General features: G+C 69.6%; 59 protein-coding genes and 1 pseudogene (1 of these 60 only partly in view). 45 read left to right on the top strand and 15 right to left on the bottom strand.

Annotated features, from left to right (window positions below; translation table 11 throughout):
• On the bottom strand, window positions 1–285 hold the 5' portion of the coding sequence (locus QMK34_RS08690) for a DNA-binding response regulator (RefSeq protein ID WP_326413179.1). 351 nt of this gene lie to the left of the window's left edge; only the first 285 of its 636 coding nucleotides appear in the window; it begins with the start codon at window positions 283–285; the stop codon falls past the left edge of the window.
• 82 nt (window positions 286–367) lie between these two features.
• Between QMK34_RS08690 and QMK34_RS08685 the strand changes: the two genes are divergently transcribed.
• From QMK34_RS08685 to QMK34_RS08620, 14 genes are all read left to right on the top strand, one after another.
• Window positions 368–1,216, top strand: coding sequence for an oxidoreductase (locus QMK34_RS08685; protein WP_326413178.1), 849 nt, complete (start codon window positions 368–370; stop codon window positions 1,214–1,216).
• A gap of 227 nt (window positions 1,217–1,443) precedes the next feature.
• Complete coding sequence (locus QMK34_RS08680; RefSeq protein WP_326413177.1) at window positions 1,444–2,700, top strand: sensor histidine kinase; 1,257 nt, start codon at window positions 1,444–1,446, stop codon at window positions 2,698–2,700.
• Window positions 2,697–3,386 (top strand): response regulator transcription factor, encoded by a 690-nt coding sequence (locus tag QMK34_RS08675; RefSeq protein ID WP_326413176.1) that lies wholly within the window; start codon window positions 2,697–2,699, stop codon window positions 3,384–3,386. Before QMK34_RS08680 ends, QMK34_RS08675 begins: the two co-directional genes overlap by 4 nt.
• A 142-nt stretch (window positions 3,387–3,528) precedes the next feature.
• Window positions 3,529–4,554, top strand: a complete 1,026-nt coding sequence (locus QMK34_RS08670; RefSeq protein ID WP_326413175.1) for a Ppx/GppA phosphatase family protein — start codon at window positions 3,529–3,531, stop codon at window positions 4,552–4,554.
• 19 nt (window positions 4,555–4,573) lie between these two features.
• Window positions 4,574–4,714 (top strand): hypothetical protein, encoded by a 141-nt coding sequence (locus QMK34_RS08665; protein WP_326413174.1) that lies wholly within the window; start codon window positions 4,574–4,576, stop codon window positions 4,712–4,714.
• On the top strand, window positions 4,711–6,345 hold the full coding sequence (locus QMK34_RS08660) for a hypothetical protein (RefSeq protein WP_326413173.1): 1,635 nt from the start codon (window positions 4,711–4,713) through the stop codon (window positions 6,343–6,345). Before QMK34_RS08665 ends, QMK34_RS08660 begins: the two co-directional genes overlap by 4 nt.
• A 114-nt stretch (window positions 6,346–6,459) precedes the next feature.
• Window positions 6,460–7,269 carry a sugar phosphate isomerase/epimerase family protein gene (locus tag QMK34_RS08655; RefSeq protein WP_326413172.1) on the top strand — a complete coding sequence of 270 codons (810 nt, stop codon included), beginning with the start codon at window positions 6,460–6,462 and terminating at the stop codon, window positions 7,267–7,269.
• Between the two features lie 73 nt (window positions 7,270–7,342).
• A complete protein-coding gene (locus tag QMK34_RS08650) occupies window positions 7,343–8,152 on the top strand; it encodes a proline dehydrogenase (protein ID WP_326413171.1) in 810 nt (269 codons plus the stop codon).
• Between the two features lie 53 nt (window positions 8,153–8,205).
• Complete coding sequence (locus QMK34_RS08645) at window positions 8,206–8,976, top strand: thioesterase family protein (protein ID WP_326413277.1); 771 nt, start codon at window positions 8,206–8,208, stop codon at window positions 8,974–8,976.
• A 355-nt stretch (window positions 8,977–9,331) separates the two neighbouring features.
• Window positions 9,332–10,144, top strand: a complete 813-nt coding sequence (gene proC, locus QMK34_RS08640; protein WP_326413170.1) for a pyrroline-5-carboxylate reductase — start codon at window positions 9,332–9,334, stop codon at window positions 10,142–10,144.
• Between the two features lie 199 nt (window positions 10,145–10,343).
• Window positions 10,344–10,559 carry a helix-turn-helix domain-containing protein gene (locus QMK34_RS08635; RefSeq protein ID WP_326413169.1) on the top strand — a complete coding sequence of 72 codons (216 nt, stop codon included), beginning with the start codon at window positions 10,344–10,346 and terminating at the stop codon, window positions 10,557–10,559.
• A 156-nt stretch (window positions 10,560–10,715) separates the two neighbouring features.
• The gene (locus QMK34_RS08630; protein ID WP_007030867.1) at window positions 10,716–10,817 is read left to right on the top strand and encodes a 30S ribosomal protein bS22; all 102 of its coding nucleotides are present in this window, start codon (window positions 10,716–10,718) and stop codon (window positions 10,815–10,817) included.
• A 330-nt stretch (window positions 10,818–11,147) separates the two neighbouring features.
• Complete coding sequence (locus QMK34_RS08625; protein WP_326413168.1) at window positions 11,148–12,197, top strand: NAD-dependent epimerase/dehydratase family protein; 1,050 nt, start codon at window positions 11,148–11,150, stop codon at window positions 12,195–12,197.
• 38 nt (window positions 12,198–12,235) lie between these two features.
• Window positions 12,236–13,225 (top strand): lysophospholipid acyltransferase family protein, encoded by a 990-nt coding sequence (locus tag QMK34_RS08620; protein WP_326413167.1) that lies wholly within the window; start codon window positions 12,236–12,238, stop codon window positions 13,223–13,225.
• 477 nt (window positions 13,226–13,702) lie between these two features.
• On the opposite strand, the gene QMK34_RS08615 is transcribed toward QMK34_RS08620, so the two are convergent.
• The 3 genes from QMK34_RS08615 to QMK34_RS08605 all read right to left on the bottom strand — a co-directional run bounded on the left by QMK34_RS08615 (window position 13,703) and on the right by QMK34_RS08605 (window position 16,572).
• Window positions 13,703–14,593, bottom strand: a complete 891-nt coding sequence (locus tag QMK34_RS08615) for an HAD family hydrolase (RefSeq protein WP_326413166.1) — start codon at window positions 14,591–14,593, stop codon at window positions 13,703–13,705.
• An 82-nt stretch (window positions 14,594–14,675) separates the two neighbouring features.
• Window positions 14,676–15,773: a DUF5667 domain-containing protein gene (locus QMK34_RS08610; protein ID WP_326413165.1), complete on the bottom strand. Its 1,098-nt coding sequence runs from the start codon at window positions 15,771–15,773 to the stop codon at window positions 14,676–14,678.
• Window positions 15,774–15,882: 109 nt separating this feature from the next.
• Window positions 15,883–16,572, bottom strand: coding sequence for a sigma-70 family RNA polymerase sigma factor (locus tag QMK34_RS08605; protein WP_326413164.1), 690 nt, complete (start codon window positions 16,570–16,572; stop codon window positions 15,883–15,885).
• Between the two features lie 328 nt (window positions 16,573–16,900).
• Here QMK34_RS08605 and QMK34_RS08600 point away from each other — a divergent pair, with 328 nt between their 5' ends.
• The 5 genes from QMK34_RS08600 (at window position 16,901) to QMK34_RS08580 (ending at window position 21,835) form a co-directional block, all read left to right on the top strand.
• Window positions 16,901–18,448: a long-chain-fatty-acid--CoA ligase gene (locus QMK34_RS08600; RefSeq protein WP_442785120.1), complete on the top strand. Its 1,548-nt coding sequence runs from the start codon at window positions 16,901–16,903 to the stop codon at window positions 18,446–18,448.
• A gap of 56 nt (window positions 18,449–18,504) precedes the next feature.
• Complete coding sequence (locus QMK34_RS08595) at window positions 18,505–18,747, top strand: glutaredoxin family protein (RefSeq protein WP_326413163.1); 243 nt, start codon at window positions 18,505–18,507, stop codon at window positions 18,745–18,747.
• Between the two features lie 57 nt (window positions 18,748–18,804).
• Window positions 18,805–20,382: a molybdopterin-dependent oxidoreductase gene (locus QMK34_RS08590; protein ID WP_442785116.1), complete on the top strand. Its 1,578-nt coding sequence runs from the start codon at window positions 18,805–18,807 to the stop codon at window positions 20,380–20,382.
• A 214-nt stretch (window positions 20,383–20,596) separates the two neighbouring features.
• Complete coding sequence (locus tag QMK34_RS08585; RefSeq protein WP_326413162.1) at window positions 20,597–21,286, top strand: fasciclin domain-containing protein; 690 nt, start codon at window positions 20,597–20,599, stop codon at window positions 21,284–21,286.
• 198 nt (window positions 21,287–21,484) lie between these two features.
• Complete coding sequence (locus QMK34_RS08580) at window positions 21,485–21,835, top strand: hypothetical protein (protein WP_326413161.1); 351 nt, start codon at window positions 21,485–21,487, stop codon at window positions 21,833–21,835.
• Between the two features lie 73 nt (window positions 21,836–21,908).
• On the opposite strand, the gene QMK34_RS08575 is transcribed toward QMK34_RS08580, so the two are convergent.
• Together QMK34_RS08575 and QMK34_RS47745 are read right to left on the bottom strand one after the other, a co-directional pair.
• A complete protein-coding gene (locus QMK34_RS08575; RefSeq protein ID WP_326413160.1) occupies window positions 21,909–24,053 on the bottom strand; it encodes an ATP-binding protein in 2,145 nt (714 codons plus the stop codon).
• A 33-nt stretch (window positions 24,054–24,086) separates the two neighbouring features.
• Window positions 24,087–24,242, bottom strand: a pseudogene (locus QMK34_RS47745) (helix-turn-helix domain-containing protein); the annotation flags it as partial.
• 603 nt (window positions 24,243–24,845) lie between these two features.
• Between QMK34_RS47745 and QMK34_RS08570 the strand changes: the two are divergent.
• The 12 genes from QMK34_RS08570 (at window position 24,846) to QMK34_RS08515 (ending at window position 35,995) form a co-directional block, all read left to right on the top strand.
• Window positions 24,846–25,700, top strand: coding sequence for a redox-sensing transcriptional repressor Rex (locus QMK34_RS08570; protein WP_326413159.1), 855 nt, complete (start codon window positions 24,846–24,848; stop codon window positions 25,698–25,700).
• Entirely contained in the window at window positions 25,700–27,025 is a 1,326-nt protein-coding gene (locus QMK34_RS08565; RefSeq protein WP_326413158.1) for a glutamyl-tRNA reductase, read from the top strand. The genes QMK34_RS08570 and QMK34_RS08565 overlap by 1 nt, the downstream gene beginning before the upstream one ends.
• Window positions 27,026–27,039: 14 nt before the next feature.
• Complete coding sequence (gene hemC / locus QMK34_RS08560; protein WP_326413157.1) at window positions 27,040–27,987, top strand: hydroxymethylbilane synthase; 948 nt, start codon at window positions 27,040–27,042, stop codon at window positions 27,985–27,987.
• Window positions 27,988–28,059: 72 nt separating this feature from the next.
• A complete protein-coding gene (locus tag QMK34_RS08555) occupies window positions 28,060–29,592 on the top strand; it encodes a bifunctional uroporphyrinogen-III C-methyltransferase/uroporphyrinogen-III synthase (RefSeq protein ID WP_326413156.1) in 1,533 nt (510 codons plus the stop codon).
• Between the two features lie 161 nt (window positions 29,593–29,753).
• On the top strand, window positions 29,754–30,725 hold the full coding sequence (hemB, locus tag QMK34_RS08550; RefSeq protein ID WP_326413155.1) for a porphobilinogen synthase: 972 nt from the start codon (window positions 29,754–29,756) through the stop codon (window positions 30,723–30,725).
• Window positions 30,726–30,794: 69 nt separating this feature from the next.
• On the top strand, window positions 30,795–31,322 hold the full coding sequence (locus QMK34_RS08545; RefSeq protein WP_326413154.1) for a hypothetical protein: 528 nt from the start codon (window positions 30,795–30,797) through the stop codon (window positions 31,320–31,322).
• Window positions 31,319–31,774: a hypothetical protein gene (locus tag QMK34_RS08540; protein WP_326413153.1), complete on the top strand. Its 456-nt coding sequence runs from the start codon at window positions 31,319–31,321 to the stop codon at window positions 31,772–31,774. The genes QMK34_RS08545 and QMK34_RS08540 overlap by 4 nt, the downstream gene beginning before the upstream one ends.
• Before the next feature lie 13 nt (window positions 31,775–31,787).
• The gene (locus QMK34_RS08535) at window positions 31,788–32,126 is read left to right on the top strand and encodes a hypothetical protein (RefSeq protein WP_326413152.1); all 339 of its coding nucleotides are present in this window, start codon (window positions 31,788–31,790) and stop codon (window positions 32,124–32,126) included.
• A gap of 62 nt (window positions 32,127–32,188) precedes the next feature.
• The gene (locus QMK34_RS08530; RefSeq protein WP_326413151.1) at window positions 32,189–33,511 is read left to right on the top strand and encodes an efflux RND transporter periplasmic adaptor subunit; all 1,323 of its coding nucleotides are present in this window, start codon (window positions 32,189–32,191) and stop codon (window positions 33,509–33,511) included.
• Complete coding sequence (locus QMK34_RS08525) at window positions 33,508–34,209, top strand: ABC transporter ATP-binding protein (RefSeq protein ID WP_326413150.1); 702 nt, start codon at window positions 33,508–33,510, stop codon at window positions 34,207–34,209. Before QMK34_RS08530 ends, QMK34_RS08525 begins: the two co-directional genes overlap by 4 nt.
• The gene (locus QMK34_RS08520; protein WP_326413149.1) at window positions 34,206–35,402 is read left to right on the top strand and encodes an ABC transporter permease; all 1,197 of its coding nucleotides are present in this window, start codon (window positions 34,206–34,208) and stop codon (window positions 35,400–35,402) included. Before QMK34_RS08525 ends, QMK34_RS08520 begins: the two co-directional genes overlap by 4 nt.
• Before the next feature lie 8 nt (window positions 35,403–35,410).
• Window positions 35,411–35,995 carry a hypothetical protein gene (locus QMK34_RS08515; protein WP_326413148.1) on the top strand — a complete coding sequence of 195 codons (585 nt, stop codon included), beginning with the start codon at window positions 35,411–35,413 and terminating at the stop codon, window positions 35,993–35,995.
• Window positions 35,996–36,160: 165 nt separating this feature from the next.
• Here QMK34_RS08515 and QMK34_RS08510 read toward each other — a convergent pair whose 3' ends face one another.
• On the bottom strand, window positions 36,161–36,637 hold the full coding sequence (locus tag QMK34_RS08510) for a TspO/MBR family protein (RefSeq protein ID WP_326413147.1): 477 nt from the start codon (window positions 36,635–36,637) through the stop codon (window positions 36,161–36,163).
• A 192-nt stretch (window positions 36,638–36,829) separates the two neighbouring features.
• On the opposite strand from QMK34_RS08510, the gene hemL reads away from it, so the two are divergent.
• The 8 genes from hemL (at window position 36,830) to QMK34_RS08470 (ending at window position 45,255) form a co-directional block, all read left to right on the top strand.
• Complete coding sequence (gene hemL / locus QMK34_RS08505) at window positions 36,830–38,134, top strand: glutamate-1-semialdehyde 2,1-aminomutase (protein ID WP_326413146.1); 1,305 nt, start codon at window positions 36,830–36,832, stop codon at window positions 38,132–38,134.
• A 20-nt stretch (window positions 38,135–38,154) separates the two neighbouring features.
• The gene (locus QMK34_RS08500; RefSeq protein WP_326413274.1) at window positions 38,155–38,763 is read left to right on the top strand and encodes a histidine phosphatase family protein; all 609 of its coding nucleotides are present in this window, start codon (window positions 38,155–38,157) and stop codon (window positions 38,761–38,763) included.
• Window positions 38,760–39,335, top strand: coding sequence for a TlpA disulfide reductase family protein (locus tag QMK34_RS08495; RefSeq protein WP_326413145.1), 576 nt, complete (start codon window positions 38,760–38,762; stop codon window positions 39,333–39,335). The genes QMK34_RS08500 and QMK34_RS08495 overlap by 4 nt, the downstream gene beginning before the upstream one ends.
• Before the next feature lie 150 nt (window positions 39,336–39,485).
• Window positions 39,486–40,148: a GOLPH3/VPS74 family protein gene (locus QMK34_RS08490; protein ID WP_326413144.1), complete on the top strand. Its 663-nt coding sequence runs from the start codon at window positions 39,486–39,488 to the stop codon at window positions 40,146–40,148.
• 243 nt (window positions 40,149–40,391) lie between these two features.
• Window positions 40,392–41,165, top strand: a complete 774-nt coding sequence (locus tag QMK34_RS08485; RefSeq protein WP_326413143.1) for a cytochrome c biogenesis CcdA family protein — start codon at window positions 40,392–40,394, stop codon at window positions 41,163–41,165.
• Window positions 41,162–42,775, top strand: a complete 1,614-nt coding sequence (resB, locus tag QMK34_RS08480) for a cytochrome c biogenesis protein ResB (RefSeq protein WP_326413142.1) — start codon at window positions 41,162–41,164, stop codon at window positions 42,773–42,775. The genes QMK34_RS08485 and resB overlap by 4 nt, the downstream gene beginning before the upstream one ends.
• Before the next feature lie 2 nt (window positions 42,776–42,777).
• A complete protein-coding gene (gene ccsB / locus QMK34_RS08475; RefSeq protein ID WP_326413141.1) occupies window positions 42,778–43,749 on the top strand; it encodes a c-type cytochrome biogenesis protein CcsB in 972 nt (323 codons plus the stop codon).
• Between the two features lie 105 nt (window positions 43,750–43,854).
• Window positions 43,855–45,255 (top strand): MinD/ParA family ATP-binding protein, encoded by a 1,401-nt coding sequence (locus tag QMK34_RS08470; protein WP_326413140.1) that lies wholly within the window; start codon window positions 43,855–43,857, stop codon window positions 45,253–45,255.
• Between the two features lie 10 nt (window positions 45,256–45,265).
• On the opposite strand, the gene QMK34_RS08465 is transcribed toward QMK34_RS08470, so the two are convergent.
• Together QMK34_RS08465 and QMK34_RS08460 are read right to left on the bottom strand one after the other, a co-directional pair.
• On the bottom strand, window positions 45,266–45,448 hold the full coding sequence (locus QMK34_RS08465; protein WP_326413139.1) for a hypothetical protein: 183 nt from the start codon (window positions 45,446–45,448) through the stop codon (window positions 45,266–45,268).
• A 157-nt stretch (window positions 45,449–45,605) separates the two neighbouring features.
• On the bottom strand, window positions 45,606–45,818 hold the full coding sequence (locus tag QMK34_RS08460; protein WP_315653966.1) for a BldC family transcriptional regulator: 213 nt from the start codon (window positions 45,816–45,818) through the stop codon (window positions 45,606–45,608).
• Window positions 45,819–46,092: 274 nt separating this feature from the next.
• On the opposite strand from QMK34_RS08460, the gene QMK34_RS08455 reads away from it, so the two are divergent.
• Genes QMK34_RS08455 through QMK34_RS08445 form a run of 3 tightly spaced genes read left to right on the top strand, consistent with a single transcriptional unit; the run spans window position 46,093 to window position 47,956 of the window.
• A complete protein-coding gene (locus QMK34_RS08455) occupies window positions 46,093–46,566 on the top strand; it encodes an Lrp/AsnC family transcriptional regulator (protein ID WP_326413138.1) in 474 nt (157 codons plus the stop codon).
• Between the two features lie 11 nt (window positions 46,567–46,577).
• Window positions 46,578–46,868, top strand: a complete 291-nt coding sequence (locus QMK34_RS08450) for a DUF4229 domain-containing protein (protein WP_326413137.1) — start codon at window positions 46,578–46,580, stop codon at window positions 46,866–46,868.
• Window positions 46,865–47,956 (top strand): PLP-dependent cysteine synthase family protein, encoded by a 1,092-nt coding sequence (locus tag QMK34_RS08445; protein WP_326413136.1) that lies wholly within the window; start codon window positions 46,865–46,867, stop codon window positions 47,954–47,956. Before QMK34_RS08450 ends, QMK34_RS08445 begins: the two co-directional genes overlap by 4 nt.
• 72 nt (window positions 47,957–48,028) lie before the next feature.
• Here QMK34_RS08445 and QMK34_RS08440 read toward each other — a convergent pair whose 3' ends face one another.
• The 6 genes from QMK34_RS08440 to QMK34_RS08415 form a co-directional block, all read right to left on the bottom strand.
• Window positions 48,029–48,220, bottom strand: coding sequence for a DUF397 domain-containing protein (locus tag QMK34_RS08440; RefSeq protein WP_326413135.1), 192 nt, complete (start codon window positions 48,218–48,220; stop codon window positions 48,029–48,031).
• The gene (locus tag QMK34_RS08435; RefSeq protein WP_326413134.1) at window positions 48,193–49,089 is read right to left on the bottom strand and encodes a DUF5753 domain-containing protein; all 897 of its coding nucleotides are present in this window, start codon (window positions 49,087–49,089) and stop codon (window positions 48,193–48,195) included. Before QMK34_RS08435 ends, QMK34_RS08440 begins: the two co-directional genes overlap by 28 nt.
• Before the next feature lie 92 nt (window positions 49,090–49,181).
• On the bottom strand, window positions 49,182–50,054 hold the full coding sequence (locus QMK34_RS08430; RefSeq protein ID WP_326413133.1) for a 1,4-dihydroxy-2-naphthoate polyprenyltransferase: 873 nt from the start codon (window positions 50,052–50,054) through the stop codon (window positions 49,182–49,184).
• Window positions 50,055–50,075: 21 nt separating this feature from the next.
• Entirely contained in the window at window positions 50,076–50,291 is a 216-nt protein-coding gene (locus QMK34_RS08425; RefSeq protein ID WP_326413132.1) for a hypothetical protein, read from the bottom strand.
• A gap of 50 nt (window positions 50,292–50,341) precedes the next feature.
• Window positions 50,342–51,502, bottom strand: a complete 1,161-nt coding sequence (gene menE, locus QMK34_RS08420) for an o-succinylbenzoate--CoA ligase (RefSeq protein ID WP_442785115.1) — start codon at window positions 51,500–51,502, stop codon at window positions 50,342–50,344.
• 79 nt (window positions 51,503–51,581) lie between these two features.
• Window positions 51,582–52,505, bottom strand: a complete 924-nt coding sequence (locus QMK34_RS08415) for a 1,4-dihydroxy-2-naphthoyl-CoA synthase (protein ID WP_326413130.1) — start codon at window positions 52,503–52,505, stop codon at window positions 51,582–51,584.
• A gap of 117 nt (window positions 52,506–52,622) precedes the next feature.
• On the opposite strand from QMK34_RS08415, the gene menD reads away from it, so the two are divergent.
• From menD to QMK34_RS08400, 3 genes are all read left to right on the top strand, one after another.
• Window positions 52,623–54,308 carry a 2-succinyl-5-enolpyruvyl-6-hydroxy-3-cyclohexene-1-carboxylic-acid synthase gene (gene menD, locus QMK34_RS08410; RefSeq protein WP_326413129.1) on the top strand — a complete coding sequence of 562 codons (1,686 nt, stop codon included), beginning with the start codon at window positions 52,623–52,625 and terminating at the stop codon, window positions 54,306–54,308.
• Window positions 54,309–54,504: 196 nt separating this feature from the next.
• Window positions 54,505–56,031, top strand: a complete 1,527-nt coding sequence (locus tag QMK34_RS08405) for a M1 family metallopeptidase (protein WP_326413128.1) — start codon at window positions 54,505–54,507, stop codon at window positions 56,029–56,031.
• Between the two features lie 29 nt (window positions 56,032–56,060).
• Window positions 56,061–56,501, top strand: coding sequence for a hypothetical protein (locus tag QMK34_RS08400; protein WP_326413127.1), 441 nt, complete (start codon window positions 56,061–56,063; stop codon window positions 56,499–56,501).
• Window positions 56,502–56,658 lie beyond the last annotated feature (157 nt).

Genomic DNA, 56,658 nt, shown 5'->3' with positions numbered 1-56,658 from the left:
GAGCAGGATCGTCTCGTTGATCTCCTGGGTCGTGATCCGGATCTCGGCGCGGATCGTGCGCAGTTCCAGGGCGCTCGTCCGGTTCAGCAGGACGCCCGGCCGGTAGATCTTCCGCACGCGCTTGTCCGTGACGGGTCCGGTGGGTGGTGGCGCCGGACGCGACACGGCCCAGGTGTGCAGGTTGTCGGCCGCGCAGGCGATGTCCGTGGCGGATTCGAACAGGTGGGCCGTGCGGGCGAAGAGCTCTTCGTCGCCGCGCACCACCGTCACATCGCTGAGTGTCACTACCCCAGTGTCCGCGCACAGCCGCGTTGGCAGCAACGTGCCAAAACGGGCGGCCTCGCGACGCTTTCGCGAGGCTGGGGGCATGACCTCACAGACTTTGGCCGCCGCGGCGGCAGGCACCGGGCAGCTCGGCGCGTTCACCGTCAACCGTCTCGGCTACGGCGCCATGCGCCTGACAGGTGACCGGGACCGGTCGATCGCGGTGCTGCGCCGGGCCGTCGAACTCGGGGTGAACCACCTCGACACCGCCGCGTTCTACTTCTCCGCGACCCACTCCGCCAACGAGCTGATCAACACCGCGCTCGCGCCCTATCCGGACGACCTGGTGATCACCACGAAGGTCGGGCCGGGCCGCGACGCGTCCGGTGACTGGTTGCCCGCGGCCACCCCCGCGCAGTTGCGCGGCCAGGTCGAGGAGAACCTGCGTCAGCTCGGCCGCGACCACCTGGACGTGGTCAACCTGCGGATCGGCGACGCACTGGAGCGGGGGACCGGCCCGATCGCCGACCGGTTCGGCGCACTGGCCGAACTGCGGGGGGCCGGGCTGATCCGTGAGCTGGGGATCTCCAACGTCTCGCCCGCGCATCTCGCCGAGGCGCGGGCCATCGCGCCGGTCGTCTGCGTGCAGAACCAGTACGGGCTGAGCGCGCGGCGCGAGGACGACGAACTCGTCCGGCTCTGCGCCGAACAGGGGATCGCGTTCGTGCCGTTCTTCGCGATCGCGAGCGGGCAGGCCGAGCAGCGGGTCGAGACCGTGGCCCGGCGGCTGGGCGTGACGCCGTCGCAGGTCCGGCTGGCGTGGACGCTCCACCAGGGCCCGAACGTGCTCGCGATTCCCGGCACCGGCGACCCCGCGCACCTCGAAGAAAACGTCGCCGCCGCGGCGCTCACCTTGAGCGACGAAGACCTCGTCACCCTTGACGCAGCGTAACCATGCTGCGCGACTCGTCGACGCGTTGTGGTTGTTGAGTACTCAACTACCACGATTCGTCGACGAGTTGCGGAAGTGGGTGAACTCGGTGGAGGTCTCGGTACGGCGTCGGGGGCGTGAACAGGGCCTGACACCAGGGCAAACATGCGCTCCGCAGGTGTCATGGCCGTCACGAGAACGCATCCAGGACTAGGCCAACAGGCTACCCCCGAGCTTACGATTCCCCTGTGACCACGCCTGCTTCACTCGCACTGGCCATCGGCACGTTCGTGCTCGGTGCGATCCTCGGTCTACTGGTCGCCCGGAAACGCCGTCGCCGCGAGGACCGGCGGCCGACCGGACCGACCGTCGCCGAGCTCCTGGAGCGGCTCGTCCGCTCGTCCAACAACGGTGTCGTCGTGCTCAACAAGTTCGGCGACATGCTCCTGCACAACCCCCGCGCCTACGAGCTCGGCCTGGTGCGGGTCAACCAAGCGGACCCACGGGCCCGCAAAGCCGCCGAACAGGTCGTCGAAACCGACGAACCGATGGAGATCGACCTCTCGCCACTCGAGGCCAGGGGCCGTCAGCCGGAGGCCGTGCTCGGCGAGGTCCGCCCCCTCGGGGACGGCTTCACCGTGGTCGAGGCGGTCGACCACTCCGAGGCCGCCCGGCTCGAGGCGGTCCGGCGCGACTTCGTCGCCAACGTCAGCCACGAGCTCAAGACCCCGGTCGGCGCGATCGCGCTGCTCACCGAGGCCGTGCTCGACGCCGCCGAGGACACCGACGAGGTCCGCCGCTTCGGCAGCAAGATCCTGCGCGAATCGACCCGGCTCGGCCAGCTCGTCACCGAGCTGATCGCGCTTTCGCGGCTTCAGGGCGCCGAGCGGCTGCCCGACCTCAACGTGGTGGAGGTCGACGCGGTGGTCCGTGAGTCGCTCGGCCGCACCAGCCTCTCGGCGGAGTCCGCCGAGATCAGCGTCACCACCGATGCCGCCAGCGGTCTTCTCGTGGAGGGCGACCGGACCTTGCTGGTCACGGCGTTGTCGAACCTGCTGGAGAACGCGATCGCGTACTCACAGGCCGGCAGCCCGGTGTCGGTCAGCAGGCGGCTGGTCGACTCCCAGGTCGAGATCGCGGTGACCGACCGCGGCATCGGCATCGCCGAGGACGAGCAGCAACGGGTTTTCGAGCGCTTCTACCGGGCGGACAAGGCGCGCTCGCGGGCCACCGGCGGCACCGGGCTCGGCCTGGCGATCGTCAAGCACGTCGCGGCCAACCACGGTGGTTCGGTCGGGCTCTGGAGCCGACAGGGCACCGGCTCGACGTTCACTCTCCGCATCCCCGCCCACGTCGGCCCCGAACCGGCTGCCGAGTCGTCGAGGACGGCCACCGGCAAACAGCTCCCGCCCGCATCCAGGCAGGAAAAGACCCCCGAGCGGACACCCCGGCTCGTGGCAACCGGGCAGGAAGTCACCGGCCCAGATCATGGAGGAAACCTGTGACGAGGGTTCTGATCGTCGAAGACGAAGAGTCGTTCGCCGACCCGCTCGCCTTCTTGCTCCGCAAGGAGGGCTTCACCGCCGCCGTGGCCGAAACCGGGCAGAAGGCGCTGGAGGAGTTCGACCGCAACGGCGCCGACATCGTCCTGCTCGACCTCATGCTGCCCGGGATGAGCGGCACCGACGTGTGCAAGCAGCTGCGTCAGCGGTCCGCGGTCCCGGTGATCATGGTGACCGCGCGGGACAGCGAGATCGACAAGGTCGTGGGCCTCGAGCTCGGCGCCGACGACTACGTGACCAAGCCGTACTCGGCCCGTGAGCTGATCGCGCGCGTCCGGGCGGTCCTGCGGCGCGGCGGTGAGCCGGGCTCCGAAGGCGAGCTGGCGCCGCTGGTGCTCTCCGCCGGGCCGGTCCGCATGGACGTCGAACGGCACGTGGTGACCGTCGACGGCGAGGAGGTCTCGCTCCCGCTCAAGGAGTTCGACCTGCTCGAATACCTGCTCCGCAACGTCGGCCGGGTGCTCACGCGTGGCCAGCTCATCGACCGGGTGTGGGGCGCGGACTACGTCGGCGACACCAAGACCCTCGACGTCCACGTGAAGCGCCTGCGCTCGAAGATCGAGCCCGACCCGGGTTCGCCCCGTCACCTGGTGACGGTCCGCGGCCTCGGCTACAAGTTCGAGACGTAAGCCGTTCAACGGTCCCTGAAGGCCACCTTCACGGCGTAAAACGCCGTGAAGGTGGCCTTCAGGGACAGTCGGGCACCGACCTGACCAGTGGTCTTGGTTACGATTTCGAGACCTGGCCGGAAGCCGGGTACCGTAGACACCCGTGCGCCTTGGGGTTCTCGACGTCGGTTCCAACACCGTGCATCTGCTCGTGGTCGACGCCCACCGTGGCGCCCACCCGACACCGATGCATTCGGAGAAGGCTGTCCTGCGTCTCGCCGAGCAGATCACGCGGACCGGCGACCTCAGCCGGACCGGTGCCGACGAGCTCGTCAGGGCGGTCGAATCGGCCAAGGCCGCGGCGATCCGGCTCGGCTGCGAGGACGTCATGGCGTTCGCGACCTCGGCGGTGCGTGAGGCCAAGAACTCCGCGAAGGTGCTGGCCAAGGTAGCCGAGGAGACCGGGGTCGAGCTCAAGGTGCTGACCGGCCCCGACGAGGCGCGGCTCACGTTCCTCGCGGTGCGCCGGTGGTTCGGCTGGTCGGCGGGGCAGCTGCTGGTGCTCGACATCGGCGGCGGCTCGCTGGAGGTCGCGATGGGCCGGGACGAGGAACCGTCACTGGCCGAGTCGCTGCCGCTGGGCGCCGGGCGGACGACCAGGACCCGGTTCCAGCACGACCCGCCCACGCGCTCGGAGCTCGTCGCGACGTCGGCTTGGCTCGAGGAGCAGCTCGCGGGGCTCACCAAGAAAGTCGCCAAATGGGGTGAACCCGATCGGGTGGTGGCGACCTCGAAAACCTTCCGTTCGCTCGCCAGGCTGACCGGCGCGGCGCCCTCGGCGAGCGGGCCGTGGGTGCGCCGGACGCTGACGGATACCGCGTTGCGCCAGCTCATCGCCTTCATTTCACGGATGCCGGCGCACGAGCTCGCGCATCTCGAAGGGGTCAGTTCGAGCCGGTCCCATCAGCTGGTCGCTGGAGCGCTGGTGGCGCAGGCCACCATGCGGGCCCTCTCTTTGACGGAGCTCGAGATTTGCCCCTGGGCGCTGCGAGAGGGTGTGATCCTGCGGCGGCTGGACCATTCGAATGGTGCGGACGACACTGGTGGCGGTCTCCGGGGCGCTTCGGCGCGCAAGGAGACCGGTGACAGCAGCGGGCTGGACTTCGCTGAAGGACAACGGGCACGGTGAAGGGGTGACGGAAATGCAGATGACGGTGAGTAGCGCGCGCGACGCCGCTGACACCCCGTCGGGTGCCTATCCCGAACAGGGTTTCGGCCCTGAGTACACGGAGCGCGCTTTGGACGACGTCGGGAACGGCGTTGTGGACGTTGAGGACCGCACGGAATGACGGACGAAACCGGAGGCGACCAGCCACAGAAGACCGTGGCTGAACTGCTCGCCCAGCACGGAGCCCAGGTCGACGGCGGTCGTCGTCGACGGCGCAGGGCCGTGGACGACGAGGACGAAGCCCCCGCCGCGCCGCCCGCGCCGGAGCCGGGGCACAGCCGGCGCAAGCCGGAAATGGGTGACACCGCGCCACAGGCGATTATCGATCGGGTGACCGCCGACGGTGGAACGCCGCCCCCGGCGAACCGCAACGGTGGCCGCCGGGCCCGCCCGCAGGCCGCCGCTCCGCAGCCGCCCGTCCAGCCGGGGCCGTCACAAGCTCTGCCGCCGCAAGCGCTGGCACCACCAGCTCTGCCGCCGCAAGGCCCGCAGCCGCAGGACATCGTGCCCCCCGCACCGCGTCCGGTTCCGCAGGAGTCCGGGCCGTTGCAGCGGCCGTCGAGGCAGGCGCCCCAGGAGTCCGGCCAGTACGCGCGGCCGCCCCTGCCCCAGGAATCCGGGCAGTACCCCCGGCCTCCGCACCAGGAGTCCGGTCAGTACGCCCGCCCGCAGGAGTCCGGCCAGTTCGTGCGGCCGCCGCAGCCCCAGGAGTCGGAGCAGCTTCCACTGCCCCCGCGCGGCCGTGGTCCGCGCAGGCAGCCCCCGCCGCCGGACGGCCAGGAGACCCGCGGCCAGCTCCCGGTGGCCCGCCGCCGCCCGGCGGGCCCGCCGCCTGTCGCGCCCGTTCCGTCGCCAGGTGCGCTCTCCGCCCGGCTCGACGGGCTGGACGGCACGCCGGACGACGGCGTCCTCGAGCCGCCAGCGGCTCCCGGCCAGATGCCCAGTGGCTCGTTCGCCGCACCCCCGGCTCAGCCCCGCCCGCCGAGGCGCCCCCCGGCGCGCCGCTCCGCGCCGAAGGTCGAGCCACACACCGAGCAGTTCGCCGCGGTGCCCGACGAGGTCGAGCCCGAGCCGCCCGCGCCGGAGCCGCCCGCACTGGACGAGCCGCCCGCCGGGCTGGCCAGCTGGCGCAAGCGACGGCAGAAGACGCAGCTGGACGACACCGAGGTGGGCGTCATGCCCCCCGTGCCTCCCTCGGAGCCTGAACTCGAGCCCGAGGCCTTCGACGCCGGCCCGCCGACCATGGGCCACCCGGCGCCGATGCCGTTCGCACCGGCGCGTCAGGCACCGGCCGAACTCCCGCCCGCGCACCCGGACGACCTCGACGAGTACGAGCGGGAATTCGACGACCCTCGCTACGCGCCTTCGTACGCTGACGACAGATACGTCGAGCAGGACGACGAGTACGACTACGACGCCGCGGACGGCTACGAGGACGAAGCCGACCTCGACGTCGCCGATGAGGACGAGCCGTTCGCGGAGGAGCAGTCACCGGGCAAGCAGTGGCTGGCTCTGGCGGGGCAGCTCGCGCTCGGCGTCGTCGGCGGTGCCGCGGTGTGGCTCGGGTTCAACTGGCTCTGGGTGAACATCCCGGCCGCCGCCCTGGTCGCCGCGTTGCTGGTGGTCGTCGGACTGGTGTGGATCGTGCGGAAGATCCGGCGTGCCGAGGACCTGCAGACCACCGTCCTCGCGGTGCTGGTGGGCCTGGTGGTGACCGTGTCACCGGCGGCCCTGCTGCTCGTCTCCCGCTGACCGAGGTGTCATGAAAGGGTCTTTCCAGGCAAAAAGTGTCCTGAAAGACCCTTTCATGACACTCACGCCGGGCCGCTCGGACGATCCGCCGGGGTGGCGGGAGAAGATGACCGCGTGAGCGAACCAGGGGAGCAGCCCGTCCCGGTCGGGTTGTCGACCGCTTCGGTGTGGCCGTTGAAGGCGGGGGTCTGCTTCGAGCTGGCCGCCGAACTCGGCTATGACGGTGTCGAGGTGATGGTCTGGGCGGACCCGGTCAGCCAGGACGTGGCGGCGCTGCGGCGCTGGTCGCGCCGGACCGGGATGCCGGTGCTGTCGATCCATTCGCCCTCACTGCTGATCACGCAGCGGATCTGGTCGCCGGATCCGGTCGTGCGCCTGCGCATGTCCGTCGACGCCGCCGTGGAACTCGGCGCGCGCACCGTCGTCGTGCATCCGCCGTTCCGGTGGCAGCGGCGCTACGGGGACGCGTTCGGCGACCTCGTCGACGAGCTCGAGGACGAGAGCGGGATCGAGGTCGCCGTCGAGAACATGTTCAAGGTGCGCCCACCCGGCGGCTCCCGCGGCTCGCGGGTTTCGGCGTTCCGGCCCTCGATCGACCCTACGGACGTAGGGTTCCGGCACTACACCCTCGACCTCTCCCATTCGGCCGCTGCCCGGATGGACGCCCTCGCACTGGCCGAGCGCATGGGCGAGGGCCTCAGTCATGTCCATCTCGCGGACGGCACCGGGATCCCCAAGGACGAGCACCTGGTGCCCGGCCGGGGCGGTCAGCCATGCGCCGAGCTGCTCGAAAAGCTGGTGAGCAGCGGTTATGCCGGGCAGGTCGTGCTGGAGGTCAACACCCGGCATGCGGTTTCGTCGGCGCAGCGGGTCAAGGACCTGGCCGAGTCACTGCTGTTCGCCCGGCTCCACCTCGGGCAGTAGCAAGATCGTCTATCCGGCGGACATGGGCTCGAGTACCTGCTTTTCACCCTCGTGAACACGTAAAGTTCCGACCGTGAACTCGCTGCGATCGTTGATCTCCGCCGTGCCCGCCGGCAGACGCCTGGTGGACCGATTCGTGGCCGGTGGGTGTGCCGACGGCACGACCGCCGCGGTAGCCACCGTCGAGCGGCTCGATGCCGTCGGCCTGCACGCGCTCGTCGAGCTCGTCGCCGAGGAGCCCCGGGACGCCGCTGCCGCCGAGCGCGCGGTCCAACTGGGTCTGAGCCTCCTCGACGAGGTGCACGCGGCCGGTTTCGCGCCGCGTTCCGAGATGCTGGTGCGCCTGGCCGCGCTGGGCGCGCGATTCGACGGCCGCCTCGCCCTCGACAACGCTTGGCGGCTGTGTGCCGCCGCCGAGCAGTGCGACACCGCCCTCACCCTCGACCTCGGCGAGTACGCCGGGCTCGCGGTGCTCGACGAGCTCCGCCACACCTGGCCCGCCATCGGGGTGGTGCTGCGCGCCCACCCGGCACGGTCGGAGAAGACCGCGCGCGCCCTCGCCGTGCCGGGCTCCCGGGTGCGCCTCGCCCAGGCTGAGCAGGGCGCTGCGCACGACAACGACCTCGCGTACGTGCGGTGCGCGAACGCACTGCTCGAGGGCGACGGCTCGCCGGCCTTCGCCACCGCGGACGCGCGATTGCATCGAATCATCCGCGAGCGGGCGAAGTGGTACGGCCGCAAGCAGGACGACTACGAGATCCAGCTACCCGCCGGTGCCGACGGCACGGCTCTGGCCGCCGAAGGCGAAACCGTGCGGGTCCACGTGCCGTTCCACGAGCCGGACAACGGCACCGCCCGGCGCGCACTGGTCAGCCGTTCGTGAGCGCGACGGACGCCACCGCCACGTCCTTCGACGTGGCGTGCCTGACCCGGTCCATGGGCGACGGCACCTTCACCGCGGTACTGCGGCTGGAATGGTCCATCGGCGGTCATCCGCACGGCGGATTCCTGATGGCCCTGATGGCCAAGGCCGCGCTCTCGATCCTGCAGGAACGCGGCGAGCCACCCGCCGAACCCCTCGCCATCAGCGCGGAGTTCCTCCACCCGCCCGCGATCGGGCCGGTGCTGCTGCGCACCGACGTCCGCAAGGTCGGCAGGCGGGCGACCGTCGTCGAAGTCCGGCTGGAACAGCGGGGACGCAGCTGCGTCGAAGCCCGCGTGACCACCGGGCGGCTTCCCATGCGACGCCCAGAGTGGACCGACGTGCCCTCGATGCCCGTCGAGCCGCCTTCCGGGGCGCTCGCACTGACACCGGACAGCGCCGACGGGGTTTTCAACCTCGCCAAGGGATGTGACGTGCGGCTCGACCCGGCCACCGCCGGGTACCTGCTCGGACGGTCCGGGGAACCGCCGAAGATGCGGCTTTGGGTCCGGCCAAGACAAGGCCTGCCAGACCCGTTCTTCGCGCTGCTCGCCGGAGACGTGAACCCGCCGGTGGTGGTTAACCTCGGGCGGACAGGCTGGTCACCGAGCGTGCAGTTGACCGCCCTGGTGCGGACCCGGCCCGCCCCAGGGTGGTTGCGGGTGATCGCGGAGGCGAAGTCCGTCCACGAGTCTTGGTTCGACTCCGACGCCACCGTGGTGGACTCGCAGGGACGGCTGGTTTGTCAGGTGCGGCAGCTGGCTCTTGCGCCCAGCGCTGGGTAGTTTTTGGCCAGCGCGCTTACGAACTCGCGCCGCTGGGTCGTTACTGGTCCCCAGCGTGGGTGCGGGTTTTTGGTTGGGTCCTGAGGTGTGGCTGGAAGCCTGTGTTTTTGGCCAGCGCGCTTACAAACTCGCGCCGCCAGGTCGCCCCGACTTCCAGCGTCAGTGCGGCTTTTGTTTGTAGGGGGGCGACCTGCCGTCGCGAGTTGGGAGGCCCGGGCGGGCCTGAAAGAGGGCGCGCGGCGGTGAAGTCTCCGCTCGCAGAGCTCGCGGAGACCTTGTGGTCCCGGATAGTGGTGGTTGGGTTGTTGTGGTGGGCTGTGGGGGTGGGGGGGGGGTTGTTTGGGAGGGTGGGTTCATGAGTGTTGTCGCTGTGCTGGGTGCTGGGAAAATTGGTGAGGCGCTGCTCTCGGGGCTGCTGCACGGGGGGCGTGCGCCGGGGGACCTGCTCTTTACCGAGCGGTATCCGGCTCGGGCCGCTGAGCTCACTGAGCGTTATGGTGTTGCTGCGGTCAGTGTTGCCGATGCGGCCAAGCGGGCGGATGTGCTCGTTGTCGCCGTGAAGCCGCAGGATATCGAGCCCGTGCTTGATGAGCTGGCGCCGCTGCTGGGGGCCGGCTCGTTGGTCGTTTCGCTGTGCGCGGGGTTGCCTACGTCACTTTATGAGCGTCGGTTCAGCGCGGGAGTGCCTGTCGTCCGGGTGATGCCGAACACGCCGATGCTCGTCGGTGAGGCGATGAGCGCGATCTCCGCCGGAAAGCACGCCACCGCCGCCCACCTGGGGATCGTGCGGGAGCTGCTGGAGTTCGTCGGGCAGGTCGTCGAGGTGCCCGAGGGGCAGCAGGACGCCGTCACCGCGCTGTCCGGCTCTGGGCCCGCGTACTTCTTCTTCCTGGTCGAGGCCATGATCGACGCCGGGATCCTGCTCGGGCTGCCGCGGGCGCTCGCCGGGCAGCTGATCATCCAGTCGGCCGTCGGCGCGGCGAAGATGCTGGCCGAGTCCGACGAGCACCCCGTCCTGCTGCGCGAGGCCGTCACCTCGCCGGCCGGGACGACCATCAACGCCATCCGTGAGCTGGAGAAACACGGCGTCCGCGCCGCGCTCCTCGACGCCATCGAAGCCGCCCGCGATCGCTCCGTCGCCCTCGGCAAGGCCCACGACGACCACTGACGGCCGGTGCGGCCACCGAGTGAGACACGCCACATGCACGGTCGGCTGCGTGTGCATCGACGCTGGTCGGAGCCCATCTCGGTGACAGGCGTCGCTTTAGCCCCACCTGTCCCGCTACTCTCGTGCAGAGCACGTGCGTGTCGATACCACAGGTGGGGAAGCCTCGTGGCGCGACACGTGTCGAAGGACGCGGTGAATTATGTCGCCGAACAAGAGTGAGGACGTGCCCGCAGTCGGGCAGGTCCAGTTCCTGACGGTCGCGGAGGTGGCCTCGCTGATGCGGGTCTCCAAGATGACCGTCTACCGTCTGGTCCACTCGGGCGAGTTGCCTGCCGTAAGGGTCGGCAAGTCGTTCCGGGTGCCGGAAAAAGCAGTGCACGAGTACCTGCAGGGTGCCTACTTCGACGTGGGCTGACCGGTAGCCGGGCACACCCCCTCAGCGAGGTTCGGTGTGCCCGCCGACCGGCCCGCCGACGGGCGCGGGTAACCTGAAACACCGCTCGTGCCTTTGCGCTCCACCCGTTGGACGCTGCGCCGGGCAGCGTGACCGACGACGAATGAAGGAGCGCCCATGGGCTCTGTAATCAAGAAGCGCCGTAAGCGCATGTCAAAGAAGAAGCACCGCAAGTTGCTTCGCCGCACGCGAGTGCAGCGCAGGAAGGCCGGCAAGTAGTTCGGCCCGAGACATCTCGGTGGTGGCCCGTCCAGCTTCTGGGCGGGCCCCGTCTCGTTTCTCGTGTTTCAGCGGTGGCCTCGCGTGTCACCTGGCGGACGCCGGACCACCATTCGGGTGAGGCTGTACGTCGCTTTGGCGAGGTTCGAGTTAATAGCATGTAAGACCTCATGGAGCCACCCCTAATGGGCGGTAACATCCGGGGGGTACCAGCACGATGCTTCAGTGAGTGCAGGTTCGCGCACGCTCGGTGCCGTGGTCGCCGGTGAATCGTGATCACCACAGCGCGCTCAGACCGAGATACCCACGCCCTAGCCGCCAGGGAGTCCCATGCCGTCGAACATCGTGCTCGTGACCGGGGTCGGCGGAGAGCTGGGCGGGAAACTGCTGGCCAGGCTCGGCACCAACCCGGAGTTCGAGCGGGTGATCGGCGTCGACACCACCCCGCCGCAGAAATCCGTGCTCCAGCGGATGGGCCACGCCGAATTCGTGCGTGCCGACATCCGCAACCCGCTGATCGCGAAGGTCATCAGCACCGCCAACGTAGACACGGTCGTCCACGCCTCGTGTACCGCCCACCCCGCGGGGCCCGGCAGGCGGACGGCGATCAAGGAAGTCAACGTCATCGGCACCATGCGCCTGCTCGCCGCGTGCCAGCGCTCACCGCTGGTGCGCAAACTGGTGGTCAAGTCCACCGCGGCGGTCTACGGCGCCGGTCCGCGCTCCCAGGCTGTCTTCACCGAGGACTCCGAGCTGATTCCGACGTCGACCAGCGGCTACGCCAAGGACGCCGTCGAGATGGAGGGCTACGTCCGCGGGCTGTCGCGCCGCCGCCCGGACATCACCGTCACCCTCTGCCGCTTCGCCAACACCATCGGCCCCGAGGTCGACACGGTCCTCTCGCGCTACTTCGCGCTCCCCGTGGTGCCGACCGTCTTCGGCTACGACGCCCGGCTGCAGCTCCTGCACGCCTCAGATGCTCTCTCCGTGCTCGAACTGGCCACCTTGCACGACAAGGCTGGCGTGTTCAACGTGGGCCCTGACGGCGTCCTGACGCTGTCCCAGGCGATCCGCCGGGCCGGGCGCCTCGAGCTGCCGATGCCCAGTGGAGTGGTGCCGTCGGTCGGCAAGCTCCTCCGCGGCGCACGGCTGGTCGACTTCTCCGCCGACCAGGTCCGGCTGCTCAACTTCGGCCGGGTGGTCGACAACACCAAGCTCAAGCAGGAATTCGGCTACACCCCCCGCTGGACGACGCGGGAAGCGTTCGACGACTACATCACCGGCCGCGGGCTGCGCCCCGTGATCGACGGCAACCGGATCGCCGGGCTCGCCGGCCGGATCCTGGTCGCCGCCGCCACCGGACAGGCGGTCGGCCGGTGACCAGACCACGCAACTCTTCGGAAGGTGGGGCACACACCGTGAGCGGTGCCGAGGCGCAGATCATCCAGCTGCACGGACCGGGCCGGGAGAAGCAGGCCCCGGTGCCGCCGCCGGTGAGCGAGCCCGTCGACGCGCCCGTGGTGGCGTTTCCGGGCGCGGCCGCGCCGCGGGTGACCGACGGCACCGAGTCGCTGTCCTCGGCCATGATCTCGGCGCTGGGCTTCTTGAAGAACCGGCTGACCGGGGACTACACCGTCGACGAGTTCGGATTTGACGCCGAACTGACCGACGCGCTCGTACTGCCGCCGCTGCGGGCCCTGTACGAGAAGTGGTTCCGGGTCGAGACTTTCGGCGTGGAGAACCTGCCTGTCGAGGGCGGGGCGCTGCTGGTCGCCAACCACTCCGGGACCTTGCCGTTGGACGCGCTGATGACCGGGGTCGCGGTGCACGATCACGCGCCGGGGCGGCGGCATTTACGCGGGCTGGGAGCGGACCTCGTTTTTCAGGTTCCGCTGATCGGGTCGTTCGCGCGGAAGTCCGGGCAGACGTTGGCCTGTAATGCCGACGCAGAGCGGTTGCTGCGCAAGGGTGAGCTGGTCGGAGTTTGGCCCGAGGGATTCAAAGGGGTGGGGAAACCCTTTTCTTCTCGGTACAAGTTGCAGCGGTTCGGGCGTGGTGGGTTTGTTTCGGCTGCGTTGCGGACCGGTGCGCCTATTATTCCGGTTTCTATCGTTGGGGCTGAGGAGATATATCCCAAGATTGGGGATATCAAGCTGCTCGCCAGGATGCTTGGGCTGCCCTACTTTCCTGTTACGCCGTTCTTTCCCTTGCTGGGGCCGCTTGGGGCCATTCCGCTGCCCACCAAGTGGAGTATTGAGTTTGGGGAACCTATTTTGACCGATGGGTTCGAGGCGGATGCCGTGGACGATCCCATGTTGGTTTTTAACCTCACGGATCAGGTCAGAGAGTCTATCCAGCAGGCTCTTTATCGGCGGCTTTCTCAGCGTAAGGGTGTTTTTCGGGGGTAGTTTTTGGTTGGGTCCTGAGGTGTGGCTAGAAGCCTGTGTTTTTTGGCCAGCGCGCTTACAAACTCGCGCCGCCAGGTCGCCCCTGACTCCCAGCGTAAGTGCGGCTTTGTCTTGAAGGGGGGCGACCTGCCGTCGCGAGTTGGGAGGCCCTGGCGGGCCTGAAAGAGGGCGCGCGGCGGTGAAGTCTCCGCTCGCAGGGCTCGCGGAGACGCTGTGGTTGGGGAGCACGCTGGGGTTGGGGAGCACGCTGTGGTTGGGGAGCACGCTGGGGTTGGGTTTTGGTGGTGGGTGTTGGGGGCGAGTCTGGATGGATCGTGGTGGCGCGGGTGAGTCTGGGCGGTTCTGCCTACCGGGAAGTCCTGGTGGTACTGGACGCCGGGAAGTCTTGGGTCGGGTACTGCTTGACTGTCCCTGAAGGCCACCTTCACGGCGTTAACGCCGTGAAGGTGGCCTTCAGGGGCACTTTGGGTTTCTGTGCTAGCGGCGGCGGTAGGCTATTCCGGCTGCTACTGCTCCTGCCAGGGCTCCTGCTCCCAGGACTGAGGGGACTCCTATTTTTGCCGCCTTGCGGCCGGTTCGGAAGTCTCGGATTTCCCAGCCTCGGGCCCGGGCCACGTCTCGGAGGCCGCCGTCCGGGTTTACGGCTACCGCTGTTCCTACCGCTGAGAGCATGGGGACGTCGTTTTGGGAGTCCGAGTAGGCCGTGCAGCGGCGGAGGTTCAGGCCTTCTCTGGAGGCCAGTGCCCGGACCGCGTGGGCCTTTGCCCGGCCGTGGAGCAGGTCGCCCACCAGGCGGCCGGTGTAGACGCCGTCCGTGCTTTCGGCGACCGTGCCGAGGGCGCCCGTCAGGCCGAGGCGGCGGGAGATGATCGCGGCCAGCTCGATGGGGGTGGCCGTCACCAGCCAGACCCGCTGGCCCGCGTCCAGGTGCATCTGGGCCAGCGCGCGGGTGCCCGACCAGATCTTGTCCGCCATCAGCTCGTCGTAGATCTCTTCGCTGATCTCGGTCAGCTCCTGCACCGTGCGGCCGGCCACAAAGGACAGAGCCCGCTCACGGTGGGTCTTGATGTCCTCCTTGTTCTCCCGGCCGCCCAGCCGGAACTTCAGCTGCTGCCAGACGAAACCGGCCAGATCCGAGGAGGTGAAGAACTTGCGCGCGGCCAGGCCACGCGCGAAGTAGAAGATCGACGCGCCCATCATCATGGTGTTGTCGACGTCGAAGAAGGCGGCCGCGGTGAGGTCCGGTGGCGCTGGCGGAACCGGCGGCTCGGAAGCGGTGGCCATGGCGGCCTCGGCCGACGCCTCTCCCGCTATCGTGGCGAGCCGTTCGAGCTCCTGACTCTTATCCTTGCCACGCCGAGATGACACGCACACCGCCTCCAGGTTCAGGCACTTCCTGTGCACAGCGTAGCGACAGCGGAACACGCACGTTCCGGGTGTGGCGCGCGGCTCACCCGATGATGATCGGCGGCAGGCCCGGCAGCACCGGCGGCAGCGAAATCAACGGCGGCGGCTGGGTCGCGACCGTCGTCGGCCGCGGGGCAGGCGTGATCCGGATCGGCGGCCCGAGCACGGGCGGCGGCAGCGTGCCCCCGGTCGGCGCGGGCAGGCCACCCGTCGGCAGGCCGAGATCCGGGCTGCTCGTCGTCGACGTCACGGGCGCCGCCGAGGGAGCACCCGAGGACGGCGGCGGCGGGGTGACGTCCGGAGCCCCTGGCGGCGTGACGTCGGTGAGCGAAGGCGACGGCTGCTCGCAGGCGCCTTGCGCGGGGACGACGCCCAGCTCGTCCGGAGTGCCCGTGGTGATCTGGTAGCAGCCCAGCCGGGACGACAGGTCCGTCGCCCGCTCCTTGACCCTGCCGAGCAGGGCTTGCGCCGAAGCGAACCGGTCACGGGCGGCCGCCGGGATGGTGGCCTGTTGCTCGGTCAGGCGCTCTTCCTGGCCCACGGCCCACCGGCGGAGATCGGACAGCTGTACCTGGCCGCCGTTCCCGGACGCCAGCGCGGTCAGCTGGGCGACCCCGGCGTGGACCTCGGACTCGAAAACGCCGAGCCCGGTGACGTACGCCTGGCTGTCCGCGCCCGACCGGGCCAGTTCGCCCAGCTCCAGTACCCGGTTGGTGGCGAATTCGAGGTGCTTCTCGGCCTTGGCCCGGTCCCCGAAGGTCAGGCCCAGCGTCGTGGCCTCCCCGGCGAGTTTGACCTGGTATAGCGCGTCGCCGGGCAGTGCGTCCTTGGACAGCAGCAGGCTCAGCCCGCCCAGCGCGAGGACGAGCGCCAGCGCGGCGGCAACGAGGTTCGCCTTCGTGGGCCGCCAGTGGCGGCGGGGCGGCACGACCTCGCCGTCCGGGCCCAGCTGGGCGGCGATTTCGGCGCGGATCCGCTGCCGGGTCTCGACGTCCGGCGAACCGCTGCTGCCCAGCTCGCGGAGGCCGGTGAGCAGGCTCAGCTCGTCGGCGAACTCGTCGTCGTGTTCTCCGCCGTCGACGGCGATCGCGAAGCGTTCGCTCTCCGAACGCTCACGCGAGAACCATCCGGGCACAGCCACGGTCCCACTCCTGCACTAGGCCGGTCCTGACTTACCGGTCTGGCTGGAGAAACGATTCAGGAGGCCCTGCGGTTACGGATTACTGAAGAAGAGGAGCAAGTCGGGTGGTTCAGCGCAGGCCGGTGGGCAGTAGCTGGGCCAGACGGCGTACCGCCCGGTGCTGCAACGCCTTGATGGCGCCCTCGTTGCGGCGCATGATCGCGGCGGTCTCCGCCACGGACAGGCCCTGCATGAACCGCAGGATGATGCATTCCCGCTGGTCCTCGCCCAGTTCCGCGACGCAGCGAAGCAGCTCCGTGCGTGTCGCGTGGCTGATCGCCTGCTGCTCCGGGCCGGCCTGAGCCTGCGCGCCGACGCCGGAAAACGGCGCCGCGCCGGGCTCGGTGACCTCGTCGGTGACGACCTCGAGGCGGAACCGGCTGGACTTGACGTGGTCGAGGATCAGGTTGCGCGCGATGGTGACGAACCAGGCGCCGACGTCACGGCCCTGGTAGCTGACCGAGGTGATCCGGCGCAACGCACGCAGGAACGTCTCACTGGTGACGTCCTCGGCCAGGTCACGGTCGCCGAGGCGGAACAGGACGTAGCGGTAGACGACGTCGACGTAGCGGTCGTAGAGCCGGCCGAAAGCCGCGGTGTCGCCTTGTTGCGCGGCGTGCACCAGGTCCCAGGCCTCGGCCTTCGCGGCTTCGGCCCGCTCAGTGTCCTCCTGGTCACCTCGACGGGTGATCGGGACGGCCGCGGAGCTGGGACGGCGGATGATGTGGCCGACGGTCATCGCGGCGGCGGGCAGAGTCATGGGGCGGCACCTCCGGCGGCAGCAGTTGCCTGGACACCCCCGCGCCGCACGCACGTCAGGGAGCTCCGCCCCGCATGCCCCACGGCGGCGTGGGCAGGCAAGTTCGTCACGGTGACTCCCTTTCTTCCGCCGCCGAGTGATCAACACCACTCGGCGACGCTGAGCAGCATACGTGTTGTTACCCCGTAGTAGGTAGTGGCACGGAGGACTTCGGCCGGGCGCGGAAGTGCGACCCTGCCTCGCCGCCCCCATGACGGGGACGGAGATGACAAACTGACAACGGCAGTTCACCCGACCGGGAATGGGGCCGAAGTTGAGCGCCGAGCGCGTGGGACAGGACCAGGGCAGCACTGGGCACGGTGTCGGTGGAAACGGCGTTGCCGGGTATGGCGTGGCCGCCCTGCTCGACAAGGCCGCGGGCCGCTGGCCGGACAGCACGGCGCTGCGGGAGACCGGTTCGGGGGAGTCGCTCACCTGGGCCCAGCTCGACACCGCCGCGCACGCCCAGGCCCGCAGGCTGCTCGAAGCGGGCGTCGGCCGTGGTGACCGCGTCGCGCTGCGCCTGCCGACCTCGATCGATTTCGCCGTCGCGCTGTTCGCCGCGTTGCGCGCGGGCGCGATCGTCGTGCCGATCTCACCGCAGGCGCCGCCTGCCGAGCTCCACGCGCTCCTGGAGCATTGCGGCGCGTGCGTCGTCCTCGAGCGTGAGCCGAGCGAGGAGCCGCTGGAAGGTGTGACCAGCCTCTCGCCGCGCGTTACTCCGGACGGGGTACCCGAACCGGTCGAGGCGGTGGGGGACGGCGAGGACATCGCGGTCATTTCGTACACCTCCGGCACCACCGGGCCGCCGCGCGGCGTCATGCTTTCGCACCGCGCGCTGCTCGCGAACCTCGATCAGCTGGCCAGGGTCGGCCACGGCACCCTCGAGTTCGGCGAGCGGGTGCTCATCACCATTCCGCTCTTCCACGTCTACGGCCTAGGGCCTGGGCTGCTGCAGGCGACCTCAGTGGGCGCGACGGCCGTGCTTTCCGAGCGGTTCGTGGCCGCGCAGACCCTCCAGGACTGCGCGGAGTACCGCGTCACCTCGATCGCCGGGGTGCCCGCGATGTTCGCCGAGTTCGCCGCGCTGGGCGCCGAGGAGCTGGGCCGCGGGTTCGCGAGCATGCGCCGGATGACCTCGGGCGCCGCCCCGCTGCACCCGAGGATCCTCGCCGCGATCCGGCAGGCCACCGGGCTGGACGTCTACGAGGGCTACGGGCTGACCGAATGCGCGCCGGTGGTGACGTCGACGCAGGTCACCGGCTATCCGAAGCCGGGCTCGGTCGGGCGGCCGCTGCCCGGCGTCGAGGTGCGGCTGGTCGACAGCGACGGCGACGCCACGCCGGTCCCGCTCGACCCGGACGACCTCGACGACGCGTTCGAGGAGGAGGACGGCACCGGTCTGGTGTCGATCCGCGGCGACAATCTCTTCTCCGGGTACTGGCCCGACGGCTCGCACGGGCCCGACGCCGAGGGCTGGTTCCGCACCGGCGACGTCGGCTATCTCGACAACGACGGTGACCTGCACCTGGTGGACCGCGCGAACGACCTGATCATCGTCAACGGCTTCAACGTCTATCCGAACGAGGTCGAGGGCGTGATCGGGCAGCTGCCCGAGGTCGCCGAGTCGGCGGTCATCGGCGTCGTCGACGAGCGAAGCGGCGAAGCGGTGAAGGCGTTCGTCGTGCCAGTGGACGGGGTGTCGCTGTCGGAGCAGCAGGTCGTCGAGCACTGCGCGGCGCGGCTGGCCGGTTACAAGGTGCCACACACCGTGGAGTTCGCCGAGAACCTGCCGCACTCCGCCACCGGGAAGCTCCGCCGCCTCAAGCTGCGCTGAATCAAGAGGCTGAATCAAGAGGCCGAATCAAGAGGTCGACCTGGGAGACTGACGGCATGCATCAGGTGACGGTGATGACGCGGAACGGGTGCTCGGCTTGTGTGGTCGCCGAGCGCGAGGTGGAGCGCATCTGTGGCGAGCTGGGCGTCGAGTGGTCGGCGGCGGACGTCGACAGTGATCCGGAGTGGCGCGCCGAGTACGGCGATCGCGTGCCGGTGATCCTCGTCGACGGGGACGAACACGGGTACTGGAAGGTGGAAGAGGAGCGGCTCCGCGAGGCGCTCGCCACTCAGCGGTAAGACACCCGTAAGGGCCAAGGCCCATCCGATTTCGCTCTTCGCTCCGAAGATGGAGGTGTGAGCGACCTGAAAGATGTCCCCGTAGGAGCCCCTGCGGCGAAGCCGAGCCGGATCCCGCTGCCGCGCGCCGCGCTGATCGGCGTTCTGGCCCTCGCCGCGGCGCTGGCGGCCGGACACTTCGTCGCCGGGTTCGTCGGTGCCGGTTCCTCGCCGTACCTCGCGGTCGGCAACACCGCCATCGACCTGACCCCCCTGCCGCTGAAAAACTTCGCGGTGGAGACCTTCGGCACCTACGACAAGTTCGTCCTGCTCCTCGGGATGGCCGTCGTGCTGGTGATCGTCGCCGCACTGGCAGGGGTCATCTCCCGGCGCGCCGTGCTGCCGGGCCAGCTCGTGATCGGCCTGTTCGGCGTCGTCGGCATCGCGGCGGTCTACAACCGTTCCGACCTCGGCCAGATCGCGCTGCTCTCGCCGGTGGTCAGCCTCGGCGCCGGGGTCGCCGTCTTCACCTGGCTGCACCGCATCCTGCAGCCCCAGTTCTTCGACGAGGCCGCCGCCGAGGGCCCGAACCGCCGCAAGTTCCTGCTTTCCAGCGCGGGGGTCGCGGTCGGCGCCGGGGTGGCCGGTCTCACCGGGCAGCTCATCGGCTCCAGCAAGGACGCGGAGACCTCGCGCGCCGCGGTCGGGAAACTGACGCCCGTCCGCACCTCGCCCGCCATCCCGGCCGACGCCGACTTCGCGAAACTCGGCACGCCGCCGTTCATCACCCCGGCGGCCGACTTCTACCGTATCGACACCGCGCTGGTCGTGCCGCAGGTCCGCACCGAGGACTGGAGCCTGCGCGTCCACGGCATGGTGGACCGCGAGGTCACCTTCTCCTACAACGACATCCGGTCGCGTCCGCTCGTCGAGCGCCCGGTCACCCTGACGTGTGTGTCCAATGAGGTCGGCGGCCCGTACATCTCGAACGGCACCTTCATCGGCGTCGACCTGAAGGACCTGCTCGACCAGGCGGGCATCCAGAACGGCGCCCAGCAGATGCTCGCGATGAGCGTCGACGGCTGGACCTCGGGCACCCCGGTCGAGGCCGCGATGGACCCGAACCGCGGTGCGATGCTGGCCATCGGCGTGAACGGCGAGCCGCTGCCGATCGAACACGGTTTCCCGGCGCGGCTGGTCATCCCCGGTCTGTACGGCTATGTCTCCGCGACGAAGTGGGTGACGGACCTCGAGATCACCACGTGGGGAGCGAAGCAGGCGTACTGGCTCGAGCGCGGGTGGGGTGAGCAGGGCCCGATCAAGACGGAGTCGCGCATCGACTCTCCCGGCGGCGGGTTCGCCGACGTGAAGGCGGGCAAGGTCCGCGTCTCGGGCACGGCCTGGGCCCAGCACACCGGGATCGCCAAGGTGGAGGTCCGCGTCGACCAGGGTCAGTGGCTCCCGGCCACACTGTCCACAGAGGTCAGCAAGGACACCTGGCGGATGTGGTGGGCCGAGGTCGACATGTCCCAGGGCGTGCACCAGGTCTTCGTCCGGGCGACCGACCAGTCCGGTTACACGCAGACCGAGGAGCGCGCGGGCACGGTGCCCGACGGCGCCACCGGGTGGCACTCGACCACCCTCACGGCCCGCTGATCGACCCGTTTCGCCCGCCCTGCTGTCACCCTTTCGGGTGGCGGCAGGGCGTTTTTCGTGGCCCGGACCGCGCTGACCTGCGCATTCCCGAGGTTCAAAAAAAGATTTCGATGAACCCGGTCGGGTGGCAATCCTTCTCCAACCCGGCTGCGAATACCTGATGACAAGTGAGTCTTATCGGGCGTCGTCCCGGATCTGAATGGAGTGATTTGCAGTGAGGAACGTTCGCGGCGTCGCCGGAATTGGCATCACAGCTGCAGCCGTACTGGCTCTCGCGGCTTGCAGCAGCAACGACACCGCCTCCAGCGGTTCAAGCTCCAGCGCTCCGGCGCCGGCGTCCAGCTCGGCGGCTTCGTCCAGCGCGGCCGCCCCCTCCGGTGACGGCGTCACCACCAACGCCGACGTCTTCGGCCCGGCTTGCAACCTGCTTCCCAAGGGCAGCGACAAGGGCAGCCTCGACTCGATGGGCCCGTTGCCGGTTGCTTCGGCCGCCGCCTCGAACCCGCTGCTGACCAAGCTCGTCGCGGCCGTCATGGCCACGAAACTGGTTGACCCGCTGAACAGCGCGGAGAAGATCACCGTCTTCGCCCCCGCCGACGCGGCCTTCCAGCCGCTCGTCGACAGTGGCGACTTCGCCAAGCTCGCCGCTGACCCGGCCAAGCTGGCTCCGATCCTGAAGTACCACGTCGCCGACAAGCGTTACGACGTTGCCGGTCTGCTCGCGGCCAAGTCGCTCAGCAACCTCGACAGCACCGACGGTGGCGGCAACCTCAAGATCGGTGGCACCAGCAAGGACGACATCACCGTCGACGGCGCGAAGGTTCTGTGCGGGAACATCCCGACCAAGAACGCGACCGTCTTCGTCATCGACAAGGTGCTGACCCCCGGCACCAACAAGAACTGATCTGAGCTAGCCGGATCGTTCAAGGGAAATACCCGAAACGAGATCATCGTTTCGGGTATTTCCCTTTTTTTGTCCGCCTGATGGTCGCCGGAGAGTTGCCGGTTCGTTGCCGGTTGGCTGCCTGGTTGTGACGTATCCCCGGCGCGATAGTGAGTGGAGTGACGACAACGAGTCGCACGCTACTCAGGGGTGGTTCTCTTGACTATGTTGAAGAAAGTCGCGTCCGGTGTCGTGATCACCGGGGCACTGCTCACCGGCGCCGGGCTCACCGCGGGGCAGGCCTCCGCTCAGGAAGTCGCCAAGCCCGCCCTCTCGGCGGAAACGGCGGCCACCGTCGCGGCCAACTGCCAGTACAACGAGTCGTACGTGCATGTGTCCGCGCTGCTTCAGTGTGACACCTTGCCCGCAGGTGTCTCGGAGTTCCGGCTGCGCATCAAGTGCACGACGAACCTGGTCTTCTACGGTCCGTGGCGCGGCCGCGGTGGTGGCTCGGCCGCCGGTTGCACGGGGGGCGGCACCGTCGCCGCCTGGGGCGTTGATGTCCGCTGACGTCCGCTGACGTTCGCACCGAGCGGTCGGCAGGTCGTCAAGCCTGCCGCCCGCCCGGGCGCCTTGCCGACAGTCAGCTTCGCCGGGCGTCCGGCAGCACGGCCGCCGGGGCCGCCGTGCGGTGAACCAGGTCGAGCTTCTGCCAGATCGCCGCTGCTCGGTGCAGAGTTTTCTCCGCCAGGCTGTCGTGCCCGCTCGCGAGGTACGCCTCGCCGAGATGGACGCTCAGCTCGCCTTCCAGCAGTTCGTTCTTTCGCTCCGTGGACATCCGCACCGCGTGGGCGAGGCTTTCGAGGCCGTCTTCCCTTCGGCCTTCTGCGAGAGCTATCCGGCCGAGCATGCCCCAGCCTGCTGCCTGACCGTCGCGGTCCGGTGTCAGCCGAAGCGCGGTCAGCGCGCGGTTCGCCTCGGCAAGGGCCCGTTCGTGCTCACCGAGTTCGAGCAAACAACCGGCGAAATAGAGACGGCTGTGCGCGGAGGCGCGAAGGTCTTCCGCGGTGACGAACATCGCTGTCGCCGCGGTGAGATGCACACAACCTGCCCGCGGGTTGCCGAGCTGCGTCTTCGCGATGCCGATCCCGAGCTCGGTCAGTGCGACGCCGTGACCATTTCCCTGTGCCGAAAAGATATGCTGGGCGAATTCCGCTTCGCGCAGGGAAAGGCCGTACTGACCCCGGATCCGGTGGAGGTAACTCATGCCCTGTCTGGCGTGTGCCTCGATGGTCCGGTCGCCATTGTCCCTGGTCGATTCGATGGCCGCGGTGTAGTGCTCGGCCGCGGCTCGATGGTCGACGCGATGAGCGTGGTAATGGCCGATCGAACAGTGCAGATAGCCCGTTGCCCTGGAGTGACCTGCTTTCCTGGCCGCCAGTAGTGCTGCCTGATGGGTGGCTATCCATTCATTCCACAGGCTGCACAGCTGAAAGAAAATTCCGATTGCCTCGGTAAGCGCCCAGACAAGCTCGATGTCGTCGATATCTATCGCTTGGTAGACGGCACTCACCAGCGCGTTCCGCTCCGCGTCGAACCAGTGTTGCGCGCCACTCCGGGTGCCGGGTCCGGGACGGTTCGCCAGTGACCAGCGCGGCGCGTTGCCAGGGCGGGTCGCGGCCGGACCGGCCAGCAGCGCTTCGCCTGCCCTCTCGGCGAGGGTGAGCCAACCGGCCAGTGCTCGCCGGACCGCTTGCCCGGCTTCGGCGGGCGTGTCCTCGATCGCGCTGCGTTCGCGGCCGAACAGGCGGATCAGATCGTGGAACCGGTAACGCTCCTGGCCGGTCTCGTCCGGCGTCAGCTTGGTGAGCAGATGGGCGTCCACCAGCTCTTCGGCGATCCGGCAGGCCGCCGCCAGGTCAGGCTTGCGCCGAGTGCCGTCGTCGAGCATCGCCGCGATCGTCCACGCCGGGAAGTCCGGTGTCGTCAGCGTGGCCAGCCGCCGGAAGGCCGCGCTGTGGGCCTCGGGCATCGCGTTGTAGCTGAGCAGGAAGCTGGACCGGATCGCCAGGTCGCCCACCGACAGCTCGGACAGCCGCCGCCGTTCGTCCCGCAGCATGGTCTCCAGCGTCGACGGCGCCAGGTCGGGGCGCACGACGAGCCGTGCGCTCGCGATGTGCACCGCCAGGGGGAGCCGGTCGCAGCAGTCGACTATCGCGGCCGTGACAGCGGCGCCTACTTCTCGTTGCCTGGTCGCCTTCAGGAACAGTTCGACCGCTTCGCCGGCGCTCAGCACGCCCAGGACGATCCGCTCGTTCGCGTCCAGTCCGGCGAGCCGGGAACGGCTCGTGACCAGCACCAGGCAGGTGGTGCCGCCCGGCAGCAATGGCCTGACCTGGGGTTCGTCGGCCGCGTTGTCCAGCACGAGCAGCAACCGCCTGCCGGCCACGAGGGAACGGAACAGCCCGGATTTCTCGGCTTCGGATCGCGGGATGTCCTGGCCCCGGACGCCGAGGCCGCGCAGGAAATGGCCGAGGACTTCGTCGCTTTCGATCGGCTTTCCTTGCGCGCCGCGAAGATCCGAGTACAGCTGCCCGTCGGGATAGCAGGTCTGCAGACAATGCCCTGCTTCGAGGGCGAGTGCCGTTTTCCCGACGCCGCCCTGTCCGGAAATGGTGACCAAATGCCCTCCCGGCCTTGCCGATTCGGCCCGGAGTTTGGACAGTTGTTCCAGTCTGCCGGTGAAATGGGCCGGTGCCGGTGGGAGTTGCCAGGGAACGGGTGTCATCGCCGGTGTCACCTCCGGCGCGGGGCTCCGCTCAAGCGCTTCCAGTAGGCGGCGCCGGGTGTCAGGGCGCGCTTTGTCAACCCCTTTGATTTCCAGGTTTCGCACGGTGCGGACACTGAGGCCCGTTATGGCCGCGAGTTCTTCCTGGGTGAGCAAGGCACGTTCTCTGGCTTCTCGGAGTGCGCCCATTGAATTCATGGAAACGAAATCCCCCCATAATATGAATATAATTCATATTAATTCGAGATCGCCCGTTGCCGTGAATCCGTCAGGTGATCGACCGCCGGAAGGTAAGGCAACTGGTCGGGCGCGATGTTTTGCGCGCCACTTTGATCTCCCCTCGTGGGCAATTTACCGAGATGCTTCGGATGGTGGCAAGGTCTGCCGGGTGGTTCCCCTGAATGGCCTACTGGATCAGCTTCACATGATCGAATGCCACCCGAGTGAGTGACCGTTCACGGTAGGCGATCGTGACTACCGGGCGATCGGGTTGAGTGACACGCCAAGTCTGGCTCGTCCTATTTGACTGCTTTGAAGCGCTCTCCGGCACCCGGTGGGCCCGAGCTGCGGGGGTGATGGCCGCTCGCCGAGCCGATGTGCCGCTCGTCATGTCCGCGACCTGTGACTTTGTGCCTGCGTTCACAAGTGGCTACCGTAGAACCATCGCCTCCGTGCGGCGCCGGTATCGAACCGGACTCCGTCCGCCGGGTCAAGAGCCAGTTTCGACGGTCACCCGCCGGTGCGAGGCTCTGTGGCGGAGACTGCCGGTGAGTTCGATGAGGAGATTCCAGCGTGGTGTCACAGCGGGGCGGGCGCACCGGGGCGGAACCCCCGCCCAGGCGCACCCGGGTGTCTCCCGACGCCGACAACGCGCCGACGGCCGAGATGCCCGCCGTCGGGAAGGGCGCCGCGGAGCCTGAGGTCGTCGTCCGGGCCAAGTCGATTCCCGAGGCCGCGGTCGCCCGGCTGGCCGTCTACCTGCGGGTCCTGTCCGGTCTCGCCGAGCAGGGCGCCACCTCGATCGCGAGCGAGGAACTCTCCCAGGCCGCCGGGGTCAACTCGGCGAAGCTGCGCAAGGACCTCTCCTATCTCGGTTCCTACGGCACCCGCGGCGTCGGCTACGAGGTCGCGGTGCTCGTCAGCCAGATCGAGCGGATCCTGGGCCTGACCCGCCAGCACAAGGTGGCCGTGGTCGGCATCGGGAACCTGGGGCACGCGCTCGCCAACTACGGCGGCTTCCCCGGCCGGGGCTTCCCCGTCGAGGCGCTGTTCGACCTGGACCCGGACCTGGTCGGGGTGCCGGTCGGCGGGCTGCCGGTCTCGCATCTGGAGGACATCCCGCAGGTCTGCGCCGAGCGCCAGATCTCCATCGGGGTCATCGCCACCCCGCCGACGGCCGCGCAGTCCGTGTGCGACCGGCTCGTCGCGGGCGGCGTCCAGTGCATCCTGAACTTCGCGCCGGTGGTGCTGCAGGTACCGGCACACATCGAGGTCCGCAAGGTCGACCTCGCGGTTGAATTGCAGATCCTCTCGTTCCACGTGGCCCGGCGGGCCGACCTCGCCGAGAGCAACGGCAACGGGCACGGCACCGGTGCTCCCGGCAGTGACGGTGAGCTGGGCCCGGTCAACGGATTGGTGGTGCGCTGATGAGCGTGTTGGCGGTCGGGCTCTCGCACCGCACGGCGGAGCTGGGAACCCTCGAACGCGTCGCGGTGCCCGCGACCGACCTGACGAAGGTCCTGCACGAGCTGCAGCAGGCCGAGCACGTCAGCGAGGCCATGCTCGTCTCGACGTGCAACCGCATTGAGGTCTACGCGGTGGTCGAGACCTTCCACGGCGGCCTCAGCGACGTCTCCGAGGTGCTGGCCCGCCAGGCGGGCATGGAGCCGGCGGACCTCTACGACAACCTCTACGTGCATTACGCGGGCGCGGCGATCGAGCACCTCTTCTCGGTGACCTCGGGCCTCGACTCGATGGTCGTCGGCGAGACGCAGATCCTCGGCCAGATCCGCTCGTCCTACGCCACCGCGCGGGAAGCCGGCACCGTCGGCCGCATCCTGCACGAGCTCATCCAGACCACGTTGCGGGTCGGCAAGCGCGTGCACACCGAGACGGGGCTGGACGCGCTCGGCGCGTCGGTCGTGTCCGAGGCGCTCGCCGCCGCCGGGGAGATCGCCGGGAAGCACGCGCTGATCGTCGGCTCCGGCTCGATGGGCGCGCTCACCGCGTCCCAGCTGCGCAAGGCCGGGATCGGCGAGATCACCGTCACGAATCGCACCGAAGCCAACGCCGTCCGGCTCGCCGCGTCCGTCACCGAGCAGGGCGTGCCCGCGCGTTCGGTGCCGATGGACGCGCTGGCCGCCGCCGTCGAGCGCGCCGACCTGGTCGTCTGCTGCACCGGCGCGCAGGACGCGGTGTTCCTGCCCGTCCACGTGCCCCCGCGGCTCGGGCGTTCGCTGGTGGTCTGCGACCTCGGCCTCCCGCGGGACGTCGAGCCCTCGGTCGCGGCGCTCGCCGATGTCACCGTCGTCGACCTCGAGACCGTCCAGCGGCGTATGCGCGAAGCCGGGACGCCGACGACCGAGAAGCAGACGGCCAAGGCCAACGGGATCGTGCTCGACGAGGTCCGCGAGTACCTCGCGGGCCAGCGCAGCGCCGAGGTCACCCCGACCGTGACGGCGTTGCGGCGCCGCGCGGCCGAGGTCGTCGACGCCGAGCTGCTGCGCCTGGACAACCGCCTGCCCGACCTCGACGGCGCGGTGCGCGAAGAGGTCGGCCGTACGGTCCGCCGCGTGGTGGACAAGCTCCTGCACGCGCCGACCGTGCGCGTGAAGCAACTGGCCGCCGAGACGGCCGACACCGACTACGCCAACGCGCTGCGTGAGCTGTTCTGTCTCGACCCGCAGGCTCCTGCGGCCGTGACGGCTCCGACGGCCGCGTTCGATCAGCTCAAGAGTGAGAAGAAGAAGTGACACGAGTCATTCGCATGGGGACGCGCGGGAGCAAGCTGGCCCTCGCGCAGACCGGGACCATCGCCGACGCGCTGCGGGCCACCGGGCAGGAGGTGGAGATCGTCATCGTCTCCACACCAGGGGACCGTTCCAGCGCGCCGATCCCGACGATCGGTGTCGGGGTTTTCACCTCGGCGCTGCGCGAAGCGTTGCTGCGTAACGAGATCGACGTGATCGTCCATTCCTATAAGGACCTTCCGACTGCGCCGGAGCCCGGCATCTCGCTGGCCGCCGTGCCGCCGCGCGCGGACCCGCGTGACGCGCTGATCGCCCGTGACGGGTTGACGCTGGGTGAGCTTCCGGCGGGTTCGACCGTCGGCACCGGGTCCCCGCGGCGCACCGCTCAGCTGCGCGCGCTGGGTCTCGGTTTGGAAATCGTGCCGATCCGAGGCAATATCGACACGCGCATGCGGAAGGTGGCCGACGGCGAGCTCGATGCCGTGGTGCTCGCCCGTGCCGGACTGGCCAGGATCGGCAGGGCCGGGGAGATCACCGAGACCCTCGACCCGATCCAGATGCTGCCCGCCCCCGCGCAGGGGGCGCTGGCGGTGGAGTGCCGGGCCGCCGACGTGGACATCGAGCACCTGCTCCAGTCCACAGTGGACGACGAAGGCACGCGAGCCGCGGTGACGGCCGAACGGTCGATGCTGGCCGCGCTCGAAGCCGGCTGCAGTGCGCCGGTGGGCGCGCTGGCGGAGATCGTCGAGGACGTTGTCGTGGAAGACGGCGCCGAGCGATATGTCGAACGGATTTCCCTCCGGGGGACCGCCGCTCTGGAGAGCGACGGCGACTCGGTGGACATGGTGCGGGCGATCGCGCTCGCGGACAAGGACGAAGCGGTGCAGCTGGGCCGGACATTGGCCGCCGAGCTGCTCGACCTCGGCGCCGGAGCGCTTTCCGGCCAGGGGCGCACCGCGCAGTAGAAGAGTTTGAGAAGGACGCCGTAAGCACGGCCGGGAAGTCGAGAACGGCCGCATAAGAGGAGAAACGCACAGATGACCCCCGCGCGTAAGACCACCGGGCGTGTCGCCTTCGTGGGCTCGGGCCCAGGTGACGCCGGACTGCTGACAGTCCGCGCCCAGGAGCTGCTCGCCAAGGCCGAGGTCGTGGTGACCGACCCGGACGTACCTTCCGGGGTGCTGGCCTTCGCCAGTGCCACCGCCGAGGTCCGCCCCGCCGTCGGCGAGCCCGCCGAGGTGGCGAAGGACCTGGTGAACGAGGCCAAGGCCGGACGGCTGGTGCTCCGGCTCGTCTCCGGTGACCCGCTGACCCAGCCCGCCGTGGTCGCCGAGGTCCAGGCCGTGTCCCGCACGAGCGCCGTGTTCGACATCGTCCCCGGCGTCTCGCCCGGCGCGGCTGTTCCGGCGTACGCCGGCGTCGCGCTCGGTGGCACGCACACCGAGGTCGACGTCCGCGGTGACGTGGACTGGGCCGCACTGGCCAAGACCCCCGGCCCGATCGTGCTGCACGCGACCTCGAGCCACCTGGCCGAGGCAGCGGGCGCGCTCGTCGAGCACGGGCTCCCCGCGTCGACGCCGGTCGCGGTGACGTCCAACGGCACCATCAACACCCAGCGCACGCTCGACGCCACGCTCGCGTCGGTCTCCAACGAGGCGGGCGAGCTCGTCGGGCCGCTGATCGTGACGATCGGCCAGGCCGTCGGGCAGCGCTCGAAGCTGTCGTGGTGGGAGTCGCGCGCGCTGTACGGCTGGAAGGTCCTGGTGCCGCGCACCAAGGAGCAGGCGGGCGAGATGGCGGAGCGGCTTCGCGGCCACGGCGCCACTTCGCACGAGGTGCCGACCATCTCGGTCGAGCCGCCCCGCAGCCCCGCCCAGATGGAGCGCTCGGTCAAGGGCCTCGTCGACGGCCGTTACCAGTGGATCGTCTTCACCTCCACCAACGCCGTGCGCGCGGTGTGGGAGAAGTTCGAGGAGTTCGGGCTCGACGCCCGCGCGTTCTCGGGCGTGAAGATCGCCTGCGTCGGCGAATCCACCGCGGAGAAGGTGCGCTCGTTCGGCATCATCCCCGAGCTCGTGCCCGAGGGCGAGCAGTCCAGCGAAGGCCTGCTGGCGGAGTTCCCGCCGTACGACGACGTGCTCGACCCGGTCGACCGCGTCCTCCTGCCGCGCGCCGACATCGCCACCGAGACCCTGTCGGCCGGCCTGCGTGAACGTGGCTGGGAGATCGACGACGTCACGGCCTACCGCACCGTCCGGGCCGCCCCGCCGCCCGCCGACACCCGCGAGATGATCAAGACCGGCGGCTTCGACGCGGTCTGTTTCACCTCGTCCTCGACCGTGCGGAACCTCGTCGGCATCGCCGGCAAGCCGCACACCCGCACGCTGGTCGCGTGCATCGGCCCGAAGACCGCGGAAACCGCCGTGGAATTCGGGCTCCGGGTCGACGTCCAGCCCGAGAAGGCCGACGTCCCCCACCTGGTCGACGCGCTCGCCGAGCACGCCGCCCGGCTCCGCGCCGAAGGCGCTCTGCCGCCGCCCCGCAAGGCTAAGCGGGCTCGCCGCTCGTAGTCTCTTTGGGCACTAGGGCCGTCGCCCCTGGCTCTCCTGAGTGTTATGAAAGGGTCTTTCAGGGCAATTTTTGCCCTGAAAGACCCTTTCATGACACTCGGCCCCCGGCTGAGCACGCCTCGAAAAACTCCCGCCCCACCCGCCGGAGTACCGTCGTAGGGGTGTTTCCTGAGCATCGTCCCCGCAGGCTCCGCACCACTCCCGCCATGCGCCGCCTGGTCGGTGAGACCACGCTGCGGCCGCGTCAGCTGATCCTCCCCATGTTCGTCGCGGAGGGCGCCGAGTCGCCGCGCCCGATCTCGAGCATGCCCGGCGTCGTCCAGCACAGCCGCGATTCGCTGCGCAAGGCCGCCGTCGAAGCGGTCCAGGCCGGGGTCGGCGGGCTGATGCTGTTCGGGGTTCCTGCCAGTCGCGACGCCGTGGGGTCCGGTGCGGTCGACCCGGACGGGATTCTCAACGTCGCCCTGCGCGACCTCAAGGCCGAGCTCGGGGACGACACCGTCCTGATGGCCGACACCTGCCTCGACGAGTTCACCGACCACGGCCACTGCGGCGTGCTCGACGCCGACGGCGGCGTCGACAATGACGCGACGCTGCGGGTGTACGCCGAGATGGCGCTCGCGCAGACCGAAGCCGGGGCGCACCTGCTCGGCCCCAGCGGCATGATGGACGGCCAGGTCGGCGTCATCCGCCGCGCGCTCGACGAGGCCGGGCACGTCGGCACCGGCATCCTCGCTTACTCCGCGAAGTACGCCAGCGCGTTCTACGGCCCGTTCCGCGAGGCCGTGGATTCGCAGCTCAAGGGCGATCGCAAGACGTACCAGCAGGATCCTGGCAACGCGCGTGAGGCGCTGCGCGAGATCGAGCTGGACGTCGCCGAGGGCGCGGACATGGTCATGGTCAAGCCCGCACTGTCCTATTTGGACGTCATCAGGGCGGCAGCGGACCTGTCCCCGGTGCCGGTGGCGGCATACAACATCTCCGGCGAGTACGCGATGGTCGAGGCCGCCGCGGCCAACGGCTGGCTCGACCGGGAGCGCACGATCCTCGAGGTGCTGACCTCGATCCGCCGCGCGGGCGCGGACATGATCCTCACCTACTGGGCCGCCGAGGCCGCTCCCTGGCTGGACTGACCCCATCCGCGACTCGTCGACGAGTGGTCGTGGCGCTCGGACCGCCGGACACCACGTAAACTCCGCCGGGTGACCGACAACACCGCGGATCGGACCGACGACGAACGCCGCTCGCTGGGTCAGGCGCCGGATCCGGTGCTGCCGGGCCAGACGGCGCCGGTATACGACGTGCCGCGGCTCGTGGCGGTCTCGTTCTGGTTCTGGATCGCCTCCGGGGTGGTGCTGATCGCCGGTCAGGTCTACTCGCTGATCATCAAGCAGCAGCTCATCGACGCCCTCGTGAAGCAGACCAACGACCCGAACCTCAGCCCCGCGAAGATCGCGTCGGGCACCACGACGTTGCTGTGGACGCTGTTCGGCGGCGCCGTGGTGTTCGCCGTGCTGCTCGCGCTGTTCGCCTACAAGGCCCGCGAAGGCACCCGTTCGGCGCGGTCGGTGCTCACCGTACTGGCCATCCTGGCGGTGCTGTTCCAGGCCGTGGTCTTCCGGAGCCCGATCACCGTCCTCAGCGCGTTGCTGCTGGTCATCGCCCTGCTCCTGCTGTACCTGCCGGCGTCCACGGACTACTTCCCCAAGGTCGGACGCAAGCTGTCGTGACGGCCACCCCGGCGGTCAGCCTCTACCGCGAGCCCGGCGTGAGCTGGGTGGCGCTGGTGTGGGGTCCGCTCTTCGCGGTGCTCGGCGCCGTCGCCGAGCTGACCACCGGGCCGGTGCACGTCCTCGCGTGGGTCTTCGTCGCGGCCGGGCTCGTGGTGGTCACCCTGCCGTGGGTGTACGCGCGGCGCCGGTTCCTCTCGCTCGAGGTCACCACCGAAGGTTTCCGCCAAGGCCGCGAGGTGCTCGAGGCGGCACGGATCGCGGAGGTCGCCGACCTCGGTTCGCCCGTCGGCGCCAGGGTGCTCGGCGGCGGCTGGTCGGTGCCGCGGAAGTACGACGAACTCCCGATCCGGCTCGACGACGGCACGGTGGTGCTCGCCTGGGCCCTCGATGTCGAAGAACTGCAGGCCGCGTTGACCCGCCTGGTGCAGGCCCGCGCCGGAGAGTCATGAGAGGCTGCTCATCGTGATCGACCTTCCCCAGCCCACCGGTGCGGACCTCTGGCCGCCCGCGGAGCCCGTGACGCCGCCCCGGCTGCACAAGCCGTGGCGGGCCCTGGTGGCGCTCGCCGAGATCCTGGTCGCCGCGCTCGCGCTCTGGTTCGCGTTCCGGTGCTGGGATGCCGGGGTCGTCTCGGTGGTGGCGAACCTGTCCGACGGCACCCAGCTGGTGTCGCACCGCTACTTCGGCAACCTCATCGCGGCGGCGCTGGGGCTCGGCGTGGTGGCGGCGATCCTGCTGGTGGACGCGGTCCGTCAGCTGCTGCTCGCTGTGCGCGCACGGCATCGCGAACCGAAGGCCTGATACACAGCTGGCCCACAGCTAACCCCTAGCTGGCTGCTAAGCCGCGGTCGCACTGTTGCGCCATGACGCGGCGTCGTACGTGGGTAGTCAATGGTGTGCTGATCGTGCTGCTCGGTGGCGCGGGGTTCGGGATCTACCAGGCGTTCACGCCGGCGGCGAACACCGCGCAGGCGCAGGCGAGGAGCTCACCCGTGCGCCGGGCCACGGTGACCGAGACGATCTCGGCCGCCGGGACCATCGCCAGCAGCTACACCGGCTCCGCGAACTTCGCGACGTCCGGCAAGGTCAAGACGATCGACGTCAACGTCGGGGACGTCGTCAGCGCCGGGCAGAAGCTCGCGACGCTCGAAAGCACGACGGCGTCGAAGCAGCTCCAGGTGGCCAAGGCGAACCTGGCGGTCGCCAACGAGAACCTGACCGACGGCGAGAACGCGACCGCGACGCCGGTACCGTCCGCGAACGGGCAGGGCGGCACCCAGCAGGGCAGTACCCAGCAGGGCGGCACCCAGCAGAGCAGCACTTCGAGCATCACTTCGTTGCAGGCCAAGGTCGACCAGGCGCAGCTCGACGTCGACAACGCGCAGGACTCAGTGGCCGCGACCGTGCTGACCGCGCCCGGCGCGGGCACGGTCACCGCGATCAACGGCGCCGTCGGGCAGCAGGCGAGCAGCAGTGGCTCGTCGAGCGGCTCGCAGGGCAGCTCCGGCAGCGCGCAGGGCGGGCAGGCGTCTTCGGGCGCGGCGGCGTCCTCGTCTTCGTCTTCGTCATCGTCATCGTCATCGAGCACCGGGTTCATCGTGATCACCAACATGACCGGACTGGTCGTGAACACCTCCGTCGCCGAGATCGACGTGAGCAAGGTGAAGCCGGGCCAGAAAGCCACCGTGACCATCAACGCGCTGCCGGGAACCCCGGTGCAGGCGGCCGTTTCCAAGGTCAACCTGACGCCGACGACCAGCGGCAGCGTCGTGTCCTACGGGACGGAACTGACGCTCACCAGCCCACCCGAGGGCCTGCGGCCCGGCCAGTCGGCGAGCGTGGTGATCACCGTCGCCGAGGCCACGAACGCGCTGAGCGTGCCCGCCGCCGCGGTGACCACGACCGGGACCACCAACGTCGTCGTGGTGTCGGAGAACGGCCAGAACGTGCCCAAGCAGGTCCAGGTCGGCGTGCGCGGCGAGTCGACCGTCCAGATCACTTCGGGGCTGACCGAGGGTGAGAGCGTCGTGCTCACCGCGGCCTCGCCCGGCGCGACCACGGGCACCCAGCGGGGCGGCACCGGCGGCTTCCCCGGCACGGGCGGCACCGGGGGCACCGGCGGGCAGCGTCCCGGTGGCACGGGTGGGACGGGCGGCACCGGCGGGTTCACCGGGGCTCGCGGATGAAGCCGGTGATCGCGGTCTCCGCGCTGCGGAAGACTTACGGGGCAGGGGACACCGCCGTGCACGCGCTGCGCGGGGTCGAGCTCACCGTGCTGCCGGGCGAGTACGTCGCCATCATGGGCGCTTCGGGCTCGGGCAAGTCCACGCTGCTGAACATGCTCGGCTGCCTCGACGTCCCGACCTCGGGGGAGTACCTGCTCGACGGGTTCTCCGTCGCCGACCTCAACGAGCGGCAGTTGTCCTTGCTGCGCAACAGGAAGATCGGCTTCATCTTCCAGTCGTTCAATCTCGTCCCGCGTACCAGTGCGTTGTCCAATGTGGAGCTACCGCTTGTCTACAGTGGACTTCGACGCGGGCCGCGGCGGGCGAGGGCGCTGGCCGCGCTGGAGATGGTCGGGCTGACCGACCGCGCCAAGCACCTGCCGAACGAGCTCTCCGGCGGGCAGCAGCAACGCGTCGCGGTGGCTCGCGCGCTGGTCACCGGGCCCGCGATGCTGCTCGCCGACGAGCCGACCGGCAACCTCGACCGGGCCAGCACCGCCGAGGTGCTCGGCGTGTTCGACCGGCTCAACGCGCTCGGCCGGACCGTCGTGGTGATCACGCACGAGGACGAGGTCGCCGCGCACGCGCACCGGGTGATCCGGGTCGACGACGGCGTGATCGTCGCCGACGACCGGCGCCGGCACGTGGGGGTCGCGTGAACTTCTTCGAGATCATGCGGTTCGCGGTGCGCGGGCTGACCGCGAACAAGCTGCGGTCCGCGCTGACCACGCTCGGCATCACCATCGGCGTCGCCGCGGTGATCCTGCTGGTGGCGGTCGGCAACGGCGCGTCGGCGTCGATCGCGGCGAGCATCCAGGGCCTCGGGACCAACGTGCTCAACGTGTCCCCGCAACGCGGCCAGAGTTCGGCCGCGCGGCCGCTGACCGCGCAGGACGCGCACGCGCTCGTCGACCCGGTCGGCGCGCCGGACGTCAAGGCGGCGTCGCCGGTGGTGACCTCGTCGGCGACGGCGACCTACGGGCAGACGACGTACGACATCTCGTCGGTCACCGGCACGGAACCCGCGTATTTCACCACCACGAACCGCGAGGTATCGGACGGTTCGCTGTTCAGCACCGAGGACGTGACGGCGGCGCGCAAGGTCGTCGTGCTCGGCTCGACGACCGCCCAGTCGATCTTCGGCACCACCGAGCCGGTGGGCAAGAACGTGCTGCTCAACAGCATCCAGTTCACCGTGGTCGGGGTGCTGCAGGCCAAGGGCACGACCGGGCTGCAGAACGCCGACGACGTCGCGATCGCGCCGCTCAGCTCGGTGCAGAACTCGCTGACCGGCTACGGCAGCCTCAACCAGATCGCCGTGCAGGCGACCACCGCGGACTCGGTTTCCCTGGCGCAGGCCGAGGTCACCGCGATCCTCAACGCCCGCCACGGCATCCGGCTCGGCGGCACGGCGGACTACCAGATCCAGAACTCCGAGCAGCTGCTCGCGACCCGCACCTCGGCCACCGACACGTTCACCGTGCTGCTGGGCGCGGTCGCGGCGATCTCGTTGCTGGTCGGCGGGATCGGCGTCACGAACATCATGCTGGTCACGGTCACCGAGCGGATCCGGGAGATCGGCATCCGCAAGGCGATCGGCGCGCCGCGTTCGGCGATCCTCGGGCAGTTCCTCGCCGAGGCCACCATGCTGAGCCTGTTCGGCGGGCTGCTCGGCGTCGCGATCGGGGTGGTCGGCAGCGAGTTCACCTTCGCCGGGATCACGCCGGTGATCGTGCCTTCGTCGATCGTGCTCGCCTTCGCCGTTTCCGCGCTGATCGGCCTGTTCTTCGGCAGTTACCCGGCGAATCGCGCGGCCGCGCTGCGGCCCATCGACGCCCTCAGGCACGAGTAGGAGTTCCGATGTCCGAAGTCCCGATCCCGCACACTGACCCGCCCGCCGATCCGCCGGCCCAGGAGCTGACGGCCGAGCAGATCGTGGCCAGACCCGTCGTCGACGGCGATCTGGACGAGGAGATGAGGCGGGTCGCGAAGCCGTTCGGCAAGCTCACCGTCGTGCTGGCCGCGGTCGTGGTGCTGGCCGCGGTGTTCGCCGGCGGCGCCTGGACGCACTCCGCCTTCGGCAGCTCGTCGGCCCCCGCCGCCGGGCCCGCGCGCACGGGCGGCACCGGAACGGGCACCAGCACCGGCACGGGCACCGGGACCGGCGGCACGGGCACCGGCGCGGGCGGCCGGGCGGGCGCCCAGCGCGGCGGCACGACCGGCACGGTCGACCGGGTGGACGGCACCACGGTGTACCTGAAGACGGCGCAGGGCGCGGAAGTCGCGGTGTCCACAACGGACTCGACGACCGTCGGCCTTGTCCAGCCGGGCAAGCTGGCCGACCTCAAGCCGGGCGCGAACATCACCGTCCAGGGCCAGCCCGGCGCCGACGGCGGCGTCACCGCGCAGGCCATCACCCAGCAGGCCGCCCGCGCCGGGGGATAGACCCGCGGGCCCGCTCTCCCGGGCCCGCGGCACAGGACGTGGGACACGGCCGGTCGACCCCCGGCCAGGGCGTGTCCCACGCCCGCCGGCTAGGCCGTGTCTGGTAAATCTGTTCGATGGGCCGCCTGGGCGCGAAGACCGCGAACTTGATTTGCCAGACACGGCCTAGTTCAGGACGATGATCGCCGCGTTCAGGCTGGTGGCGTACAGGATCCACGCGAGGTAGGGGAGCAGCAGGAGCGCGGCGGGCTTCGTGCGCCGCGCGAACAGCACGATGGTGACGAACACGATGATGTCCAGCAGCGCGATGTCGACCAGCGCCAGCCAGTACGAGCCGCCCGCGAAGAACAGCGGTGTCCACAGCAGGTTGAGCAGCAGGCCGACGCCGTAGAAGCCGTGGTCGCGCGTCTCGCCGTCGGTGCGCCAGTACAGCCAGCCCGAGACCGCGATCGTCAGGTAGATGACCGTCCACACAGGACCAAACAGGCTCGCGGGCGGCGCCCACGACGGCTGTACGAGCCGGGCGTAGATCTCCTTCGCCGAAGACGCGGCCAACTCCCCGACGACGGCTACGACAGCGACCACCACGACGTAGCCGGCGAGTGCTGACCACTGGTGGGAGCGATGGTGGGTCTGCGGCACTGATGAGCCTCCGCGACTGCTCGACTGGAGTCCAGGAAGCCTAGTGCCTCCGAACCTCCCGCGCCGCCCGAAATCGGGCACCCCGCACCTCGTGATTGCCCCTGAAGGCCACCATGACGGCGTATAACGCCGTCATGGTGGCCTTCAGGGACCTGGCCACGAAGCCGCCGCGGAGTTTGCGAGACTGGGTGGGTGAGCACCGGAGTCGAGCAGTCCAAGGCATGGTTCACCCGCGCGAAGACGGTCATCCCGGGTGGGGTGAACTCGCCGGTCCGCGCGTTCAACTCCGTCGGCGGGACCCCGCGGTTCATGGTCCGAGGCGAGGGCCCGCACCTGTGGGACGCCGACGGCAACCGCTACGTCGACCTCGTGTCCTCCTGGGGCCCGATGATCCTGGGCCACGCGCATCCCGACGTCGTCCGCGCGGCGCGGGAGGCGGCCGTGCACGGGCTGTCGTTCGGGACGCCGACGCTGGGCGAGGTCGAGCTGGCCGAGGAGATCATCTCGCGCGTCGCGCCCGTCGAGCAGGTGCGGCTGGTCAACTCCGGCACCGAGGCGACGATGAGCGCGATCCGCCTGGCCAGGGGCTTCACCGGCCGCCCGAAGATCATCAAGTTCGCCGGGTGTTACCACGGTCACGTCGACGCGCTGCTCGCCGAAGCCGGGTCCGGCGTCGCCACGCTGGGTCTCCCGACGTCACCGGGTGTCACCGGCGCACAGGCGGCTGACACACTCGTGCTGCCCTACAACGACCTCGACGCCGTCCGGAAGTCCTTTGTGGACAACCCGGACGTGATCGCGGCGATCATCACCGAGGCCGCCGCGGGCAACATGGGCGCCGTCGCGCCGCACGAGGGCTTCAACGCCGGGCTCAAGGAGATCGCGGACGAGCACGGCGCACTGCTGATCATGGACGAGGTGATGACCGGTTTCCGCGTCTCGCGCGCGGGCTGGTTCGGCCTCGAAGGCGTCGCGGGCGACCTGTACACCTTCGGCAAGGTGATGTCCGGCGGGCTGCCCGCCGCGGCGTTCGGCGGCCGCGCCGACGTGATGGCCAAGCTGGCCCCCGGCGGCCCGGTCTACCAGGCGGGCACGCTGTCCGGGAACCCCGTCGCGGTGGCCACCGGCCTCGCGACGTTGCGCGCGGCGGACGACGCCGTGTACGCGGCCCTTGACGCGAACTCGAAGCGCCTCGGCGACCTGTTCGGCGAAGCGCTCACAGCGGCCGGAGTCGTCCACAACGTGCAGTACGCGGGCAACCTCGTCAGCGTCTTCTTCAGCGAGAAGCCGGTACACGACTACCCGGGCGCGCAGGCCGCGGAGACCTGGCGCTTCCCGCCGTTCTTCCATGCCCTGCTCGACGCCGGGGTGTACGCGCCGCCGAGCGCGTACGAGGCCTGGTTCGTCAACGCGGCCATGGACGACGCGGCCTTCGGGGTCATCGAGGCCGCGCTGCCGGTTGCCGCGCGCGCGGCCGCGAAGGCGGTCAAGCCGTGAGCGAGACGACGATCGTGCACATGCTGCGTCACGGCGAAGTGCACAACCCCGAAGGTGTCCTTTACGGCCGTTTGCCTGGTTACCGGCTTTCCGAGCGTGGCCAGCGGCAGGCGCTCACGGTGGCGGAATCCGTGGCAGGGCACGACATCGTGCACGTCGTGGCGTCGCCGCTGCAGCGCGCGCAGGAGACGGCCGCGCCGATCGCCGCCGCGCACCGGCTCGACGTCGCGACCGACGACCGGCTGATCGAGGCCGGGAACCAGTTCGAGGGCAAGCGGGTGGCCGTCGGCGACGGCGCGCTGCGGCAGCCGAAGCACTGGCCGAAGCTGCGCGACCCGTTCACGCCGTCCTGGGGCGAGCCGTACGTCGAGATCGCGCACCGCATGCTCGGCGCGGTGTACCGGGCTCGGGAAGCCGCCAACGGGCACGAGGCGCTGTGCGTGTCGCACCAGCTGCCGATCTGGACGTTGCGCCGCTTCCTCGAGGCCAAGCGGCTGTGGCACGACCCGCGTCAGCGGCAGTGCTCGCTCGCTTCACTGACGAGCCTGGTCTTCGAGGGCGAAGAGCTCATCCAGATCGTCTACAGCGAGCCCGCGGGCACCACGGATCCCAAGGTGACGGGCGCGTGAAGCGCGCGCTGGGCATCGCGCTGGCCGCCGCGCTGCTGGTCGGTGGCTGCACCGGGGGCAAGGACGCGGTGCTGACCGGGAGCAGCTTCAGCTTCGTCTCGCCGGGCGGCAAGGTCGACATCACCTACGACGCGCCGCAGCGTCAGGTCGCGCCGGAACTGGCAGGGGACGACCTGATGAACGAGGGCAAGCGGATCTCCACCGCCGACTTCCCCGGCAAGGTCATGGTGCTCAACCTGTGGGGCCAGTGGTGTGCCCCGTGCCGGGTGGAGTCGCCGGAGATCGAGAAGGTCTACCAGCAGACCAAACCGGCCGGGGTGCAGGTGCTCGGCCTGGACGTCCGCGATCCCGACAAGGACGCGCCGCGGGACTTCGTGCGTGACCGCGGCCTGACCTACCCGTCGATCTACGACCCCGCCGGGCGGACGCTGCTGCAGCTGTCCGGCTACCCGCGCAACATCATCCCGTCGACGATCGTGCTGGACAAGCAGCACCGCGTGGCGGCCGTGTTCCTGCGCGAGCTGCTGGCGTCGGACCTGATGCCGGTCGTGCAGCGCCTCGCCGCCGAGTAGTCCCGGTGGCCTCCCGACGTGACCACTAAGAAGGCGCTACCCCAGGTTTGCCGTGTGCCCTGATGGGAGCCTTCACGGCGTCTAACGCTGTCATGGTGGCCTTCAGGGACGCGTGAAACGGTCGTGGCGGCGCGTTCTAGGATTGAGGACATGCTTGTCGCGGAGGAACTTGTCCTGCTGGTGTTCGACGACACCTCCGGAAAGCGCGACGGCCGCCTCGGCAATCTGGATGTCATGCTCGCCGGCGCCGTGCTGGCCGAGCTCGCGCTGCGCGGCCGTGTCGAACTGCTCGGCGAAGGCACCGGGCGGCTGGTGGTCGTCAACAAGGGGCCGACCGGCTCGCCGGTCCTGGACGACGCGGTCACCAGGCTCGCCACCCTCGACCAGCCGATACCGCAGGACGCGGTCAATTCGCTCGCCTGGCGCGGGCTGATGGAGCCGCTGCTCGCCGGGCTGGCCGATCGCGGCGTCCTTCGCCGTGAGCAGCGCCGGGTACTGGGCGTCTTCCCGGCCACTCGCTGGCCCGTCGAGGACGACCGGCACGAGCAGGACGTCCTGCGCTCGCTCGGCGACGTCCTGATCGACGGCGCCGAGCCGGACGACCGGACCGCCGTGCTGGTCGGCGTCCTCTCGGCCGCCGACGCGGTGATGAAGGTGCTGGAGTTCCCGCCGGGGACGGACCTGCGCGCCGTCCGTGCCCGGTGCGACGAGATCGCGGCGGGCGAGTGGGCGTCCGACGCGGTCCGCCGGGCGATCGCGAGCATCTCGGCCGGGGTGGCCGCGGTGTTCGTGGCCACCACCGCAGGCAGCTGACCCTCCTTCCCCGCCCTGGCGGGCCACCACTTCACCGTGTCCGCAATCCCCGCACGTGTGTCCGCGCGCAGATTGCCGCCACGCGTGTGCGGGTGGGCGGCGAGTTGTGCCGGGAGGTGACGTACGTCCTGATCGGGTGGGACGTAGGTCCCGTTGGGTCGGCCCCGCCGGGCTAACAGGAAGCTCACTGCCTACCCTCATCAGGGTGAACACTGCTTTGCTCACCGACACGCGGCCGCGTCGGTGTCGGGCGTAACCGAGCTGGCGACCTCAGGGCCGCTGCTGCTCGCCGCGGCCGTCGCGCTGCTCGCCGGGGTGATCTCCTTCGCGTCGCCCTGCGTGGTCCCGCTCGTGCCCGGTTACCTCGCGTACCTCGCCGCGCTCGTCGGCGCGGACGCGCCCGCGGTGAGCGCGGACGAGGAGCGCAAGAAGGGCCGGTTCGCCGTTCTCGGCGCGGCGGGACTTTTCGTGCTCGGGTTCACCGTCGTCTTCGTCGCCGGGCTGGGCACGCTCGTCTGGATCGCCGACGCGCTGGTGCTCAACCAGGTCTGGCTCGAACGGGTCGGCGGGGTGCTGACCATCGCCATGGCGCTGGTGTTCCTCGGCTGGCTGCCGGGGATGCAGCGAGAGGTCCGTTCGCACCACGTGCCGCGCGGCGGGATCTGGGGCGCTCCGGTGCTGGGCGCGATCTTCGGCCTCGGCTGGACCCCGTGCATCGGCCCGACGCTGTCCGGCGTGACCAGCATGGCCAGCGCGACCGGCGGCGCGGCCGTGCGGGGTTACGTGCTCATCCTCGTCTACTGCCTCGGCCTCGGCGTGCCGTTCCTGCTCATCGCGCTCGGCGCCCGCTGGGCCGTGCGCGCCACCGACTGGCTGCGCCGCAACGGCCGCCGCGTGCAGATCTTCGGCGGCGCGCTGCTGCTGGTCGTCGGCCTGCTGCTGGTGACCGGCCTTTGGGGCGACGCCATGGGCTGGCTCCGCAATTCCGTCGCGAACGATCTCAGGTTGCCCTTGTGACCACGACTCAAGCCCCGCCCGCAGAGCCGAAGAAGCCTTACCGCGCTTCGCCGCTCAAGCAGTTCCTCGCCTTCGTGCGCAACACCTGGCGCGGCCTGACGTCGATGCGCACCGCGCTCGTCCTGCTGTTCCTGCTCGCGCTCGCCGCGCTGCCGGGCGCGCTGCTGCCGCAGCGCAAGCTCAACCCGCCGAAGACCGACGCGTACATCACCGCGCACGGCTGGTGGGGCAGCCTGCTGGACCGGCTGCAGTTCTTCGACGTCTACTCCAGCGTCTGGTTCTCGGCGATCTACCTGCTGCTGATGGTGTCGCTCGTCGGCTGCCTCGTGCCGCGCAGCATCGACTACTTCAAGGCCATGCGCGCGAAGCCGGTCATCACCCCGCGCAACCTCGCCCGCATGCCGCACCACCACCGCGCGCTCGTCGACCGGTCCGCTGACGACGTCCTGAAGTTCGCGCACACCAGGCTTTCCGGCTGGCGCCGCGTCGAGCGTGAAGAGGCCGACGGCGCCCGCACCCTCTCGGCCGAGCGCGGATTCCTGCGCGAGACCGGGAACCTCGTCTTCCACTTCTCCATGCTCGGGCTGATCGTCTTCTTCGCGCTCGGCAAGCTGGTCGGCTACGACGGCCAGGTGATCGTGCAGGCCGACGGCAAGCAGCAGTTCTGCAACTCCGGCATCTACGCCTACGACTCGTTCAACGCGGGCCTGCGGGTGGACGGGACCTCGCTCGACCCGTTCTGCCTCAAGGTCGACGACTTCACCGCGCGCTACACCGCGTCCGGCCAGGCCGACTACTACCACTCGTCGATCCAGTACCAGTCCGGCGACGACCTCAAAACCGGCACCTGGCGCCCGTACGACCTCGAGGTCAACTCGCCGCTGCGCACCGTCGGCGACCGTGTCTACCTGCTCAACCACGGGTTCACCCCGAAGTTCACGGTGACCTTCCCGGACGGCCAGGTCCGCTCCGTGGCCACCCAGTGGCGCCCGGTCGACACGATGACGTACCTGTCCGAGGGCGCGACGAAGATCGACCAGCCCGGCATCACCGACCCGCTCCAGCGCCGCACCCGCCAGCTCGCCATCACCGGGCTGTTCGCGCCGACGGCGTTCCTGGGCCACGGCAACGTGCTCACCTCGTCGAACCCGGCGCTGAACAAGCCCGCGGTCGCGGTGGACGTGCTGCGCGGCGACCTCGGCCTGGACAGCGGCAAGCCCCAGTCGATCTTCGAGATCGACCAGTCGCTGGTCGAGGACGGCAGGCTGAAGAAGGTCGCCAGGCAGAACCTGGACATCGGCCAGCACATCACGCTCGACGACGGCACCCAGATCCGGTTCGACGGCGTCCAGCAGTGGGTGGCGCTGCAGGTCTCGCACGATCCGACCCAGGTCTACGTGCTCGGCTTCGCCATCGCGATGCTGCTCGGCCTCGGCGGATCGCTGCTGGTCAAGCGGCGGCGGGTGTGGCTCCGGGTGACCTCGGGAGCAGAAGGAACGGGCGGTACCGTGGTCGAGGTCGCCGGGCTGGCGCGCACCGACCAGGCGGGATACGGCGAAGAATTCCACCGGATCAGCGAGCAGCTGGTCTCCGGTAAGAAGGGCGACTAGGCATGCCGGTCAACGAGACGTTGTCGCAGTACAGCGACTGGTCCTACACCACTGCGGCGGCGATCTACGCCCTCGCGCTGCTGTTCACGCTCATCGAGCAGGGCTTCGGCGCGAAGGGCCGCCAGGCCGCCGAACGCAGCAAGCAGCGCGCCCGCGAGCTCGTCGGCGCGGGCGGGCTGTCGGTCACCGAGGAGGTCCCGGCCGTCCCGCCGGGCACCGGCCGCGCCGAGCGCATCGGCAAGATGGGCGCGTCGCTGCTGATCCTGGCCCTGCTGCTGCACCTGTCCGCGATCGTGCTGCGCGGGTTCGCCACCGGCCGCGCGCCGTGGGGCAACATGTACGAGTACGGCATGGCCGCCACGTTCGTCACCGTGACGACCTGGGTCATCGTGATGCGGAAGTTCCCGGTCCGCCACCTCACCGGCTTCCTGCTGCTGCCCGTGGTGATCCTGATGTTCATCAACGGCACCATGCTCTACACGATCGCCGCGCCGGTGCAGCCCGCGCTGCAGTCGTACTGGCTGGTCATCCACGTTTCGGCGGCCATCATCGGTTCCGGCGTGTTCCTGGTGCCCGGGGTCGCGAGCGTGCTTTACCTGTTCCGCGCGGCGCACGACCGCAACCCGGCGAAGTTCCCGAAGTTCGCGCCGAAGCTGCCCACGGCCGACGTCCTGGACCGGATCGCCTACCGGACGACCATCATCGCCTTCCCGATCTTCACCTTCGGCGTGCTCTGCGGCGCGGTGTGGGCCGAGGCGGCGTGGGGCCGGTTCTGGGGCTGGGACCCCAAGGAGACGGTCGCGTTCATCGCCTGGGTCGTCTACGCCGCGTACCTGCACTCACGGGCGACGGCGGGCTGGCGTGGCACGCGCGCCGCGGTCATCAACGTCCTCGGCTTCTCGTGCACCGTGTTCAACCTCTTTTTCGTCAACCTGGTCACGGCCGGTCTGCACTCCTACGCCGGTGTCGGCTGATCGGAGCAGCGCCAGGGGGTCATCGACAGCCCTGCGGAACCGCCGACTACCGTCAACAATGGGTGTAGTAGGTGTGCTCGGCGACGTTCCAGGAGGATCCCAGCGGTGACCGGACCCAACGAAGAATCGGCTCCAGCCCACCCCGAGGCGGCTGAAGGGGCTAAGCCTCGAGAGAACGCTGAGCTGTTCTCCGAGGACCGCACCGACTCGGCCCCGCACCCGAACTCGGGCGCGTACGAAGTGCCGCCCACGCAGGCTGTCGCCTCGCCCAACCCGGCGGTCTCCGGGCCCTACCCGGTGCCGGGCGCGCAGCAGCAGGCGTACTACTCGGAGTCGACGCCGTCGGGCCAGCAGCAGGCCCAGCAGCCGCCTCCGCAACCACAGCAGCAGCCGTTGTTGCCGCAGCCGTCGTACCAGCAGCAGCAGTACGACCAGAACCTCCCGCCGCTGCACCCGCAGTACGGCGACCCCGGCCAGCAGCAGCCGATGCAGCAGCCGCCGCAGTACGCGGCGCCTGCGCTGCCCCAGCCGGGCCAGCAGCAGCCCCAGCCCCAGGGCAGGCACGCGATGGGCGGCGGCGTGGACGACCTGTCCACCGCGCACCTGGTCAAGCAGCTCAAGCGGCCGCCGCAGTCGGGCTGGCGCAAGGCCGTGTTCGTCGGCACCGGCAAGCTGCTCAACCCCGGGGAGAGCCCGGCGGACACGCGCCGCCGCGAGCTGATCACGCGGGTCAACCAGCCGCTGCGCGGGTGCTACAAGATCGCGATGCTCAGCCTCAAGGGCGGTGTCGGCAAGACCACCACGACGACCACCCTTGGCTCGACTTTCGCTTCCCTGCGCGGGGATCGCGTGGTGGCCGTCGACGCCAACCCCGACCGCGGGACGCTGTCGCAGAAGCTGCCGATCGAGACCACCGCGACGGTGCGCCACCTGCTGCGCGACGCGGACAAGATCACGCGCTACAGCGATGTCCGCTCGTACACGTCACAGGGTTCGAGCAGGCTGGAGGTCCTCGCGAGCGAGCAGGACCCGGCGGTGTCGGAGGCGTTCTCCGAGGAGGACTACCGGCGCGCGGTGAACCTGCTGGAGCACTTCTACAACATCGTGCTGACCGACTGCGGGACCGGACTGATGCACTCCGCGATGAAGGGCGTCCTCGACGTCGCGGATTCGCTGGTGCTGGTCTCGTCGGGCTCGGTCGACGGCGCGCGCAGCGCCTCGGCCACGCTCGACTGGCTGGAGGCCCACGGCTACGGTGAGCTGGTCAAACGTTCGGTCGCGGTGATCAACTCCGTGCGGCCCAAGGGCGGCTCCGTCGACCTCGACAAGCTTTCCGCGCACTTCGGCGCGCGGGTGCGGGCAGTCTGCCGCATCCCGTTCGACCCGCATCTGGAAGAGGGCGCGGAGATCGAGCTGGACCGGCTCGCCCCCGACACCAGGCTTTCGCTGCTCGAACTCGCCGCCACCGTGGCGGACGGTTTCGGCAATCAGCAGTACAACCGCTAGCGCCGGCCGGTCAGGAGTCCCCGTCGTCGGTCTTCTTGCGCTGCTGCTCGCCCAGCTTGCGCAGGAAGTCAGGGTCGTCGTCCGGGGCGATCGACGACGGGCGTGACGGCACGCCGACGCGCTCGGGTCCGAAAGCCCGCCACAAAAGTACGGCGATCGTCAGCGCACCGACCACCGCGAGCAGATAGATCATGCTCGATCCTCTCCGTGCAGGCTGTGTTCGTCACCCGAGGTTAGCCCTTTTGTCGGGATTTGGACGGCTGGGAGCCAGCCGGATATGACAAAGGGCCGTGACAGGCGAGTGGATGCCAGGCACCGCTCGCCGCTCACGACCCCTCGTGACCGGGCACTCAGATCTTGCGTGCCGGCTCACTCGCGTCGGTGGTGAGCTCCGCGAGGAGCTCGTTCACTTCGGACTCACGGAACCGCCGGTGCCCGCCCGGGGTCCTGATCGAACCGATCCTGCCCGCGGTCGCCCATCGGGTCACCGTTTTGGGGTCGACCCGGAACAGGGCGGCCACCTCGCCGGGAGTGAGCAACCGTCCGCCCATCGTTGCGGTCATTTTCCGCCTCCTTCACGACCTCAGTGCTATACCGGAGGCGTAGCGGGCCTTGCGGGTCCGTCGCGCCGGGGGTAGCTAACACGGCAATCGTTGCATCTCACCCGTCAGGTACTCGAACGGTTGTCCACTAGTAAAGAGCCCTTAAAGTGCAAAAGGGACATAATATGGGTGACTCAGTTGCACCTCGAAGTGGTACCTCGAACGGGTGTTGGACACGCTGGGTGATCGCCGCCCTGGCCGGTCGGATCCGCTCGCGCCGCTTAAAGTGAGGCGGGTGGACCAGCTGGATAGGAAAATCATCGCCGCGTTGCGGGTCAACGGCCGCGCCACCTACGCCGACCTCGGCAGATCCGTGGGGCTGTCCGCCTCCTCGGTGCACGAGCGGGTGGGCAAGCTCGAGGCCGCCGGGGTGATCACCGGCTACCACGCGATGGTCGATCCGGGCACCGTCGGGCTGGGCGTGACGGCGCTGGTCGGCATCCATCCCACGGACACCGCCACCGAGGACGACGTCGCGTTCGCGCTCGGCGAGCTCGACGAGGTCGAGAGCTGTTACGCGGTGGCGGGCGATGAGGCGTTCGTGGTCAAGGTCCGCGTGTCCACCGTCGACGAGCTGGAGCGGAGCCTCAGCAGGCTCCGCCGGATCCCCGGCGTCGGCCGGACGAACACCACCGTCGTGCTCTCCACCCGCTTCGAGGGACGGCCCAACAACGCGGGCCTGGACGAGGCCGCGGACGGCGGCGCGTAACCTGCGTAAACGTGAGTGAATCGCCTGAACGCGCCGATCATCTTGCCGTCGATCTGACGCTGTACCTGCTGGCCCGGTTCGCGCTGATCGCGCTGATCGCCGGTGCGCTCCTGATCGCCGACGTCCCCCTGCTCGTCGCCATCGTCGTCGGCCTGGTCGTCGGCCTCCCGGTGGGCCTGCTCGTGCTGCGTCCGCTGAACGCCCGCGTCACGGCCGGGCTCGCGAAGCGCAACAAGGGCCGGGCCGCCGAGCGTGCCCGGCTGCGGGCGCAGCTGCGCGGCGAGTCGGTGGACACCCCGTGAGCAGGTTGCACAGCCGCAGCTGGGTCCGCGAGGCCATCCGCATCATCGAGGCCGACGCCAACCGCAGCGCCGACACGCATTTGCACGTCTTCCCGCTGCCACTGGACTGGGGCATCGACCTCTACCTCAAGGACGAGTCCGTCCACCCAACCGGCTCGCTCAAGCACCGGCTGGCCCGCTCACTGTTCCTGTACGGCCTGGTCAACGGCCAGATCGGCCAGGACACCGTGCTCGTCGAGGCGTCCAGCGGCTCGACCGCGGTCTCGGAGGCGTACTTCGCCCGCATGCTCGGCCTGCGTTTCGTGACCGTCGTCCCGCGCCGGACGAGCAAGGAAAAGATCGCGCTCATCGAGTTCTACGGTGGCGAATGTCACTACGTCGACCGCGCACCGGACATGTACCCGGAAGCCGAGCGGCTCGCGTCGGAGTGCGACGGGCACTACCTCGACCAGTTCACCTACGCCGAGCGCGCGACCGACTGGCGTGGAAACAACAACATCGCCGAGTCCGTCTACGCCCAGATGCGCTCCGAGCGGCACCCGGTGCCCGCCTGGATCGTCGTCGGCGCGGGCACCGGCGGCACGAGCGCGACCTTCGGCCGCTACGTGCGCTACAAGCGCTACACGACCAAGATCGGCGTGGTCGACCCGGAGAACTCGTCGTTCTTCGGCGCCTGGGAAACGGGCGCGCTCGACTACGCGACCGGTATGCCGTCGCGCATCGAGGGCATCGGCCGCCCACGCGTCGAACCGTCGTTCGTGCCCGGCGTGATCGACGAGATGTTCCAGGTCCCCGACGCCGGTTCGCTGGCCGCCATCCGCCTGCTGCGGGCCCACACCGGCCACTGGGCGGGCGGCTCGACCGGCACCAACCTGTACGGCGCCTTCCGCATCATCTCGCGGATGCTGGAAGAGGGGCAGGCTGGCAGCGTCGTCACCCTGCTGTGCGACGGCGGCGAGCGCTACGCGAACACGTACTACAACGACGCCTGGCTGGCCGAGCAGAACCTCGACCTCGAGCCCTACACCGCGCGGTTCGACGAGTTCCTGACCACCGGCAAGTTCCCCGCCGACACCCTCTCCGACTGACCTTTCAACTGTCCCTGAAGGCCACCATGACGGCGTTAAACGCCGTCATGGTGGCCTTCAGGGACCTTCTCGTCAGGCGGTGAGGGTGGTGAGGAAGGCGCGCCAGGCGGTGGGGGCGAGGGTGAGGTGGCCTGCCTCGGGCGCCTTCGAGTCGCGGACCGCGGTGGTTGCCGGAGCCTCGGCGACCTCGACGCAGTCGTTGCCGTACTTGTCGCTGTAGCTGCTCTTGTGCCAGGTCAGCCGGGTTTGCTCGGGGATGGGCATGAGGGGATGGCCTCCGCTCGATCGTAGGCACTTGCCAGCTCGGCAAGCCATGCCCGCGATTCTCCCTCACTCAGAGCTACTTTGTTGAGCCTTGACAGTAAACCGCGATAGATCAGGACGTCCTCGGGTCGTTCCAGGAACACGCCGAAGCCGAGCCCTTCCGAGTAGGCCAGCGGCGTGTGCTTTTCGTAGTCCATCACTCGGATACCGCCGCCGCTCCAGGCCGCGAAAGGTCCTGCGGCGTCCGGGACCACACGAAGTACGCAGTGCGGCTGGGCCCCGGTCAGCATCAGATAGAGCACCTGTTCGTTCATCACCCCGGCGTCACTGACCACCGTTTGCAAAGCCTGCTCTTGCAGGTAGAACGTGCAGTGGGGTGGCTGGGCACGATGCAGTAGTCCCTGCCTCGCGAGACGCGCTTGCACTCTGAGCTCAACAGTCTGGGGTTTCACCGGCGAGTTCCAGTTGAGCAGAGACCGGGCGTAGCTTTCGCATTGCAGGAGTCCGGGAACGACCAGGGGCTCGTATGCCGTGATCGTGCTGGCCAGGCTTTCCTGGACGATCAGGGAGCGGAGCTCCTCCGAAAGACCAGCGCCGTTGGGGCGCAGCCAGTAGCCGTCGTTGGGTTCGGCGGCCAGTGCGACCAAGCGCTCGTAGTCGGGGCGCTGGATCGGCCCGCAGGCGGACAGGTAGCTCGCCACGTCGAGCTCAGACGGCGGGCGCGAGCCGCTCTCGATGTACGAGAGCTTTCCGGTGGGCCAGCCCAGTTTTCGGCGTAGCTCTTCGCCGTTCAGCCGGGCTTCGGCGCGTCGCCGCCTGAGTTCCTCGCCCATTTCGCGTGCTCTCGCCGTGAACACCTGTTTGTTCATGCGGTCACGCTAGAGCGCGAACGCCGTCGCGCACAGTCACGCCGGGGCAGTTCACCGCAAGGGACTCACCCTGTGCGACCTGGCAAAAGTGGTCAGAGGCTCAACGTGATCGCGGTCGCGACGGACCAGAGGAGCATCGCGAGGCCGGTGTCGCGCAGTGCCGGGATGAGGTCGCGACCGGTCTTGCCGCGGGCGACCGCGCGCACGGACTGCAACAGCAGCGGCGCGCTGATGACCCCGATCACCGCCATCGGGTGGTCGCTCCAGGCGAAGGTCAGGCTGATCAGGTACGGCACGGTGATCAGCGTCAGGTAGAGGCGCCGGGTGCCGGTGTCGCCGAGACGGGTGGCGAGGGTGCGCTTGCCCGCTTCGACGTCGGTGGGGATGTCGCGCAGGTTGTTGGCGGTGAGCACGCCGGTGGAGAACGCGCCGACCGCGACCGCGCAGCCGAGCGCGATCCAGCTGATCCGGCCTGCCTGGACGTACACCGTGCCGAGCACCGCGGCGAGGCCGAAGAAGACGAACACCGCGATCTCGCCGAAACCGTAGTAGCCGTACGGTTTCTTGCCGCCGGTGTAGAACCACGCGCCGAGGAGGCACACGGCGCCCATGATCAGCAGCCACCACTGCCCGCTCACCGCGACCAGCACGAGCCCGAGCACGCCCGCGAGCCCGAGGCTGGCGAGCGCGGCCGTGAGGACGGCCTTCGGGGCCGCGGTGCCGGAGCCGACCAGGCGAAGCGGGCCGACGCGGTCCTCGTCGGTGCCGCGGACGCCGTCGGAGTAGTCGTTGGCGTAGTTCACGCCGATGATCAGTGCCAGTGCGACCAGCAGGGCGAGCAGCGAGCGCACCCAGGAGAAGGCGTCCAGCGCCACCGCGACGCCGACCCCGGCGACCACCGGGGAGACGGCGTTGGGCAACGTCCGCGGCCGTGCCCCTTCGATCCATTCACGCACAGTCGCCATGGCGGACAGTATTCGCCATGGTCAGCCGAGGACGTTGCAGGTGGCTCCGGAAGGCCAGTCTGAGCACTCGGGGTGCGCGGCGACATCGAGGTGGATCGGGTCGAGCTGCCAGGTGAGGGTGCCGCTGTTGGCCACGGCCGGTACCTGGGGTTCCTCCGCCGAGGCGGCCGGGGTGAAGAAGGCCAGGCCGATCGTGACGGCGGTGCAGGTCAGTGCGGTGCGAATCCAGCGCGTCATGCGTTAGAGGACAACGCGAATTCGGTTATCTGTCAACGAACCAGGAGGAATCAGTCGGAGATTTCCGACGTTAGTAGTGCTTCGCGTACGGCCGTTCGGTCTATCTTGCCCGGCCCGCGCAGCGGCAGCGCGGCGGTGAACGTAATGCGCTTCGGCGTCGCGGCGGCACCGGCTTCGGCACGCACCGCCCTGCGCAGGATTTCGACGTCCGGCGGCGTCCCCTCGGCGACCACGAGCGCCACCACGGCCTCGCCCCACTGGGCGTCCGGCAGGCCGACGACGCAGGCTTCGCGGACGCCGGGCTGGGCGGTCAGCGCGCGTTCGACCGTCGCCGCGGGCACCTTGACGCCGCCGGTGTTGATCATGTCGTCGATCCGGCCGAGCACCTCGAGCCGGCCGTCGGCGTGCACGCGGCCGCGGTCGGAGGTGCTGAACCAGCCGTCGGCGAACGAGTCCGCGGTCAGGTCCGGCCGCAGCCGGTAGCCGTGCGCGAGGACGTCGCCCGAGATCCGGATCCGGTGTTCGGCGTCCGGTTCGACGCGGACACCGTCGAGCGGGAAGCCGTCGTAGACGCAGCCGCTGGCCGTCTCGCTCATGCCGTACGCGGGCACGATCGACACGCCCGCTTCGGCCGCACGTTCCCGCACGGCCGCGGACGTCGCGGCGGCGCCGACGACGATCGCGTCGAACGCCCTGGCGGCCGCGAGCCCGCGGCCCCCGGCGTCGAGCAGGCGGGTGAGCTGGGTGGGCACGAGCGCGGTGTAGCGCGGGCCGTTCGCGGCGAGGACGGGGGCGGCGGCGTCGGCGAAGTCGTCCGCGCGGAAGCCGTCGGCGTGCAGGACGGCCGGGGTGGTGCCCGCGAGCAGGGAGCGGAGCAGCACCTGGAGGCCGCCGATGTAGTGCGCGGGGGTGGCGAGCAGCCAGTGGCCGGGCCCGCCGAGCCGCGCGTGGGTGGCGTTCGCGGACGCCGTGAGCGCTTTCGGCGACAGCAGCACGCCCTTGGGGTCACCGGTGGAGCCCGAGGTGGCGATGATCACGGCGGTGTCCGGCTCGATCGGTTCGGCGGGCTTCATCGCGTCCCGCAAAGCCTTCGCGCCGGGGTCCTTGCTACTCAGCGGCAACACCGCCGGGCCGCCCGCCAGCGCGTCGGCCAGCGCCCGCGTCAGCTCCGCGGCGGCCTCCGGCCCTCCGTCGCCCCAAACCTCCCGCACGTGCATCCCTCCTGCCTACCCCACAAGTCCCTGAAGGCCACCATGACGGCGTTTAACGCCGTCATGGTGGCCTTCAGGGTCAGTAGTAGTAGGGGACGTCGGACCAGTCGGGGTCGCGCTTTTCGAGGAAGGCGTCGCGGCCCTCGACGGCCTCGTCCTGCATGTACGCCAGACGGGTGGTTTCGCCCGCGAAGAGCTGCTGGCCCACCAGGCCGTCGTCGGTGAGGTTGAACGCGTACTTGAGCATCCGCTGCGCCGTCGGCGACTTGCCGTTGATCAGCCACGCCCAGTTCAGCGCCTCGGTCTCGAGGTCGGCGTGCGGGACGGCCTCGTTCACCGCGCCCATCGCCTGCATCTGGGCGGCGGTGTACTCCTTCCCGAGGAAGAAGATCTCGCGCGCGAACTTCTGCCCGACCTGCTTGGCGAGGTACGCCGAGCCGTAGCCGCCGTCGAACGAGCCGACGTCGGCGTCGGTCTGCTTGAACCGCGCGTGCTCGGCCGACGCGAGGGTGAGGTCGCACACCACGTGCAGGGAGTGCCCGCCGCCCGCGGCCCAGCCGGGGACCACCGCGATGACCACCTTCGGCATGAACCGGATCAGGCGCTGGACCTCGAGGATGTGCAGCCGCCCGGCCCGCGCGGGGTCCACCGTGTCCGAGGTCTCCCCGGCCGCGTACTGATACCCCGAGCGTCCGCGAATACGCTGGTCACCACCGGAGCAGAACGCCCAGCCGCCGTCCTTGGCCGACGGGCCGTTGCCGGTGAGGAGGACGCACCCGACGTCCGAGCTCATCCGCGCGTGGTCGAGCGCGCGGTAGAGCTCGTCGACGGTGTGCGGCCGGAAGGCGTTGCGGACCTCCGGGCGGTCGAAAGCGACGCGGACCACCCGCTTGCCTGAGCGGCTTTCAGCCGAGCGGTGGTAAGTGATGTCGGTGAAGTCGAAGCCCTCGACTTCGGTCCACAAGGCCGGGTCGAACAGCTCGGAAACCTGGGCGTCATCCACGTTTGGGAGAATAGGGGACTGGCACGTGAGCGCGAGGTCTGGCACTCGGCCGAACCCCCTCGGGGAGATACGGGAGATGGACGACTTGATGAGTGCCCTGGCAGCCGGGGTTCGCCGGTGAACCCGTCCACCGCTCAGGCCAGGGTCATCGTCGACGAGCTCGTCCGCAACACCGTTTCGCACGTCGTGCTCTGCCCCGGCTCCCGCAACGCGCCGCTGTCCATCGCGCTGTACGACGCGGCGGCCGCCGGGCGGCTCCAGCTGCACGTCCGCATCGACGAGCGCGGCGCCGCGTTCCTCGCCCTCGGCCTCGCCGCCCGCACCGGGCGTCCGGTCGCGGTGCTGTGCACCTCGGGCACGGCCGCCGCGAACTTCCACCCCGCCGTCCTGGAGGCCGACCGCGCCGGAGTGCCGCTGATCGTGCTGACCGCGGACCGGCCGCCCGAGCTGCGGGCCGCGGGCGCGAGCCAGGTCATCGACCAGCACCAGCTCTACGGCGACGCCGTCCGCTACTTCGACGAGCTCGCCGTCGCCGAGCGCCGTGCCGGGCAGAACTCGTACTGGCGCAGCCAGCTCTGCCGGGCCTGGAACGCCGCGTACGGCGAGTGGCGCTGCGGGCCCGTCCACCTGAACGTCCCGTTCCGCGAGCCGCTGGTCCCCGATCCGGGTGACGACCGGCCCGGCGCGGAGTGGTTCGAATCGCTCGAAGGCCGCGCCGACGGCGGCCGCTGGACCGAGCTGCCCGACTTCGGCGCGCTGCCGTCGTTCGTGGTGCCTTCGGCACGGTCCGGCCTGGTCATCGCGTGCGACACCGGCGTTCAGGCGGCGAGTGAGTGGGCCGAGGAGCACGGCTGGCCGGTGGTCTCGGAGACCGGCGGCATCGGCATGGCGGGGGCGACCGCGATCTCGTCGGGCGCGTGGCTGCTCGGCGTCGACGAATTCATCTCGAAGCACAAGCCGGAGCAGGTGCTCTGCATCGGCCGTCCGACGGTGTTCCGGCAGGTCCAGAAGGTGCTGTCCGATCCGGACGTCGAGGTCCTGCTGGTCCGGCCCGACTCGGACTGGCCCGCGCCCGCGCACAACGTCCGCCAGGTCGGGCAGTGGTTCGCCGAGCCGACCAAGCCCGCCGACCCCGAGTGGCTCGCGAGCTGGCAGCGGGCCGACGCGGCGGCGTCCGCGGCGGTCACGGAGGCGTTGTCGACCGAACCGTGGCCCAGCGGCCTGCGGCTGGCGTCCGAGCTGATCGACGCGCTGCCGCCGGACTCACTGCTGGTCGTCGGCTCGTCCAACCCGACCCGCGACGTCGCGCTCGCCGGACGGCTGCGCCCGGACGTCCTGGTGCATCGCAACCGCGGCGTCGCCGGGATCGACGGCATGGTGTCGACCGCGATCGGCGCCGCGACGGTCCACAGGGGACATTCGTACGCGCTGCTCGGCGACCTGACGTTCCTGCACGACGTGAACGGCCTGCTCACCGGGCCCGCGGAGAAGCGGCCTGACCTGACGATCGTGGTCCTCAACGACGACGGCGGCGGCATTTTCTCCTTGCTCGAACAGGGCGCGCCTGAGCACAGCGCGAGCTTCGAGCGGGTCTTCGGCACGCCGCACGGCGCCGACCTCGGCGCACTCTGCGCGGGCTACCGCGTCCCGCACGTCGTCGCGGAGACGCTCACGGAGTTCCGCGCCGCCCGGCGCCCGGCCCCTGGCCTGCGCGTGGTGGAGGTCCGCGTCGACCGCACCCGCCACCGCGACCTCCACGCCCGCCTGCGCAAAGCCGTCTCCGCCGCCGTCACCGCCGTCTAGTCCAGTTGTCCCTGAAGGCCACCATGACGGCGTAAAACGCCGTGATGGTGGCCTTCAGGGGCAGTTGCGAGCGGGGTGTCAAAGAGTGGCCGGACACGCTCTCAGGGGGTAAGAACCTTCCTTTGGCCGTTCCTGGGGCGGCTGGTGCTGACTAGCGTCAGCGTGCTCACCACCACTGCTGGGAGGCTCAACGAATATGCGTGGAAGAACTCGTACGGGACTCGGCGCGCTCGCGCTCGGAGTCGCATCGGTCCTGCTCGTCGGCACGGCGAGCGCGGCGCCCGCGCCCGGCGCCCCCGGCGTCGGGGACCCGTACTACCCGAACGCGGGCAACGGCGGCACGGACGTCCTGCACTACGACATCCGGCTGACCTACCAGCCCGCGACCGACCTGCTGTCGGGCGCCACCACGATCCTGCTCACCGCGACGCAGGACCTTTCGCGCTTCGACCTGGACTTCGGGCTCAAGGCGTCCAGCGTGCTGGTCAACAACCGCCCGGCGCAGTTCGCGAACTCGACCGGCAACGGCGAGTTCGTGGTCACCCCGGCGTCGCCGCTGCTCAAGGGGCAGACGGCCGTCGTGGTCGTCAACTACGCCGACACCCCGTCGAAGGTGAAGATCGACGGCCTCGCGGGCTGGAAGAAGACCCCCGACGGCGCGCTGGCCGTCGACGAGCCGCAGAGCGCCGCGTGGTGGTTCCCCTCGAACGACCACCCCACCGACAAGGCCACCTACGACGTCTCCGTCGAGGTTCCGAACGACGTCGTCGCGGTGTCCAACGGGACGCTGGTCCGCAAGACCGTCCAGCGGGCGGGCTGGACGCGCTGGAACTGGCGCAGCACGCAGCCGCAGGCGACCTACCTGACGAACCTGGTGGTCGGCAAGTACGAGGTCAACCAGCAGACGACCCCGGACGGCAAGCCGTTCATCACCGCTTACGGCGCCGACCTCGGTGACTCGCTGTACGCGGCGAAGGCCAGCGTCGAGCGCACGCCCGAGATCAACGAGTTCCTCGCGTCGAAGTTCGGGCCCTACCCGTTCGAGGCGCAGGGCGGCATCGTCACCACCGGCATCGGCTTCTCCCTGGAGAACCAGACGCGCCCGACTTACGGTCAGAAGAACTTCCTGTCCGGCGCGAACACCACGCTCATCGCGCACGAAAACGCCCACCAGTGGTTCGGCGACAACGTGTCGCTGGGCAAGTGGAGCGACATCTGGCTGAACGAGGGCTTCGCCAGTTACGCGGAGCTCCTCTGGTCGGAGCACGAGGGCGAGGGCACGGTGCCCGAGCTGGCCCAGTACATCTACGACTCCAACGCCGCCGACGCGCCGCTCTGGAAGCACATCCCGGCCGACCCGGGCGCGGACAACCAGTTCGACAACGCCGTCTACGACCGCGGCGCGCTGACGCTGCAGGCGCTGCGCACGGCTGTCGGCGACGACTCGTTCTTCAAGATCCTGCAGACCTGGCAGGCCACGAAGAAGGGCAAGACCGGCGTCATCCCGGAGTTCATCGCGCTGGCGGAGAAGGTCTCGGGCAAGCCGCTCTACGACCTGTTCCAGACCTGGCTCTACACCTCGGGCAAGCCCGCGGTCGGCCCGAACGGTCCCGCCGCGGCGGCCGCGACCTCGAGCTTCGGTACTGCCAAGCAGGCCGAGCCCAAGTCGTACCCCCAGATCGAGCGGAACCATGAGCTGCTCGCGTCGGCACACGAGCACTGAGCGCTTAGCCCAGGCTCTATGCTCGCGGCGTGAGAGTGAACGGTGAGTGGGCGAGGCGTTTCGGGTGGCGCGTTGTCCTCGGGGTCGCCTCGCTCATCACCGTTCTCTGCGTTTCGCTGCTGTTCGCCGCGATGCGCAACGATCACTCCATCGAGGGACAGCTGGGTACCGCGCTGGCCCACGTGGACTCGGTCGCGTTCGATCGCACGATCATCAACTTCCAGACCCCGGACGGGATCGTCCACAGCCCGGCCAACGGCGTCCTGTATCCGGACGGCCTGGCCGCGGACCAGCTCGTGCGCATCGAGTACGACGTCAGCGACCCGGAGCTCGCGCGCGTCGCGGGCCGCTCGGCGGTGCTCACGCTCCTGCCACTGGGCAGCACGATCGGCTTCACCTGGCTGGTCGCGGCCCCGATCCTGTGGTGGATCCGCCGCCAGAACCAGCGCGCCACGGTGGTCCCGATCTAGGAGACTGCTGAATAACAGCGTTCGGATGATTGATCAAATATGAAAGCGCTGGTCAGGCGACTTCAATTGATCTTCAGATCGACTTATTCAGCGGTCTCCTAGGGACAGCTGAAGGTCGCCCTTGGTGCGTTCAGCCAGCTGAAGGTCGCCTTTGGTG

The sequence above is a fragment of the Amycolatopsis sp. H20-H5 genome (assembly GCF_035828755.1).
Lineage (GTDB): Bacteria > Actinomycetota > Actinomycetes > Mycobacteriales > Pseudonocardiaceae > Amycolatopsis.
Note: the sequence above shows the minus strand (reverse complement) of the source record. Positions and strands in the feature narration are given on the sequence as shown.

Coding starts and splice junctions, on each gene's coding strand:
- QMK34_RS08685 (WP_326413178.1), top strand. CDS start 368: ATGACCTCACAGACTTTGGCCGCCGCGGCGGCAGGCACCGGGCAGCTC.
- QMK34_RS08665 (WP_326413174.1), top strand. CDS start 4,574: ATGACGGTGAGTAGCGCGCGCGACGCCGCTGACACCCCGTCGGGTGCC.
- QMK34_RS08660 (WP_326413173.1), top strand. CDS start 4,711: ATGACGGACGAAACCGGAGGCGACCAGCCACAGAAGACCGTGGCTGAA.
- QMK34_RS08645 (WP_326413277.1), top strand. CDS start 8,206: ATGGGCGACGGCACCTTCACCGCGGTACTGCGGCTGGAATGGTCCATC.
- proC (WP_326413170.1), top strand. CDS start 9,332: ATGAGTGTTGTCGCTGTGCTGGGTGCTGGGAAAATTGGTGAGGCGCTG.
- QMK34_RS08635 (WP_326413169.1), top strand. CDS start 10,344: ATGTCGCCGAACAAGAGTGAGGACGTGCCCGCAGTCGGGCAGGTCCAG.
- QMK34_RS08630 (WP_007030867.1), top strand. CDS start 10,716: ATGGGCTCTGTAATCAAGAAGCGCCGTAAGCGCATGTCAAAGAAGAAG.
- QMK34_RS08625 (WP_326413168.1), top strand. CDS start 11,148: ATGCCGTCGAACATCGTGCTCGTGACCGGGGTCGGCGGAGAGCTGGGC.
- QMK34_RS08605 (WP_326413164.1), bottom strand. CDS start 16,572: ATGACTCTGCCCGCCGCCGCGATGACCGTCGGCCACATCATCCGCCGT.
- QMK34_RS08595 (WP_326413163.1), top strand. CDS start 18,505: ATGCATCAGGTGACGGTGATGACGCGGAACGGGTGCTCGGCTTGTGTG.
- QMK34_RS08575 (WP_326413160.1), bottom strand. CDS start 24,053: ATGACACCCGTTCCCTGGCAACTCCCACCGGCACCGGCCCATTTCACC.
- QMK34_RS08565 (WP_326413158.1), top strand. CDS start 25,700: ATGAGCGTGTTGGCGGTCGGGCTCTCGCACCGCACGGCGGAGCTGGGA.
- hemC (WP_326413157.1), top strand. CDS start 27,040: ATGGGGACGCGCGGGAGCAAGCTGGCCCTCGCGCAGACCGGGACCATC.
- QMK34_RS08555 (WP_326413156.1), top strand. CDS start 28,060: ATGACCCCCGCGCGTAAGACCACCGGGCGTGTCGCCTTCGTGGGCTCG.
- QMK34_RS08530 (WP_326413151.1), top strand. CDS start 32,189: ATGACGCGGCGTCGTACGTGGGTAGTCAATGGTGTGCTGATCGTGCTG.
- QMK34_RS08525 (WP_326413150.1), top strand. CDS start 33,508: ATGAAGCCGGTGATCGCGGTCTCCGCGCTGCGGAAGACTTACGGGGCA.
- QMK34_RS08515 (WP_326413148.1), top strand. CDS start 35,411: ATGTCCGAAGTCCCGATCCCGCACACTGACCCGCCCGCCGATCCGCCG.
- QMK34_RS08500 (WP_326413274.1), top strand. CDS start 38,155: ATGCTGCGTCACGGCGAAGTGCACAACCCCGAAGGTGTCCTTTACGGC.
- QMK34_RS08490 (WP_326413144.1), top strand. CDS start 39,486: ATGCTTGTCGCGGAGGAACTTGTCCTGCTGGTGTTCGACGACACCTCC.
- ccsB (WP_326413141.1), top strand. CDS start 42,778: ATGCCGGTCAACGAGACGTTGTCGCAGTACAGCGACTGGTCCTACACC.
- QMK34_RS08465 (WP_326413139.1), bottom strand. CDS start 45,448: ATGATCTATCTGCTCGCGGTGGTCGGTGCGCTGACGATCGCCGTACTT.
- QMK34_RS08460 (WP_315653966.1), bottom strand. CDS start 45,818: ATGACCGCAACGATGGGCGGACGGTTGCTCACTCCCGGCGAGGTGGCC.
- QMK34_RS08440 (WP_326413135.1), bottom strand. CDS start 48,220: ATGCCCATCCCCGAGCAAACCCGGCTGACCTGGCACAAGAGCAGCTAC.
- QMK34_RS08435 (WP_326413134.1), bottom strand. CDS start 49,089: ATGAACAAACAGGTGTTCACGGCGAGAGCACGCGAAATGGGCGAGGAA.
- QMK34_RS08430 (WP_326413133.1), bottom strand. CDS start 50,054: ATGGCGACTGTGCGTGAATGGATCGAAGGGGCACGGCCGCGGACGTTG.
- QMK34_RS08425 (WP_326413132.1), bottom strand. CDS start 50,291: ATGACGCGCTGGATTCGCACCGCACTGACCTGCACCGCCGTCACGATC.
- QMK34_RS08405 (WP_326413128.1), top strand. CDS start 54,505: ATGCGTGGAAGAACTCGTACGGGACTCGGCGCGCTCGCGCTCGGAGTC.